The organism is Bacillus sp. AP8 (assembly GCF_000321185.1).
Lineage (GTDB): Bacteria > Bacillota > Bacilli > Bacillales > DSM-1321 > Bacillus_AD > Bacillus_AD massilioanorexius.
This window is the reverse complement of the sequence record NZ_CAPG01000008.1, coordinates 1-57,671: the sequence shown is the minus strand read 5'-3', so window position 1 is coordinate 57,671 and position 57,671 is coordinate 1. Positions and strand designations below refer to the sequence as shown.

Sequence of the window (57,671 nt, the reverse complement as noted above, 5' to 3'; positions counted from 1 at the left end):
CGTCTTTTAAATAATGACTTGGCTCAGCATAATATAATAGTCCATCGCCAACTGCTGTATAAATAGCTGGTGATACCTTTTTAAATGATATTTCTAGTGTAGAATCATCTACTTTTTTCAAACCTGAAATAGTATCTGCTTTTCCAGCGTGGTATTCTTCCATACCTACAATATTTTTGGCATCTGTATCATAGCGAACACCTGTGTAATCTTTATGTCCAATAATTTGATACGGGAACATAATATCTTCAACCTTTAAAGGTTCACCATCTGACCATTTAACTCCATCACGGATTTTAATTGTTGCTTTTTTATTATCCACATCAACATCTAAGGACGCTATTCCACCTTCTTTTACAAGATAATCCCCATCTGTGGAAAAAATGTTATTTGAAGCAAATTTCATAATCTCTAAATCATACGCATCCTCTGATAACATATCTGTAAATACCCCTTGAAACGGTGAATCTGTTACGAGAGCTACATTTAATGTGCCTCCTTTAATGGCTTCGCCATCATTTTTCATTACTAAAGGAAACGCAGTCTTTTTAACCTCTTCTTTTGTTTTTTCATTTTCTTTTTGTACTTTTTCACTTTTCTTTTCACCTACACAAGCACTTAAGACAAGTACAAGCGTGAATAGAATAGCTAGTAGTGCCCATTTCCTATTTTTCATCCCTTTTCCTCCTTTTTATCCTAATCTTTGTTTTGCATCTGCTGAACGGCGAAGCGCCTGCCCAACATAATTTATTCCTAACATCAATACCAAAATAAGTATTGATGCTGGTAACCAGATCCACAATTTAGTTGATAAAACTTCTGGATTTACCGCATAGAAGACTAGTGTCCCTAAGCTTGGTGTCGATGGAGGCAAACCAAACCCAAGGAAAGTAAGTCCAGTTTCAATTCCAATATTTCCAGCGAAGTTTAACGTAAGTTCAACAATGATAATCGAGCTAAGATTAGGCATTACTTCCTTGAAGATGATTACAAAATCATTCGTTCCCATCGTTTTAGAAGCATTAACATAATCTCGTCTACTTTCTGATAAAGCCTTACTTCGAATAAGCCTCGCTGTTCCAACCCATAAAAAAATACTCATAATCACAATAAAACTTGTGACCGTATATTTAGGAATAATCGTAACGAATACGATAATAATCATTAATGTTGGTAACGTCATAAAGAAATCTATGATTCTCATAAAGACATTATCAATAATTCCTCCAAAATAACCCGATATTAGTCCAATAGTAACTCCCAATATCGCTGTTATTACTGTAATGGCCATTGCAATCGCAATTGAATTTCTTGCTCCGATAATAAGTTGTCCCATTATCGAACGACCACCTTGGTCAGCGCCAAGTAAAAAACCTTCACCTGGTTTCGCATACTTATCTAGTAAACTAACACGCATGACCTCTTCTTGATCTATAAAATTCGCACCAATAAATATCCCTAGTATGAGAACGACTAGACCTACTAATGAAAACATCGCTAGCCTATCTTTTTTAAACTCCCTTGCAATAATTCGAAAGCCAGTTGGCGATACTTCATTTATACTTTTATCAATAATTTCCGTTGAGATTTCAGTTTGTTGATTCATGCCATCGTTCACCTCTCTTTCTACCTTTTATCAGTCTACTCGAATACGTGGATCAACAATGCTTAAGATAATATCTGACAATAAACTTCCTAATAGTGTTAAGAAGCCATATAGTAAGACTAGCGCAGTTATTACACTATAATCTCTAGCTGTAATCGCATGAATAAAAAGTTGACCCATTCCTGGATAAGCAAAAATCGTTTCAATAAAAACGGATCCTCCTAATAATCCAGTAATCGTAAAACCAAAAAAGGCAGCAATAGGTAACAATGAATTTCTAAAAATATGCTTTGAATATACTTTATTAATTGGAATCCCTTTACTTCTAGCTGTTTTTACATAATCTTGACTCTTCGCATCAATAACTTCATTTCTTAAATATTGAATGATTGCTGTCGTACCTAAAACAGCATATGTAATCGCTGGAAGCAAAATATGATAAAACTTACTCCATATATAACCAAATGTCCCCGGAATATATGCGACATCTATAGTACCGCTAGTTGGAAATAAAGGAATCTTATAACCAAATAAGAACAAAAAGATCAATGAAAGAACAAAGGTTGGTATCGCATACGTAATATAACTGTATAAAACGACCGACTTGTCTAATGATGAATTATGATAGCGACCTGATAATACACCTAGTGGAACAGCAATAAGATATACTAGAATTACGCTAACAATTGATAACCATAAGGTGTTCAATCCTCTTTCACCAATTAGTGTGGCAACATCTACTTTAAAGGTATAACTCCTTCCAAAATCTCCTTGAAATGCATTCGTAATCCAATTAAAGTATTGTACATACCATGGGTCATAAAATCCTGATTCGATTCTTAATTCTTCTATCTTTGAAGGATCTGTTTGCGGTGTTATTAAACCAGTAAAGGGATCCCCTGGCATAAATTTGGCTAGAATAAAAACTAATAAACTTAAGACAAATAACTGTGGAATCATCACTAAACAGCGTCTTACTATGACTTTCCACATTTTATATGCCCCCCTTTACAGTATCCTTCTTGGCTACATAGTGAGTTTCACTTAATGGTTTTAAATCGTAAATCTTGCCTTTGTCGTCATAATATATATGCTCGTTTTGTGCATATAATGTTTCAATCTCCCTACGATTCCGTTTTGTTTTATTACGGTGTAACGGATTGATATCTGGTATTGCCGATAATAAACGCTTTGTATAAATATGTTGCGGATTCTCAAAAATCTCCTTACGTGTACCCGTTTCAACAAAACGCCCCTTGTACATAATGGTAATATGATCACACATATGCTTCACAACACCTAAATCATGTGAGATAAATAAATAACTTAAATTAAATTCTTTCTGTATATCTTTCATAAAATTAAGAACCTGAGCTTGTACGGATAAATCTAATGCTGAAACTGGTTCATCAGCAATAATTAGCTTTGGATTGCATGCTAATGCACGGGCAATTCCTATTCGTTGCTTCTGTCCTCCTGAAAATTCATGTGGATATTTATATTGTGCGTCCTCTGTCATACCAACAATCTCTAATAACTCATTAATTCGCCTTTTTTCTTCTTGATCACTTAAATTCTGAAAATTCCGAATAGGTTCCGCAATAATATCCCTAACTCGTTTCCTTGGATTTAAGCTGGAATTAGCATCTTGAAATATCATTTGAATGTCTCTCGTATAATCAGACAGCCGATTTCTTCTCTTATTCGAAATATTTTGCCCTTCAAAAATTATGCTACCAGAAGTAACTTTTTCTAAACCGATAATGGCTTTTCCAGTAGTAGATTTTCCAGAACCAGACTCACCAACTAAACCATATGATTTCCCTTTTTCTATCTCCATGTTGACTCCATCGACTGCGTAAACATAATCAACAATGGTATTAAAAAAACCCCCTCGAATTGGGTAATGAACGCAAAGATCCTTAATTTGTAAAAAACTCATTCTAAATCCCTCCTTCTTCACCTTCAAAATAAAAGTGCTTCCAGCAGGTACATCTTACAAAATGTCCCGGAGAGATTTCATGTAACTCTGGATTATCTTCGTGGAAGTGCTTGTCAATCCAAGGAATACGTGAAGAAAAACGACAACCAGTTCTAGGGAGATTTTTCAATGAGGGCACTAAGCCTTGAATAACACGTAACTTTTCGTTCTCGCTATTCATTTGAGGAATGGAATGAAATAAAGATTTTGTATATGGATGTTTAGGACTACTAAATAATCTTTCAACAGGAGCCTCTTCAATGATTTGCCCTGCATACATAACAGCTACACGATCAGCCATTTCAGCTACTACACCTAAATCGTGAGTAATCAATATAATGCCAGCTTCTGTTTCCGTTTGTAACGCTTTTAGCAAATCTAAAATTTGAGCTTGAATGGTAACATCTAATGCTGTAGTTGGTTCATCAGCAATGATGATTGCTGGTTTACAAGATATAGCGATTGCAATGATTACACGTTGTCTCATTCCCCCGGAGAGCTGATGTGGGAACTGTCTTGCTACCCGTTCAGGATTAGGAATGCCAACTTGTTTCAATAATTCGATAACCCGCTTTGAACGTTGTTCTTTCGTTAAATTCGAATGATAGATCAGGCCTTCAGCAATCTGTTCTTCCACCCTCATCAGCGGATTTAAAGCTGAAAGAGGATCTTGAAATATCATCCCAATACTATTACCACGGATGCCATTCATCTTATTCTCATTTAGCTCTACTAGATTCATATTTTTAAAGAGAATCTTACCCTTTATTTTCGTATTATTATCATCATGAAGACCGATGATTGAGGTCGCCAATGTGCTCTTTCCACATCCAGATTCTCCAACAATGGCTAGTATCTCATTCTTTTTCAATGATATAGACACATTATCAACCGCATCATAGTAGTGATCATTAATCCTAAAACTTGTATGTAAATGATCAATTGTTAATAGAGTTTCTGTTATATTCAATGATAATGCTCCTCCCTGTGTATCTTTACATAAAATTTACATATATAACATTTTTTACATTTTACACTCTAATTTCATTTTCCGTCAATAATTTCTAAAGAAAAAATTTTCTAAAAATAATATGCTAGCTATACGTATGGCTATCGACACTCTCAAATAAGAGTTTGTTCATTTCAGCACGCTGTAGCTTTACAGTGTTACATCACCTTATTTTTCTTTTTGTTTCGACAATTTTATGTAATTTTCGATAATTTTCTCTGGAGAAATATGAAATGAAATTTTATTAGAATAATTATTTGTTTTAAAATATAAATCAACCAAATAATATCCCATGCAATATCCAATCATTGCAGGATAGGTGCCTCTCCCATAAATCAATTGATCATGCTTTTTTTCATTTCTGCTCAATGATGTATTATCTTGAAAATAGGATTTCCAACACTTATCTAAAAAACTAATCGTATATTGCTTTGTCCATGGAGCTAAGTACTTAGAGCCTAGCGCTTTTTCAACTGTATATTCTGCTAAGCCTTCTAAAATAATAGAATCAGCGATGGTATATTCATTTATACTTTTTTTCTGTGTATGTAAACGACACACATGATGATATTCATGAATAAGCAATGCCTCTCTATCCTTCTGATTTAATTTAGGAGATAAAAAGAGAAACAATTTATCAGGAAATGCTAGTCCTGATTTATTATGTCCTTTTATAAATAGTGGTTGTTTTCGATGAGGGAAAATAAAAATTGGAATATCGGGCCCTTTCCATTTTTCTTGATAAACTAAAAATAAGTCCTCCACTTTTTCCCATGTTTGATTTTGCTGTAATTTTTCTATATCTGTTTTTACTTTAGAAGAAGCATGATACATGCCGAATTGTTGAAGATAGTGATAGATTTCTTTATCTGTTAACTTTTCAAAATAGGGTTGTAGCTTGTTACATATTTTCAAAGGGTTATCTCCATATTCTACTAGCCAATCCTCCGTTTTGATCATACCCATTATTTCACCTACTTCTCTTTCATTTTCCAGAAATAAGATGCCCTCTACCATAGTATGATTTTGAAAAGTTTTTATTACACCCGCTACTTATCTATAAGGACTGTTTCTAAAATAGGGTATAAAGTAGGTGCTTAAACACGATTCTTCAATACAATTCTTTTCTTAGTTTTTTCGATTCTCACATAGTTACCTATAATACACAAGACTAAATACCCTATTCTCAAAAGATAACCACAAATCAGTTCTCTTTACCTAAGTAAACTACAAAAAAACTGACACCCAAAATGGATATCAGTTTTCGCTTTTTTGCTTAGTTTTCGAATTTTTTAAATGCAATAGTTGCGTTATGACCACCGAAACCTAGTGAGTTACTAATAGCCGCCTTGATTTCTTGTGATCGCGCTTCATTAGGAACATAATCTAAGTCACATTCTGGGTCTGGTGTGTCTAAATTAATCGTCGGAGGTAGAATACCTTCTTTTATCGCTAATACGGTAAAGATTGCTTCAATTCCACCAGCAGCACCTAGTAAATGACCTGTCATAGATTTCGTTGAACTAACTGCTAGATGATATGCATGTTCACCAAATACTTCTTTTATAGCCATTGTTTCATATTTATCATTGTATTCTGTACTTGTTCCATGAGCATTGATATATCCAACATCTTCAGGTGCTAGACCTGCATCATCAAGAGCAATCTTCATAGCACGTGCTCCCCCCTCTCCACCTGGAGCTGGAGCTGTAATATGATATGCATCTCCTGTAGAACCATATCCAACAATTTCAGCATATATATTAGCACCACGTGCTAGAGCGTGTTCTAATTCTTCAAGCACAACAATTCCAGCACCTTCACCGATAATGAAGCCATCACGATTTGCGTCAAAAGGTCTACTAGCCTTTTCTGGATCTGGATTAGTGGATAATGCTGTGTTAGCGCAGAATCCTGCAACTGACATTTTCGTAATTGGTGCTTCTGCACCACCTGTAATCATCGCATCTGCATCTCCACGTTGAATAACCTTAAATGCATCACCAATAGAATTTGTTCCTGTCGCACAAGCGGTTACTGTACATGAGTTAACACCTTTTGCACCTAAATAAATCGATACTTGGCCAGTAGCCATATCTGGAATCATCATAGGTACAAAGAACGGGCTTACTCTACGATAACCTCTGTTTAAGAAAGTTTCATATTGTGTTTCGAATGTTTCCATTCCACCAATTCCAGAACCAACCCAAACACCAATACGATTCGCATTACTGTCATTAATCTCTAGCTTCGCATCATCTACCGCCATCTTAGCAGCTGCAATTGCATAATGCGTAAAGCGATCCATTTTGCGTGCATCTTTACGATCTACAAATTCGCCAATTGAAAAATCTTTCACTTCTGCTGCTACCTTTGCAGGATACTCATCTTTATTAATTCTTGTTAACGGACCAATTCCTGATTTACCTTGTTTTATATTATTCCAAGTTGTATAAGCATCATTTCCAAGTGGTGTCACTGCACCAATGCCCGTTACTACAACGCGCCTTTTCATGCCTTGTCAGCTCCTTACCATCATTCTTAAATTATCTTCCCCATCGTAATGCAATAGCTCCCCAAGTTAATCCTCCGCCGAAGCCTACCATTACAACAAGATCATTCTCTTTAATTTTACCCGCTTCTAATTCTTCTGCCAATGCGATTGGAATAGAAGCCGCTGAATTATTTCCATATTTATGCACCGTTTTTGACATTTTTTCAGGAGGAAGCTCTAATCGTTCTCTCGCTGACTCCATAATACGTAAGTTAGCTTGGTGTGGAATTAAATAATCTACATCTTCTTTTTTCAAATTTGCTTTTTCTAAAACATTTATACAAGATTGCCCCATTTGACGAACAGCAAATTTAAATACTTCTCTACCATTCATAACAATATGATTTTCACTATCTTGATATAAATATTTTCCTCCAGTACCATCAGCACCAAGTTCAAATGCTAACAATCCTTTTCCGTCAGATACAGGTCCCATTACAACTGCACCGGCACCATCTCCAAATAAAACGGCTGTATTTCGATCATCCCAATTTGTAATCTTAGATAACTTTTCTACACCGACTATTAAAACATATTTATACGTTTTATTTTTTATGAATTGTTCAGCAGTTGCCATGCCATACATGAAACCAGCACATGCAGCACTTATATCCATTGCTGCTGCATTTTTTGCCCCTAACTGTTCTTGAATCATACAAGAAACCGTAGGAAAAGCTTGGTCTGGTGTAACAGTCGCAACTAAAATTAAATCAATTTCTTCGGCTTGAATACCAGATTTCTCTAACGCTTCTAACGCTGCTCTATAAGCCATATGTGATGTATTAACATCCTCATTAGCATGTCTTCTTTCTTGTATTCCTGTACGCGTTCTAATCCATTCATCTGATGTATCCATGATTTTTTCTAAATCAGCATTTGTTACGACTTTTTCTGGTAGGTATCGGCCAATCCCAAGGATTCCAGCATTCATCATAAGCAACCCCTTTTCATTCAAACATTTATATACATTATTAATATCAATTACTATGACTTGGTACTAATTTTACATAATCAAACCTCATCATGCAAGATACAATTTCAATTATTTTATGAAAAGTGCTAGTGTCCAGATTAGCTCTCATCCCCTTATGACAAGCTCGCTCTTCTACTTTCTAGACATAAGAACGGTGCCCACAAGGGACTCTAACTAATAATTACATTCTCATAATATCTCCATATCAAAATAAAAAGGAGCTATTCAGCTTATCAAAAAAGACTGTAGCTCCTCCTACTATAGAACCTAATTCATTGATCTATTACTTTCGACGCAGACCATCACGTTTCCCCATATCATATGCTTCATTCATTACTTTTGTAAATAAGTCCATGAATGTCGGTAGCATATCCATTGAAATCTCAATTCCAACCGATTTTAATTTCTCTTTCGCTTCTGGAAAATGTTTCATAGCAATGTTCATAAACTCCATTTGACGTTTATTCATCATAAGCTACTCCTTTTTAGGAAATGTTCCGGATATTTTATAATTCTCGATATAGCGTTTAATTTTCTCTTGATAAGCCTTTGAAACAAGAGGACTATATCTTCCCATCGTTATGACATCATCTCTAAAATCAAAATAAAACGTACCATTTTTTAATGTGCCATTATTAAATTCCTCTGCTACTATGCTATACAATGTATCGATATGCTGGACTGTACTTGTTAAAACTGTATTTTCCCCAAGGTCTCTTTGATCTGAAACATACCCAATGATAAAAAGCCCTTTTTCCTTCACTTTCTCGATAACTGGTACATTGTATCCATCGCCCGCTGGATAAAATACATCGACATTTTTTAAAATTAACTCATCTAAATACTGTAAAGCTTTTTCATCATCGTCCCAATCATCTACATATTTAACCATAACATTCGTTTCTGGATTCTGGAATTTTGCTCCATCGATAAATCCTTGAATCTCACCTTGCCATTTATATGCAGCAATAACCCCTAAATTGCCAGTCTTACTCATTTTACTAGCAACCATTCCACCAAAATACCCCATTGCATAACCATCAAAATTAACAGATGTTGTATTCCTATTTTCAGCTTTACCGTTCACACTTACAAAATGAATATCAGGATATTTATTCGAAATCTCATTAAATATCTGTACATAATGATTATCATTTCCGATGATGAAGTTTACTCCTTGTCTTTGGAATTCTTTAATTGCACTTTCTACTTGTTCCTTTGAATTAATTTTTTCTCGGTAAAACACATTAACATCAAATTGATTACCTATATCTATTAATGCTTTGTATCCTTTTGTCCCCCATCCTTGGTCATTAATCGTATCAGGAACCAGTAAACCTACAGCATTCATCTGTCCAGGTTCCTCTGTAAAAAAACGAAAAAATGTAAACATACCGACCAGTATTAATACAATAAGTGCTATAGATAATTTAATTAAAGAAGTTTTCATATGACAAAAAATCGGTTCCCTTCCTCAAATTGTAAATAAATTATGACAATTATCATTATACATAATTATTCGCAATTAAGAAGAGAATATCTCTTATAGAATACGATATATATTTCCTAAATTAAGTGAGAATATCATACTATTTATCAGAACAACTCTATATTACATCAGTTATTTGTTATTTCCATTGATCAAGAAATTTTATCTTATCATTATGTTTAGCTAGCTGCTGTAATCCTTTGATTAAGGTAGTATTTGTAGTAACAATAAATGCGTCATCATCATTTTGTTTCGAAGATTCTACTGTAGCTTCTACTTTAAAAAATTCAGCGTAATCCTTTCTCCAGCCCTCATTATATTTAGGCTCGACATTTACGATTAAGCTGCCACTCTGTTGTATCGCTTCTAAATGAGATAAAAAATCATCGATATAAATGGAATGCGACATATCTATTTCATGCTGCTCTCCAAGCATATTTTTTTGAATATTAGATGTAGTAGATATCCAAGGACCGTATAAATCTGATATATATATCCATTGATAAGAGGCATTAGGTGGAAGTGCATTTTTCCAACTTTCAATTTGATCATTGTATTCTTCCGGAAGATTTCGAGGAATAAAAATATAGACTTTACATTGGATTTGAAAAGATGATGGAGTAAATCGATTTAGTGTTTCTAAGAAAAAAAGAAAGCAACTTCTATCTTCCTCTAGTAAATAATCATATATGCTTATATAAATGTTATCATCTTCCTCAATCAAAAAAGAATGATTTTCTGTTAAGAGTGAGAAATTCGCATTACGGCCAATAAACATTTCCTTTGCTTCTTGATGTTCAACAGATTTCATATCCCATTCAATCCCTGCCACCCTTTGTCCTTTCTCAAGTAAAAAATTACAAATATGAAATCCGAAAAAGCGAAGAGCACCGACAACAATATTCCTTGACATGAATCATCCTCCTACTGCATCAACCTTTATTTAATATTATATGCAGTAGGTAAAATTAAAGGACTTTTTCATACTTTTTAAAAAATGTTATAGCTTCACTTGCTACTTTATATCTTTTTTCTGGTAATAAATATAGTATCTCCGTTTCATCTTGATTATTTTTTTGAAGTTGTTTGTATAACTTCGATTGCTCTTTATAATCATTATCTAAAACATGAATGACTTTTATCGGAACTGAAGCGCTTAGCTTTTCATCTTGAAATTCTTTATAGTTTGTTTCGATTTCATCTTCACTTGTTTCGTATGCTCTCGACATTGATTTCATAAACGGCTTATAATATATAACTCTTTCTCTTTCTTTTTTCCAACTTTGTTTAACAGATAAAACCGGATTTAAAAATACAGCTGAACGAACATTGCCTTTCAGTTCTGATATTAATTGCATTGCAACTAAGGCACCTTTTCCTTCAGCTAATATATGAATTTTATTATTCAATATTTCTTTTTTCATGCACAATTGATAGATGGTTTTAGCTAATTGGACAGCTTTATTATTCCCCCAATGCTCTCCATATAAATTTGATGAAAATCCTGTATATCCTTGCTCTAGTATTTGCTCCAAGATTTGAAAGCGCCCAGGATGTTGTAACCAATAGCTAGATAAATTATTGACATATTGATGATGGTCTCCAATAATGAAGACCGCAAATCCACTTGGTTTTGGAGGATAATATATGATATTCCATTGACCATCATATATAAAACTTCTTAGCATCATAGGCCCGTCCTTTCTATTGTTTCTCCTATTATTTGTATGTAATTTCCGAAAAATGTTAAGAAGAAAAGCCTAATAAATACGCACAATTATAAGAAAAGTTAAAAAACCCATCTTTAATATGCCACAAAATACCACCTAGCTTAATATATCTATCAAGAGTAAAGTTAAATTAGTAGCGTAATATCTGTTAATAGCGTTCGATTATTATAATCTTTCCTTTTTCTTCGAATTTCACCAAAGGATCATTCCTTAAATTTGACCTCATTTTAATTGAAACAATCGTTAGTTTCAATGATTTTCGGGTATCATATTAAATGAATTAAACGATTTTCTTCTTTGGTTAAGTGAATCCCTTTCACTAGCATTTATTCTGAAGTTCAATACAATCGCTCATCTCCAATTCACATGATTTTTGTGAAAAAACAGTGAGTTTTGTTTATATCAGAATAATGTATATATTGTGAGTTATTAACCAAATAAATCGTTAAATATTCAAAAAGTCGTTTCCTAAATAGAAGGAAATATGGTAATATGTAAAGTATTGACGAACATAAGAGGTGAAAAGTATGCGCTATATAGTTACCTTTTTCTGGGTTTTCTTATTAATGCAAATGGTTACTTACGTAGTTAGTTCTATGATTGGTGTTGATTACTCATTCCAAACAGGAGCCGTTCTATCAATACCTATTACTATAATCGTTTCGCTTTTACCGTTAGTTATTCCTAACGAGCCAGTGGATCAACATTAATGAAGAAAAAAGAGGCAAGCTATTTAGCTAGCCTCTTTTTTCTTAAAATTTCAAAAACCTGTTACTTTATTTTAATGTTACGACAAGCTGATCATTCTCTACAGTAACGAACGCCTTTTTATTCTCTGTGACACCACCAGCAATTAGCTGTCTTGCTAGTGCCGTTTCTACATGTTTTTGAATGTATCTTTTAAGTGGTCGTGCACCGTAAACTGGATCATACGCCGCATTTGCTATAAACGTTCTAGCTTCGTCACTCAACTCAATGGTAATTGATCTTTGTGATAAACGTTCTTGTAATTCCTTCATTAAGATATCGACAATTTTATTCACTTCTGTTAATGATAGTGGTTTAAACATAATAATATCGTCGACACGATTTAAGAATTCTGGTCGGAAGTGCCCTTTTAATTCTGTCATTACACGATTTCTGGCCTCTTCATTAATTTCTCCATCAACAGATCCTTCTATTAAATGTGCCGATCCAATATTAGAAGTCATAATAATAACCGTATTTTTGAAGTCTACAACTCGACCATGAGAATCTGTAATACGACCATCATCTAATATTTGTAATAATAGATTAAAAACATCTCTATGTGCTTTTTCTACCTCATCTAATAGTATTACTGAGTACGGTTGTCTTCGAACAGCTTCAGTTAATTGCCCACCTTCCTCAAAACCTACATAACCAGGAGGTGCACCAATTAAACGAGATACCGTGTGTTTTTCCATATACTCAGACATATCAATACGAATCATATGATCTTCACTATCAAATAATGCTTCTGCCAACGCCTTTACAAGCTCTGTTTTCCCTACACCCGTTGGTCCCATAAATAAGAAGGAACCAATTGGTTTGCCAGGATCCTTAATACCCGCCCGAGCACGAATAACAGCATCCGCAACTAGTTGAACTGCTTCATCTTGTCCCACTACACGTTGGTGCAGTACATCTTCTAAGCGAAGTAATTTTTCTCTTTCACCCTCCATCAGTCTAGTAACAGGGACTCCAGTCCAACGAGCAACAATAGAAGAAATTTCTTCTTCTGTTACTTCTTCTCTCAATAGTTTCGATTCATTTTTACTGTTATTTACATCTTCCTCTAGTTGATGTAGCTCTTTCTCTAATTGAGGTATTTTACCGTGTCTCAATTCAGCCGCTTTATTTAAGTCATACGCGTTTTCCGCATCTTCTAATTGACGTTTTAACTTTTCTAGTAATTCCCGTTTTTCTTGAATTTTTTGCAAACCTGACTTTTCTAGCTCCCATTGTGAACGCATGCTGTTTGCTTCTTCTTTTAAATTAGCAAGTTCTTCTTGTAAAGCTTCTAAGCGTAGCTTACTTTGCGCATCCTCTTCTTTCTTTAATGCTGCTTCTTCAATTTCCAATTGCATTACTTTACGAGTTAATTCATCCAATTCCGTAGGCATAGAATCAATTTCCGTACGAATCATCGCACAAGCTTCATCTACTAAATCAATTGCTTTATCTGGTAAAAAACGATCAGTAATATAGCGATTACTTAGTGTAGCCGCAGCAACAAGCGCACGATCATGAATCCGAACCCCATGGTGAACTTCGAATCTTTCTTTTAATCCACGTAAAATTGAAACTGTATCCTCTACATCTGGTTCCTTAACTAGTACTTGTTGAAAACGACGCTCTAATGCTGGATCTTTTTCAATGTATTGTCGATACTCATCTAAAGTAGTTGCCCCAATACAATGTAATTCTCCACGAGCCAGCATTGGTTTCAACATATTACCGGCATCTAAAGCTCCATCCGTACGACCTGCTCCAACAATCGTATGCAGTTCGTCTATGAATAATAATATTTTCCCTTCACTTTTTTTGATTTCATTTAGAACGGCTTTTAATCTTTCTTCAAACTCTCCACGGAATTTAGCACCTGCAATTAATGAACTCATATCAAGTGAAAAAACGGTTTTATCTTTTAATCCTTCCGGTACATCTTTTCGAACAATTCTTTGTGCTAATCCTTCTACAATAGCTGTTTTACCAACACCTGGTTCACCTATTAAGACTGGATTATTTTTTGTTTTTCTTGATAAAATGCGAATAACATTTCGAATTTCAGAGTCACGGCCAATAACAGGATCTAATTTTCCATTCTTCACTTCTTCAACAAGATCACGTCCATATTTTTTTAAAGCTTCATATGTGCTTTCCGGATTAGAACTAGTCACTTTTTGACTCCCCCTTATTTCTTTAATTGTCACCAAAATTGTCTTTGAATCTAAATTGAATTTTCTTTTCAAAACCTTTATTTCATCAGCTGAACTTGAAAAGAATGCAAGTAATAAATGTTCAATCGATAAATATTCATCCTCTAACTTGCTCATTTCTTTCCATGCTGCATCAATCGCATTTTGGAGATTTTGTGACATATATACTTGGCTACTTCCTGATGAAGTAGAAACTTGAGGTAATCCATCAATTATTTCATTTACCGCATTTGCAAAAGCTTGTAATTGGATGTGTTGGTTTTCCAAAACCCTTTGTAAAATGAAATCATCTTGTTGAATCATCGTTGCCAAAACATGGGCAATCTTTAATTCCTGATTTTGGTTACTCTGTGCAAATTGTTGTGCTCCAACTAACACTTGCTGCACACGTTCAGTCATTTTATTAAAATCCATATTAGCCCCTCCTCTAAACAACGGTATTAATATGCTAGCTACTAAAGCTAAAATAAATCTTTAGTTCCAAACATAAATGGTTTAAGTTTAGTCAAATAACAAGTTTGACCTTTTTTGACCTTTAATATTATTATACAACTTTTTACACATATGTAAAGACAGCTTTCTACAATAAATATTGAATTATGAATAATATGATAATAACCCCCATTTTGGCAAGAAGTGGGGGCTTATTTGTATGTTATTAAGGTTTTCTCTGGTATGTCCAAAGTCGATTATGATTAGAGTTTTCCGGAAAATCATCTCCAGCTTGCAAGTGGATTTTCTTAGGATTTTTGACCATACTACCTGTTTCACCAACTTCGACATAGTACCCGTTATTTGGTGCTTTCTGTCCTGCTCTAAATTGTCGGGATTGTCCCATACAGTCTTCCCTCCTTATAGTTGAAACCATCTATATTATTCCCACATAGCCAAACCTTATAAACATACCTATTTTTTACATTTAAGGAACTTTTCCATACCCCTAATACTCTTTACTTTCTCCATTACCTTAGTGTTAAATGAAAAGATGAGATTTATAAATTTTCGGAGGTTCAATAGTGGATTTACTTTTATTACTGAAATACTTATTTTTAGGATTAGTGCAAGGTTTTACAGAACCCATTCCTGTTTCTTCTAGTGGTCATCTTGTGTTAATGCAACACTTCTTTGGTATAGAAATTCCAGGAATGAGTTTTGAATTACTTGTAAATACAGCATCTTTAATTGCTGTTGTATTAATTTATCGAAAAGATATTTGGCGCTTAATTCAAAATGGATTACTTTATTTAACCAAAAGAGAAGAAAGTGCGAAAGCCGATTTTCGATTTATTATTTACTTAATCATTGCAACAATTCCTGCAGCCGTAGCAGCAGTTTTATTTGATGATTATATTGCTGAGCATTTTAAAGGCATAAAAATACTAGCGGTTTCCTTAATAATCACAGGGATTGCGCTATGGTCCATCCGCAAGCTTAAAGGGAGAAAAAATGATAATGATTTATCATTAAAAGATACAATTATTATTGGCTTGGCTCAAGCTGTAGCTCTTATACCGGGTATTAGCCGTTCAGGAGCTACCATTGTTGCTTCAATGCTTCTTGGTACTAAGCAAGAAACAGCTTTACGCTTTTCATTCTTGTTGTACATCCCAATTAGTGTTGGAGGAATGATATTAAGCTTCAGTGATATTATCAACGATCCACAAATTGGCACGTTGGCACTACCTTATACCATTGCATTTCTAGCATCATTAGTCGCTTCCTACTTTGCTTTAAAATGGTTCATGGGCATAATGGCAAGAGGCAATCTAATGTATTTTTCTATCTACTGCTTCATAGTTGGTGGATGCGTATTAATTTTCGCGTAACATTCATATCTAGACCAGAAATAAAACAGCTCCCAACATAATTTGTTCGGGAGCTGTTTCTATTTCTGGAGTAATCTTTGTTTTTAAGCGTTTGGCTCTTTTTTGAGCAGGTAATCCTATTTCTTCATAAAAAAGGATGTCTTCAAACATTCTTCTTTTGAGACATCCTTTTTATTCTATTATGACATTAAATCTACAAGTACTGCTTTTTGAGCATGTAATCTATTTCCTGCTTGATGAAAAATCACAGAGTGAGGTCCATCAATAATTTCAGTTGATACTTCTTCTTCTCGATGCGCTGGTAAACAGTGCATGAAAATATAATCTACTTTTGCCTTTTCCACTAGTTGGGCATTTACTTGAAAGTCAGAAAAATCGGCTAATCTTTTTTCATTTTCATCTTCTTGCCCCATACTCGTCCATACATCACAATAAATCACATCTGCATTTTGAACTGCCTCCTGAGGATCATTTGTAACCACAATAGAGCCTCCTGATTTGGCAGCGTCTAGTTGAACACCTTCAATAATTTTGCTATTTGGTTCATAGCCTTTTGGTGTTGCAATGGCTACATCCATACCTACCTTTGCACATGCTTCCATTAAAGAATGTGCCACATTATTGCCATCTCCAATGTAGGCAATTTTCAATCCTTGAAGCTTGCCTTTTACTTCTTGAATGGTTAGTAAATCAGCCATTGCTTGGCATGGGTGATGCAAATCCGTTAATCCATTGATTACAGGAATACCTCCACATTTAGCAAGCTCTTCTACTTTTTCATGTTCAAATGTTCTAATCATAATACCATTTACATATTCCGCCAACACCTGAGCAGTATCGGCAACTGTTTCTCCTCTACCAAGCTGTAAATCACGATTTGTTAAAAATAAAGCATGACCACCAAGTTGCAGCATACCAACTTCAAAAGATACACGAGTACGAGTAGATGATTTTTCGAAAATCATCGCTAATGTTTTTCCTTCTAAAGGAGAGTATTTCTCTCCATTTTTAAACTTCGTTTTAATATTTGTTGCTAACTCAAGCAACTTCAAAATTTGATCACTTGTTACATCCGTTAAAGATAAAAAATCTTTTGTAGTTAATATCTTATTTGTATTTGTTATTTGTGCTGTTGTCATTTTATCGTCACGCCTTTCTTTTGTTTTGCATGCCAATCCTCTAATGATGCCATTGAAATGTCGCTAAATGATGCACCTTCAACATATGCTTTAAACGTTTCTATACTTGTAAAAGTTAATAAACGATATTTTGCAGCTTGTATGCGTGCTGACTTTTCTTCATCAGCCAAGGTTAGTAACACTTTTCCTCTTTTTTCTTTTAACCAATTTTCCAAGGATCTATCTGTTACAGGAATTAATCCTACCTCTTCCATTTTCTCCTGTAGTTCCACTGGTAGCGAAATCGATGAAGATACGAATACTTCATTCCCATGCATTTTTATACTTTTTTCTAAAAATACAAATGCCTTCGCTAACGCTTCTGCTTTCGTATCACCGATTGCAATTCCTTCTCCAGTCGATTTCATTTCCGGTCCTAACTTACTATCAAGTCCACTCAAAGCAAAAGTTGAGAATACTGGATATTTCACAACAACATATGGCAATTCCTCTAATAAACCAAGCTTTTCAACTAAATCCGACAAAGAATATTTCCCAAGCAATATTTTTGTCGCAATTTGTACTAACTGAACATTTGCTACTTTACTTATTATAGGAATCGTTCGACTTGCTCTTGGATTTACCTCTAGCACGTATACATCTTCATCGGAAATAACATATTGTATATTCATTAAACCTTTGTATTGTAATTTTTTTACAATTTTTTCTGCATATTCTACAATTTTATTTTTCACATTCTCTGATAATGTTTGAGATGGAAGATATGCCATACTATCTCCAGAATGAATACCAGCCTTCTCAATATGTTCTGCAATAATCGGTATACAAATGTCCTTTCCATCAGCTACTAAATCGACTTCTGCCTCTTTTCCAGGTAAATAGCGATCAATTAGTATTGGATAAGTACTTGATGCAATACCTTCTTCTAATTCTTCTTTACTAGAATAAATATGCATACCACTTCCACCGATAACATATGAAGGACGAACTAGAATAGGATATCCTAACTGTTCAGCAAATTGTTTTAACTCTTCCTCACTATTAGCAATCGCTCCAGGAACATGTGGGACATTTAAAACTTCTAGTAAGTCATAAAAACGAGAACGATCTTCAAGTTGGTCAACTGTATCAAAAGAAGTTCCTAACAAATTCACTCCTGCTTGCTCTAGTTCATTAGCTAAATTAATAGCCGTTTGACCACCGAATTGAATAATAACATCTTCTATTTTTTCTGCTTCAATAACATTCAAAACGTACTCTAAAGTTAATGGTTCAAAATACAATTTATCAGCTGTTGCAAAATCAGTACTTACTGTTTCTGGATTATTGTTGATCATAATGCTCTCAATCCCTTCGCTTTGAAGAGCAAATACACTATGAACTGAACAATAATCAAACTCAATTCCTTGGCCAATTCGAATTGGTCCACTACCTACTATCAAAACCTTTTTGCGATTGGATGGTACTTGTTCATTTTCACCGTTGTAAGAGCTATAATAATAGCTTGTTTGAGATGAAAATTCAGCAGCACATGTATCAACGATTTTATAAGAAGCCTCTATTCCATAGCTTTTTCTTTTTTGTCGAACTTCCTTTTCATCTACCTTCCATTGATGTGAAAGATACGCATCAGAAAATCCATACTCTTTTAACATCGTAAATTCTTCTACAGAAATGGAATTCACATTACGTTTATCTATTAGTTTTTCAGCTGCAATTAAATGAGCAAATACAGATAAGAAGAAATAATCTATTTTCGTGTGTTTATGAATTTCTTCAATGCTTATGCCTTTACGTAATAACTCTAGAATGATAAAAAATCTTTCGTCACTATTACCATTCATTTCATGCATCAGCTGATAAACACATTCATTTTCTAATCGTGGTAGTTTTAAACCAACTAATTTCATTTCTAAAGAAGAAACAGCTTTTTGAATGGCACTTTCTAAATTGCGATCAATTGCCATTACTTCACCAGTTGCTTTCATTTGTGTACCTAGTTTACGATTTGCACCAGTAAATTTATCAAATGGCCAACGAGGAAATTTAACTACTACATAATCTAGTGCTGGCTCAAAGCTAGAATATGTGCTTTTTGTAACTGGATTGATCATTTCCGCTAACTGATAACCAACAGCTAATTTTGCAGCTATTCTCGCAATCGGATATCCCGTTGCTTTTGAAGCTAATGCTGATGATCGACTTACCCTTGGATTCACTTCAATCAAATAATATTGCTTACTTGCTGGGTCTAATGCAAACTGAATATTACATCCTCCGATAATCCCTAAAGCAGAGATAATTTTAATCGAAGCTCCTCGTAGCATTTGATACTCTTCATCCGTTAATGTTTGTGAAGGAGCCACAACGATAGAATCACCTGTATGAATACCTACCGGATCAATATTCTCCATATTACATACAGTAATACAAGTACCTGAACTATCACGCATTACTTCATATTCAATTTCTTTAAATCCAGCAATACTTCGTTCAATTAAACATTGTGTGATTGGACTTTCTTGTAGGCCACCTCTTACTAGTTCTTTGAAAGAGTCTAAATCAGCTGCGATACCGCCTCCGGTTCCACCAAGTGTATAAGCTGGACGAACTATAATAGGGAAACCAATTTTTTCTGCAAATGCTACAGCTTCATCCAATGTATGCACAATCGAACTATCTGGAACAGGTTCGTTAATTTCAAACATTAATTGTCTGAAAAGCTCACGATCCTCTCCTTTTTTTATTGATTCAATTGGTGTTCCTAGAAGCTTAACATTATACTTTTCTAATACTCCTGCTTCATCTAACTCGTAGGCTAAATTCAAACCTGTTTGCCCACCAAGTGTTGCTAGTAAACCATCAGGACGCTCTTTCTCAATAATTTGGGTAATCGATTCTTTTGTAAGAGGCTCAAAATACACAACATCCGCATTACTTTCATCCGTCATAATTGTTGCCGGATTATTGTTTATTAAAATAACCTTGTAACCTTCTTCCTTTAAGGCTATACAGGCTTGGGTACCACCGTAATCAAATTCTGCTGCCTGACCAATTACGATTGGGCCAGAGCCAATGACTAATATTGTTTGAATTGAAGGATCTTTAGGCATATACTTTTTCTCTCCCGCTTGTACTTTTCACATTTTGTAAAAACTCATCAAAAATAATAGAGCTTTCTGCTGGACCTGGATTTGCTTCTGGATGAAATTGTGTTGTAACAATCGGTAATGTATCATGTTGTAGACCTTCTACCGATTTATCATTAACTTGCACAAATCGTATTGTCAATTCTGTATCAGTAAGACTTTTTTCATCAACGACATAGCTATGATTTTGCGATGTCATAAACACTTTGTTTTGTTTAAGATCCAAAACAGGTTGATTAGCCCCTCTATGACCAAATAGTAATTTTTCGTTTTTCCACCAAAGGCTAATGCGATTAGCTGATGCCCTAAACAAATTCCCATGGTTGGATACGCTGAAGATATTGCTTTAATATTTTCCAAGTATGGTGTCATCTCGACCGGATCTCCTGGTCCATTAGATAGTAAAATACCATCTGGTTTTAATGAATTTATCTCTTCCAATGTTGTGTGATAGGGTACAACTGTAACTGTACAATCTTTTTCAACTACATATTCCAAAATGGATTTTTTATATCCAAAATCCATTAAAATAATATGCTCGCTTCCTTTGCCATGAACGCTCTTTTGTTCCTGTGAAACTAGAGGTACTGGTGATTTATACTGAAAGCTCTGCTCTTGAATTGAATAAGTTGGATCGTTATTCAAATAGACAGGCATTGATCCCATCGTACGTATACGTTTAACAATTGCTCTTGTATCTACATTTCCAAGCATCGGTATATTCCATTTATCTAAATACTCCACTAAAGACTTTTTCGCATTGTAATGTGAATATGTCATATCTCCTCTATGAACAATTACTCCAGCTACATGAGGTTTACAGCTTTCAAAATCAACATCATTAATACCGTAATTCCCTATTAACGGATATGTGAAAACAACAATTTGATTTTTATATGATGGATCTGTTAAAACCTCTTGGTATCCCGTCATTCCTGTATAAAATACGATTTCTCCAGAAATAGTATGATCTGGTTGTTTCGTAAGCCATTTTCCTGAAAAAACTTCCCCATTTTCTAAATGTATATAACTGTTCATACTTTCACCCTCTGCTGATGAATATTTATCTAACGATCAGAATAATTATTCATTTCAATTTAAAAATATTCAGCCTTACACGGCTGTTCCACTTACTTGTTTAATTGATTCTACAATTTTCTCTACTGCTATATCGATTTCAGCTTCCGATACATTTAAAGGAGGCAACAATCGGATGACATTCGGCCCAGCTGGCAATACTAGTAACTCTTGTTGCTGTAAACCAAGTATAATCTCATTCGCTTGGCTTGCTAACTCAATCCCCACCATTAATCCAAGTCCTCTTATATCTTTTACAATTGGTAGTTCATTTAATTCCCTTACAAGCTTTTGATTCAAAGCATCACTTTTATGTTCTACTGCTTGTAAAAAATCAGCTTGAAAAATTTCCTCTAAAACAGCTATAGCTGCTGAAGTACTGAGCGGATTACCACCAAATGTAGAGCCATGACTTCCTGCGCCAAAATATGGAATCAATGTCTCTTTACCAAGCATGGCACCAATTGGTAAACCATTTCCTAAACCTTTGGCTACTGTTATGATATCAGGAATAAAGTTAAAGTGTTGAAATGCAAATGCTTTACCTGTACGACCTATTCCTGTTTGCACTTCATCGATAATGATTAATGCTCCAACATTTTTCGCTACTTCTTGAACAGTTCGTAAAAACTCTTCTGTAGCGCAATAAATACCGCCTTCACCTTGAACGATTTCAAACATAATCGCTGCTGTATCTTCATCAACCACGCGTTTTACATCTTCTACATTATTAAACGTAATATATTCAAAATGATCCAGCATTGGTCCATAGCCAATTCGTACTTTTTCTTGACCAGTTGCTCCCATTGTAGCATATGTTCTACCATGAAATGACTGATTACACGTTACAATTTTCTTTCTACCTGTAGCTTTTTTAGCTAATTTAATTGCTGCTTCATTTGCTTCTGCACCACTATTACAAAAGAAGGCTGCTTCTAATCCTGATTCTGCTGTTAACTTATCAGCTAATTGTTCTTGTAGCGGCTGCTGAAATAAGTTCGAAGTATGCCAGTAATTTGCTAACTGCTTCTGAATAGCATCTTCTACATTATGAGGTCGATGTCCTAAATTCAATACGCCAATACCAGAAGTAAAATCTAAATATTTCACATCATTCGTAGCAATTAAATAGCTTCCTTCTCCATGTTCAGGAGTAATATCCCATCTTGCATACGTTGGAAAAACATGACTCATCATTATACCCTCACTTTCTCTAAAAAAGATGTTCCTATCCATTTACTATTTTTGAAGAAAGAATCTTTTCCGCTTACGATTCTTACTTGATCAATTCCAGTTTGAAGAACTTGTAATGCCGTCCTTACCTTTGGAATCATCCCTCCGTAAATCACTTGTTTATGAATTAATTGTTCCGCTTCCTCAGAAGTCATCTTTTCAATTAATTGATTATTATCTAAAACCCCTTTAACATCCGTAACAAACACACAGCTTTCAGCATTTAGTGCTTTAGCTACTGCTCCAGCTGCCATATCAGCATTCACGTTTAATGTATGGCCTTCCTCTGAAAGTGCCAGCGGAGTAAGCACAGGTATTAAGCCTAGGCTAAGAACCTGTTTAATAAGCTGGCTATTTACTGCTGTTATTTCTCCCACTTCTCCTAAGTCGACTGAATCAATATACTTTCCTTCTAAAAGCTTAGCATCATTTCCATGCAGTCCAATTGCTGAAAAACCATTCTTTCTTAGTAATTCTACAAGTGAACGGTTTGTTTTCCCAGATAAAACTAGCTCCACAACGTTTAATACTTCTTTCGTTGTCTTTCTTAGACCATTATTAAATTCTGGCTTTATTTTCATCATTTCAAGCATTTCATTAATATCTGGTCCGCCACCATGTACAAATACAAAGTGATACCCTTCTGTCTGTAAATCTTTTAAACTAGCGAAAAAGGACTCTTGTAGTTCATGAAGGATACTACCGCCTAACTTTACTAGTAAGATTTTCATTTCATATCCCCCTTACGTTCGGTAACTTGCGTTAATCTTGACGTAATCATACGTTAAGTCACAACCCCAAGCTAATCCCTTTTCTTCTCCCTCTCGTAAAACTGCCTTAATAGAAATCGTGTCATTTTCTAGGTAAATCTTCGCCTCTTCTTCAGAAAAAGATACTGGTGTTCCAGCATTCAGCATCAATATATCTCCCAAATAAATGTCCACATCTTCTGGATTAAACACTACACCACTTCGACCCATAGCTGCAATTACACGTCCCCAGTTAGCATCAGCGCCAAAAATGGCTGTTTTGACCAAACTTGAACCAACGACTGTTTTAGCTAATGCTTGTGCAGCTTGTTTGGATTGTACTCCTTCAACAACTACTTCAATTAATTTTGTAGCGCCTTCTCCATCTCTTGCTATCTTTTTTGCTAAGTCTTCACTAACTGCTTGAACAAGACCAACAAATATCTCCCAATCATCATGATCTGGTGTTAATTCATTTCCACCATTCATCCCATTAGCTGTAATTAGTACCATATCATTTGTAGAAGTATCTCCATCAACTGTAATTTGATTAAATGTTACATCTGTGGTTTGAGCTAATGCTTTGTATAAATGTTCAGATGAAACATTTGCATCAGTCGTTAAGAATGCTAACATAGTCGCCATATTGGGATGAATCATACCAGAACCCTTTGCTGCTCCTCCAACCGTTACCTTCTTCCCATCAATAATGGCTTCATAAGCACATTTTTTCGCAATTGTATCAGTTGTTAAAATCGCTGTTTCAAAATCAGCTGCATTTTCAAGTTGATCAGAATACGTGAGCTTACTAATTCCAGCTTTAATCTTATCCATATTTAAATACTCACCAATTGTTCCTGTTGATGCGACAGCAACTAAATAATCCGCAATTCCTAATTTTTTAGCTGTCTCACTTCTCATTTCGTATGCATCTTTTAAACCTTGTTCTCCTGTACAAGCATTGGCACAGGCACTATTCACAATTACAGCTTGAATTTTGCCAGCATACGCAATACTATCCTTTGTCACTGCTATTGGTGCAGCTTGAACGACACTTTGTGTATAAACAGCTGCAGCATTTGCAGGAACTTCTGATACAATCATTCCTAAATCCTTTTTAGAATAACGGAGTCCTGCATGAAATCCACCAGCTTTATATCCCTTAGCACTCAATATATTTCCGTATGCAACTTCTTTAATGTTCTCATCAATAGTCAAAGTTTTCATCTAGTTCACAAACAGGCTATGGAAATTGCGGCACAAACATTAATCCTGTTGTTTCTGCAAATCCACACATTAGATTTGCATTTTGTACCGCCTGACCTGCTGCTCCTTTCATTAAATTATCGATTACCGAAACGATAGTCACTCTACTTGATCGTTCGTTAACACTAACTGCTATATCGCAGAAATTCGATCCTGACACCTGCTTCGTACTTGGAAAAAAACCTTCCTCTTGAATTCTTACAAAAGGGTGACGCTCATAAGCTTGTTTATATAAATCTATTAATTGTTTAGTATTATGGTTCTCCATTAATTCCACATACATCGTTGCCATAATGCCACGTGTCATTGGTGTTAAATGAGTACTAAATTCAATAATAGAATCATCATTCCACCATTTGAGCTGTTGTTCAATTTCTGGTATATGCTGATGCTCATGTACTTTGTAAATTTTTAAATTTTCATTTACCTCTGTATACATGGATCCTAAACTAGCTGTCCTTCCTGCTCCCGAAACACCTGATTTAGCATCAATGATAATGCTGTTCTTCTTTATTAATTGTTGTTGACTTAATGGAGCTAACCCCAAAAGTACAGCAGTCGCATAGCAGCCTGGATTAGCTATCACTTGGGCTTTTTGAATATTTTCTGTATTCCATTCACTTAGACCGTAAACAGCTTTTTCAATGGTTTCACTAGGAGCAGCTTCTTTTTTATACCACTCTTTGTATAATCCATCCTTTTTCAACCTTAAATCTCCAGAAAGATCAATTACTTTAATGCCTGTGTCAACAAGACTTTGAGCTAGTTTGGCTGACACTCCAGATGGTGTAGCAAGGAATACAAGATCACTATTTTTCGCTATTTCATTTGGATCGATCTCTTGAAATTTCTGTGTAATATGCATAAGGTGTGGATTTTCTCCATGTATAAATTGACCAGCCTTTGATGAAGAATGTAGTGATACTATATTAAACTTAGGATGGTTATTTAAAAGCCTTATTAGCTCTAATCCACTATAACCAGAGGCTCCTATAATCGAAACATTCATTTAATATTACACTTCCTTGAAGATGAATAATTTTGATATTCTTTATATTTACATTATTATAAGCATGAATAAAAATAAATGCAATTGAATTTTTATAAATTATTGATTTTTCTAAAATGTATAACAAAAATTATGCACTTGCCTAGAAACGGGCCTAAATTTCTATTTGAATAGCTATTAATTTCTGATGAATCAGCAAAAATATCGATATAAAACGTAAGAGAGCCACTCAAACAGAATTAATCCAAGTCGCTCTCTTTTATTTTCAGCTTATAAGCACTTTCTTTTAATATATATAAATGAAGTCATTTTTAGAAATGATAAAACCATCCATCACATTGTATAAAAAATATCTCACCCTTAACGATTTTTCTTTTTAATGTAACTACACAAACGTTTTCCACTAAACAAGCTCCTTATAAAACGTAAGGGCCTCCAAACAGTGAATACAAATCACTATTTGGAGGCCCTTTGCTATTTAAGAAATACCTAATGCAATTTTAGCATAGCGTGATAAACGATCTTTTGACCACGGTGGATTCCATACGATATCCACTTCCGTTTCTTTTACTTCTGGAATATCTGAAAGAGCAATTTTCACTTGATCAACAATAGTTCCAGCAAGAGGACATCCCATTGATGTAAGTGTCATTGTTACCTTAGTGTTTCCTTCTTCATCCATATCTATATCGTAAACAAGTCCAAGATTGACTATATCAATTCCAAGCTCTGGATCAATAACTTGTTCTAGTGCACCCATAATATTATCCTTTAAATCTTTATCCAAACTAATCACTCCTTTTCATCACTTACAGTTTAACTAACTTTAAGACACGTTTACTTTATCTTAAAGAAACAATGTGTAAACGTCTTATTGTCCAGTGAAAAATCATATTTCATCACTCACTAAAGCTACCCTTTATTTTAGCAAATGTTAGTGCTAAATGAAAAGTATTCGAATTTATGTATATATGATTTTTAATTAGTAGATTTTTCGCAAACTTTGTTGTCTAATTACAAATAATGAGCAAAAGTTTTACTCACCGCATTTATTACTAAACAGCGTTAATATTAATATATTACTCATGATTGTTTGCCTTTTCACTTTGAAACGATTATCCACCACGATCGTGAACAAAACTGAAAAATATTATAAATGAGTTGTAAACCAATTAACGGTTTCGATTACTCCCTTATTAGGTACAGCATGCCCTCCATGCTCATCTAATATAAATGACAATGGTACATTCTTCTCCATATATGCTTTCTGTAGATTTTTATAAAATGTAAATGCCGGCAAATATGGAACGACTTCATCTTGTTTTCCATGCCAAAATAATAGCGGACGTTCCTTCCATTGTTCGATTTGTAACGTAGCGTCATATTCCTCTAAAACCTTAAGCTGTTGATTAATTTCTTCGTTTGAAAGAGGAATAAGTGTGCCATTATTACTCATAAAATCCACTTGCCATTTTGCAAAATCAACATAAGCCGGATTTCCCATCAATGAAACACCTACTTTAATCCAATCATACTTTGCCATAGCTCCTAAAGTAATAATTCCACCCATTGAAGTACCTGCTAGTCCAATACGGTCCCCGTCGATTAAATGAAGATTTTCAAAATGAGACTTTAACATCTCTATTTCGTGAATAGTTGTAATAACAACTTTCCAAAAACTCGAATAAATATTCTTTCCTTCTTCTCTCTCACCATGATATAACGTATCGGGTAATATCACTCTATAACCCTTTTCAGCGAGCATATAAGCATATTGTAAATTTCTTTCTTTTATGCTTGTTACACCATGAATAAAGAATATTAGTGGTAATTTGTTGGCAGAATCCTCATTTTTTACTACATGTAGTAATGGGACATTATGTATCTTCTCTTTCTTAATGACAATCAACAGATTCTCCTCCCAAATGCAATATTGTCTTTTACACTTTAACTATACCTTAATATAAGATAGATAGAAAAATTAATTAAATTCTACTACAATTGAAGATAAGAATGTTTATATGTACAATAGGGAAGCACCCCTATTTTGAAACTGTTAAGACAAAGATACTTTACTTCAACAGTTTTCACGTAATAAATAGCATTCAGATAGCATTCATTCTTTCATATATTGAAATAACGATACAAAATATACCTTAACCAAGGAGGACATATGAGCGAAAAACATTTAATTGCCTTAGATTTAGACGGAACATTATTACAAAATGATAAAACCATTTCAAATAGAACAAAGTCTGTGTTAGCAACTCTTAAAGAACAAGGTCATCATGTCATGATTGCTACAGGTAGACCCTTCCGATCTAGTTTACCTTATTACAAAGAGCTTTCCTTAGATACACCTATAGTGAATTTTAATGGAGCTTTTGTGCATCACCCTCTTTCAGCAAGCTGGGGAACTTATCATTCACCTTTAGATATTAAAGTAGCAATGGATATTATCGAGGCTTGTCAAAGTTTCCAATATCATAATATTATCGCTGAAGTACGTGATGATATTTATTTTCACCAGCATGATGAAATTTTTATTGATGCAATGAAAATGGGTGATCCTAAAATTACAATTGGGGATTTACGAAATTACTTAGAGCTATCTCCAACGAGTATGTTAATACACGCAGATCCAGAAAGTGTCACATCAATAAGAGATCATTTATCAGCTGTACATGCTGAGGTTATCGATCATCGCCGTTGGGCTGATCCATATCATGTTGTTGAAATTATTAAAGCTGGACTAAACAAAGCCGTTGGTATTAAACGAGTTGCAGAATATTTAAATGTTCCTCAAAACCAAATTATTGCTTTTGGTGATGAAGATAATGATTTAGAAATGCTCGAATATGCTGGAACGGGTGTAGCAATGGGTAATGGTATTTCTGCTGTAAAAAATATAGCAAACGAAACAACCTTATCAAATGAAGAAGATGGTATTGCTCTCTTCCTAGAAGACAAATTCAATCTTAAAGGAAAAAAAATAGCTTTGTAAAAGAGGAAATAACTCTTTTTCCTTCTTTTACCTATAATTTTTTTTTACAATTTGTTAAAAATAATAGAGACACCGAGATTGTGTCAATTGCTTAGATTGCGAGGGGTTTACGAATGGGCAAACGTAACAAATCCAAACGTTTTTTCCAGCAAAGTAAAGATTCTGTTTCAAAGCATGATGAAAAATTCACGTATCGCATGACCATGGCTGAAGCTGAGTCACAAAAATCATGCTGCTGCAGTAGCAAATTAGGGTGTTACTAAATGGCAAATCAGCTATTTCAAGAAGCCCGTAGATTTGTTAATGAAGCTATTAAAGCTGATTCTACTCATAAAGCAGAAGCAATTGCCAAAGCGCAAAATGCTTTATCCTCTGCATATGCGAATACTACAGTTGCAGAGCAGCATCAGCTCCATCACATGCAAGCAGAATTGGATTCTTTAACTTAGAAATAGAATCAAAAGCAATCAAGACTTTAGCTTTAATATCCCCTAAAAAACGAAAAATCCCTCTATTCATTTGGAGGGATTTTTCGTCTTCCTATATACACAATAAAGTGAATTTTTTAGTACAGCATAAAATGTATTATAAGTCAATTATATAAGTTACTCTCTTATTATTTTTACATTCTTGATTTTTGATAAATCTTCAATTCCAGATAATGCGAGAGAAATTTCTGTTTCTTGTATTAAACGTTCCATTACTTTTTCCACACCAATTTGCCCATGTACAGCTAATCCCCAAATATATGGTCTCCCAACTAAGATTGCATTTGCTCCTAATGCTAAAGCTTTGACAACATCAATTCCTCGACGAATTCCACTGTCAAATAGGATTGGAATCTTACCTTGAACAACTTCAACAATTTCAGGTAAAGCATCAATTGAAGCAATAACACCATCTAATTGACGTCCACCATGATTAGAAACAATGATTCCATCAATATCATATTCTAGAGCTAACTTTGCATCTTCAGTATGTAAAATCCCTTTTAACAAAATAGGAAGTTTTGTACGCTTTTTAATTTTTTTTATGTCTTTCCAGGAGAATGTAGGATGTTGAATACTTTCTAAAATTCCATTTATAATAGATTCTTCATCATGGTTTATTAATGAATTCATAAAAACAGGATCGTTAATAAAATTAGCTTTCCCTAAGCCTAGTGATAAAGGGGAATATTGATTCTTAATATCTATCTCCCTCCAACCATGCATTACTGTATCTACAGTGATTACTAATGCTTCATAACCATTTTTTTCTGCTCGTTCAATCATACTAAATGCGATATCTGGATTACTAGACCAATAGAGTTGAAACCATTTTGAACTAGTAGGAGAGGATTTAGCGATATCTTCCAAAGAATAGCTAGATACTGTACTAACAATCATTGGTATACCCATAGAAGAAACAGCTTTTGCTGTAGCAATCTCACCTTCATTATGTGCAAGAATATGCATTCCTATTGGTGCTAGAAAAAAGGGAGTAGGATAATCTTTTCCGAAAATACTTATGTTCAAATTTACTTTTGATACATCATTAAGTATTCTAGGCGTGATTGCCCACTTTGAAAATGCTTTTTGATTTCGATCAGCTGTTTCACCTCTTCCAGCATTTGGAAAAATGTAATCAAACCTTTCAATTAATATTGCTTTTGCAGCTTCTGCTTCCCATTCTTCGTATGATAATGGATAATGGTTTTCTTTACTAATTTGTTTAATTAGTTTATTCCTGTTTTGAATGAACATTATTAAATCTCCCTTTTATAAGAATACACAAAAGATCTATATCACTGACTAATATGTTTGTATAATAAATGTTCAAGTATTCTTGGTAGCTTTTCAAAAGCAAATGGTATATGAAGACGTTCTGTTTTTTTGTGCGCATCCTTTCCATATGGACCAACATTAAGAACTGGTGCATCGAATTCTGACATTTCTTCGAAAGGTATAGTATATAAACTAGGACCACCAGGTAAATTTGTATTGTATTTATGCATTTCTGATATTTCAGCTTGCAAACTAGCATAACTCAAGTCTGAAATACCATTAAAATACTCAACTGGTTGAAGATCATAAGAAAATTGATCTTTTGTGTATTCAATAATAGTCTTCGATAATTCTTGAATAATAGAATGATTGTTAGAACTAATTGCCGGATAATATGGTGGAGAGTAAAATAACACAATCATTGGTCCCAACTCACTACAAATCATCGAAATTTGATCTACTATTTCAATTGTTTGCTCTCTATTATCATTTATTGTTGAGTCATAAATAATAGATTTTTCAAGATTAGAAATATGTTCCTCGCTAGTTTTCCTACATGCATAATGTCTTAATTCCTCATATAAAAGGACACGAACTTTTGTAGACTCACTAGACGTTACATGAAAAGATTGATATCTCTCTTTAATGAACTTTTCTATCTTTAACGCTGCTAATTCAGCAATTTCTTTCATCTGATTCATTACATCTGATGCATTTCTTTGCATCAAAAGTACATTATACAAACTTACTGATCTATGAGGTATTTTTGTAGAGTAATCTTTTTTTAAGTCACGCTGTAATAATAATGTTGGAGGTGGACTCATTACTCCATTAACAGATTCACATAGATTCATATTCCATTCAATTTCTTGAGAAAGAACAGAGGACATCCATCCTGCATTTATACCTGATAATGGTTCGCCTACATGAGTTTCTTTTCCAAAACAAAGGGCAGCTGGCATTATTTTTCCTATTGAACCAGTATAAAAGTAAAAATTTTCGTCTTGAGGTACTTGAGAAAACATAGGCTCTGAATTTAAAAATAATGTATAGGTCAGCTGATGTTCTTTAGAAATGTCTAAAAGCTTAGGAATCACTTCGCGCATACCTGCAGAATTTACTTCCTCATCCGGAACAGTTACTAATAGTAAATTAATTTTCCATTCTTCACTCGCTGCTTTTTCAAGAAGAGACATATGCTGTACAAGCCCACATTTCATATCCATTGTGCCACGCCCAAAAAGCCATTCATTACTTTTTAAGTCTTCTCTAGCTTCAAGAGAAAGTTCATCGATTCTTTCATGAAGTGCTTTCGTTAATTCAATGGGCTGAAAGGCAAGATGATTTAAATCACCATAATCGTCTACATCCACAACATCGAAATGGCTAATCATAATTACTGTTTTAACAGCCTCTACATGTTTATAGAGGGCTGTTAATACAAATCTTTCATCTGTTGTTGGATGATTTTTAAGATGAGATGTATTTTCCTTAAAATATGGAATCTCTTTTAGTATTTGTTCAACTTTGAATGGAAATTGTTTTTCTGCATCCGATAAAGTGACACTTGGAATAGATACAAGTTTATTCAAAGTGGACAACAATTGCTCTGGTGATTGCATAAATAATGTATTTTTCATACATGAGACTCCCTTCCGTTATGACTTAATAGGAACTTTTCTATCCGATTAAGACCTTCTTCTAATAGTTCTATAGAATAAGCATAAGAAATTCTGATATAGCCTTCTCCATAACTTGTAAAAGAACTACCTGGGACAACGGCAACACCACCATTAAGAAGTAACTGGGTTGCAAAGGTGTGTGAATCCCGATAAAAAGATGGAATCTTCGGAAAAATATAAAAGCTACCACTAGGTTTTTCAGTATCCAAGCCTATTTGATTTAATCGTTGATACACATAATCTCGTCTTTTTACGTATTCTTCATTCATTATGAATGGATCATTACGTCCATACTTTAAAGCTTGTATGGCTGCATATTGACTTGTAATAGGAGCACAAACAACATTATATAAATGAACTTTTAACATTTGTGTAATGAGGAACGCAGGAGCGAGTATATAACCAATTCTCCAACCTGTCATAGAGTGAGATTTAGCTAAACCGTTTATTATAATTGTACGATCTCGTATCTCATCCATTGATGCAAAGGAAATATGTTTCTCTTCGTAAATTATTTCACTATATATTTCATCGGAGATAATGTATAAATCTTGATTTTCAAGCCAAACTGTCAAAGATTGCATATCTTCTCTACTTAGAGTAACTCCTGTAGGATTAGAGGGATAGTTAAATAGTATTGCTTTTGTTTTAGGTGAAACTACTTTTTGTAAATGAGCTATTGTTGGTTTAAAAGCACTTAATGAAGTATCTACTATAATAGGTTTGGCTCCACATAATTCAATGAGTGGAATATAACCTGGATATGCTGGGGCAAATACGACTACTTCATCACCTTCTTCAAGGATTGTACGAAATACTGTGTCAAGTGCTTCACTTGCACCAACTGTAATAAGAATTTCATCTTCTGCTCGATAGGAGAAGTTATATTGGTCCTCATAAAAAGATTGTACTTCCCGACGAAGAGAAAAAAGGCCAGCATTATGTGAATAGCTTGTCTGATCGGCATGAAGTGAAGAAATAGCGGCTTCTTTAATATGATTTGGTGTCGGAAAATCTGGCTGTCCGATTGTTAGATTGATAGCATCAGGAAAGTTCACGAGTTGATTAGAAAATTCTCTAATTCCTGGGATTTTTATTTTCATTACACGTGAGTTTAATGTTCTTGTCATATGTACGTACTCCTTTCATCGAAAATATGACGTTATTGTAAGAAGTTTGGTAACCATGTAGATAGTGCTGGAATAAATGTGATAATCAATAATGTAATAAGCATAGATAGTAAGAATGGTAATATACCAACTACAATTCTTTCTATACGAACACCACTAACACTAGAAGCAACAAATAAATTTACACCAAGTGGTGGAGTAATAAAACCTATTGCCAAATTCGCAACTAAAATAACACCGAAATGAATTGGATCTACCCCAACAGCAGTTACAATAGGTAGAAGAATAGGTGTTAATACAACTAAAGCAGATATTGTATCTATAAACATTCCAACAACTAATAAAAAAATGTTAATGACAATCAAAATCACAATCGGATTACTTGATAAATCCGTTATGAAACTAGCAATACTGTTAGGAATTTGTTCAAGTGTCATAATATAAGCAAAAGAGATAGACAATCCGACGATTATCATTGTTGTTGCATTAATGACAGTAGCTTCTCGAATACATTCATAAATATCTTTTATCGTCATTTCTTTATGTACAAATATTCCGATAATTGTTCCGTAAACGACAGCAACAACAGCTGCTTCTGTTGGTGAAAAAATGCCACCATAAATCCCTCCTAAAATGATGACTGGGATCATTAAAGCCCATTTTGCATCCCATAATGCCTTTAATACTTCTTTGAAGGAATAATTAACAGTTGTCTCAGGTTTGTAATTTTTTTTCTTAGAAATGATAAAAGAAACAGCCATTAGCCCAATTCCGATAAGTATTCCTGGAAGTATTCCTGCTAAGAACATGCCGCCAACAGAGACACCACCGATAACGCCATACATAACAAACGGAATACTCGGTGGAATAATTACACCAATCGAACCAGCGGCGGCAGTAATTGCAGCTGCAAATCCTTCATCATATTTCTTTTCTTTCATAGAAGGAATCATAAACGATCCAATAGCTGCAACGGTTGCTGGTCCTGAACCTGAAATAGCTGCGAAGAACATACAAGTTACTACAGTTACCATGGCAAGTCCCCCAACCATCCATCCAACAAGCATAGTTGCTAAGGTTAAGAGGCGTTTTGAAACTCCTCCTTTTCCCATTAAGATACCAGCTAGCATAAAAAATGGAATAGCTAATAAAGGGAAGGAATCAAGTGCTGTAAATGCTTTTTGTGTCATTATTGTTAATGGTAATGTCGTAGTAAAATAAATAGTTAATAGTGCAGAAGCACCTAAGGCAATTGCAATTGGCACACCAATTAATAGAAAAACAAAAAGTGATATAAAAAGTACGGCAACTGTCAAATCAAGTTCCCTCCTTCTTTTGAATTAGACGGTAACTTTCTCCAAATTATCCATAACTGTTGAATTAATCGAAGCGCCATTCCTAGACCACCCAAAGGAATTGCTAAAAATGGAATCCACATAGGAAGCTGCATAGCAGGAGTGAGTTGTCCATTTTTCAAACTGCTAAGAACTAGCTGCGTTCCAATCACAGCCAAGAATAATGCTAATAAAAACCAAACAATAATCGATAATGTTTCAAAAATTTTTCTACCTAACAATGAAAACAAGTTTACAAATGCTTCTATACGAATATGCTCTCTGAGTCGAACTGCATAACTAGCTCCGATCCAAACTTGCCAAATATGAATATAACGTGATAATTCTTCTGTCCAGCTAGGTGCTTCATTGAAAATATACCGACCTACAACTTGGATAAATATTAAAATAACCATCATTATCATTGTGAATACTAAGAAGATTTCTTCAATATACTTATCTTTCATTTTCATAGAATGTTCCTTTCTGAATTTTAATTGGTAGAGCAACTGAAGAGGTAATATTTTGTAGAAGAAAGCCTATTAACTAATATAGGCTTTCTTAAATTAATTATTTGTTCGCTTCAAGAGCTTTTGTTACAATGTCTTTTCCAATTTCTGAAGTATATTTATCATAGATAGCTTTTGAAGCTTCTCTGAAAGCATCTTTTTGATTATCTGTTAATTCATTAACTTTCATACCGTTTTCCTTTAGTTTATCTAGAAATTCAACATCTTGTTTTTGAGCAATTTCACGTTGTTCAGTTTGATAATCTTTTGATGCATCCATAACAATTTTTTGTAAATCTTCAGGTAACTTATTGTAAAAGTCATTATTCATTAATAGAATGGTAGCAGCGTACACATGTCCACTTAGAGTCAGATAATCTTGAACTTCATAGAATTTGTTTAAATAATATAATGAGATAGGACACTCCATTGCGTCATATGTTTTTTGTTGTAATGCTGTATATAATTCACCAAATGAGAATGGTGAGGCATTCGCCCCAAAAGATTTAAAAGTATCCGTATGTACAGGGTTTTCAAGTGTACGGAACTTCGATCCAGCTAGATCTGAAGGACTTTCAATCGGCCCTTTATTATTCGACATATGACGAAATCCATTTTCTGCGAACGCAAGTCCTTTTAAGTCGTTATTTTCAAGATCTTTTAATAAAAGCTGTCCTACTTCTCCATCTAGAGTTTTGTATGCTGCTTCATTTGAGTTAAATAGAAACGGAAGGTCAAAAACCATAAATTTTTTGTTGAAGGATGCGAGTGGAGCAACTGCTGGAATAGTCATTTCGATATTACCAAGCTGAACAGCTTCAATAGCTTCACGGTCAGAAGGATATAGAGAACCGTTTGCATAGATTTGGACTTCAATACGTCCATTAGAGCGCTCTTCCACATTTTTCTTAAATGATAGTGCAGCAACATGAGTCGATTGTTCTTCAGGAACTAGATGAGCTATGCGAATGACATACTTTTCGTTGCCTTTATTTTCTCCATTTTTCGTTTCTCCACTCGAATTTGTACTAGAAGGTCTTCCACATGCACTTACAAGTAATACAACAATTAACACTAGTAAACCTAAAAGCTTTTTCATAAATAATCCTCCTATTTTAAGTATGTTTGAATACGCTTGCCAATTTCATGAATGTGATATTCCATATTTTGTTTAGCACATGAAATATTTATATTTTTTAAAGCATTGACAATTAATTTATGTTCTTCTACAGCATCATAAGCGCTAATTGGGAGTGTATGAGATAACAAAAGGAACGCTCTATTTACGCCATTATTTAAATCTTTAATTAATTCAACAAATTTTTTATTTTTATTTTTGCTAGCAAGAAGTAAATGAAATTTAAGATCTAAATCAATAAATGTTTGATAGTTTATGTCTTTAATAGTTTGTTCTTGCTGTTCAATACACTCTTCTAATTCGAGAATAAATGGCTCATCGATATATGGTTCGATCATTTCAAGATTATGAATCTCCATTATTCTCCTTACTTCTAACAATTCCAATGCTTCTTCTAAAGTGAAAGAGGCAACAATTGCTGGTCTTCCTTTTTTCATATAAATTAATCCTTCGTTTGCTAGTCGCTGAAACGCTTCTCGTAAAGGTGTTCGACTTATACCCAAATGTTTAGCAATCTTTTCTTCTGGTAAAGCGTCACCAGGATGTAAGTCGCCAGATATTATAGACAGTTTAATAATGCTATATGCTTGTTCTCCTAGCGATTTTTCTTTTTCAATCTTTTTCATTATATTCCTCCGATATACAAAATTGTATACTGTATACAGAAATGATAATATTTGGTATATTAAAAGTAAATAGTTTTTTGAAAAATAAAATAATTATAAGATAGAGGTGTTTAACTTGTATCAAAGACTTGTTGAAATCCTTGGTCATGAAAAAGTGAGTAAGAATGAAACACAACTATATCAACATAGTAAGGATGAATCCTATCATCCAGCAGTGGAACCAGATTTAGTAGTTTTTCCTTCTAGTAGAGATGAAATTATAAAGATCGTTTGTTTGGCAAACGAGAAAGGAATACCAATAGTTCCATATGGAGCGGGTTCAGGACTTGAAGGACAAGCTATCCCAATAAAAAAAGGTATTAGCATTAATTTTCAAAATATGGATCAAATCATTTCTTTTCAGCCTGATGACTTATTAGTTACAGTACAGCCTGGAATTACTAGATTACAACTGAACCACATGTTGAATAGACATGGACTCTTTTTTCCAATCGATCCAGGTGCAGATGCTACAATTGGAGGAATGGTAGCTACAAATGCAAGTGGAACTGCTGCAGTAAGGTATGGAACAATGAGAGATCAAGTCTTAAATTTAGAGATTGTTTTACCAAATGGAAAAGTTATAAAAACGGGTTCCAAGGCGAAGAAATCATCCTCTGGATATCACCTAAATGGTTTATTTGTTGGTTCAGAAGGAACTTTGGGTATTTTTACAGAAATCACTTTGAAACTGCATGGAATTCCAGAAGCTATTTTAGCTGCTCGATGTTCTTTTCCGAATATTTCCTCGTGCATTCAAGCTGCTCAGTCGATATTAAAAGCAGGAATTCCTATTGCTCGTATGGAACTGGTTGATCATATCAGTATGAAAAAAGTTAACGAGTACAGTGGAACGGATTATCCTATTTCGTCTTCCTTGTTTTTTGAATTTCACGGAAATGAAAGTGGAATTGTAGAGGATTCTGCTTTAGTCAAAATGATTACTGAAGAATTTGGTAGTAAAGACTGGATTTGCGAGACTGATTCTAAGGAAAGAACTCTTCTATGGAAAGCACGTCATGATTTAGCGTATGCTTTTAGACATCAAAATGCTCAATTTAAGGTAGGAGGCACCGATGTTTGTGTTCCAATTTCGAAATTAGCTGAAATTGTCGTTTTTGCAAGGACAATCATTGATGAAGCTGGATTAGAGGGAGGAGTACTTGGACATATAGGTGATGGAAATTTTCATACGATAATAGTGTACGATCCAAATGATTTAGCACAAATTAAAAAGATGGAAGAGATTGATGAAATGATTGTCAATTTGGCCCTTTCATACGGAGGTACATGTACAGGTGAGCACGGGGTAGGTTTGGGTAAAAAGAAGTTTCAAAAACAAGAACACGGTAATGCACTTGAACTTATGATTGACATAAAGCAATTAATTGATTCTAATAATATCATGAATCCGGGGAAAATCTTACCTACATAAAGCTATTAATAAATTACAAAATGAGAATAAGCTTAGAAGTAAAATTTCCCCTTAAAATAGAAAGTGTAAAAAGATAAACCTAGATAAAACTTTATATTTAGAAAAGTGGTTGCCTTACAATTGCAATACTAAAAATAACTTCTTACAAGTGCTTCTCATAGCTCCACTTTTCTTTTTTTTTGATAGAGTTAGCACAATGTTCTAATCCTTTCGGAAAAACCCGAAAACATTAGTTGTTTCAACTATATTAGTGAAAGCTTTTGGATCGACTTCTTTAATTACTCTCTCTAAATCATATAATTCATAACGAGTGATAACCATCATAAGCATATCCTTCTCTTCGTTCGTAAAGGCTCCTTTTGCGGGAATCATTGTAATTCCTCGAACCATTTTTGAATGAATAGCTACTTTCATTTCTTCTGCTTTTTTCGTCACAATGAACACAGTTAATTTTTCATGACGTGTATGAATAGCATCGATTACTCGCGTTGTTACGTATAACGCTACAAGAGTGTATAATGCCTTCTCGGCTCCATATAAAACACCAGCCGTTACAATGATCATTCCGTTAATGAGAAATAAGTAAGAACCTATTGGCTTATCCTTCATTCTAGAAAGCACCATCGCAATAATGTCCATTCCACCTGTTGATGCACCATACTTCAATGTAATTCCTACTCCTGCAGCACCAATAACCCCACCAAAAACAGCATTCAAAATAATATCTTCTGAATATTGATGAATTGGGATAAGTTCAAGAAATAATGACATTAGCAAAACGCTTAAAAAGCTGTAAAAAGTAAAGGATTTCCCTACCTTTTTCCAAGCTAAAATCGTTACTGGTACATTTAATGCAAAAAGCAATATCCCTGTAGAAAGCGTAAACGGTGTAAAGCTTTCCACAATCTTTGAAACTAATTGAGCGACTCCAGCAAAGCCACTCGCATAAACATTAGCCGGTATTAAAAACCAATTTAGAGCAATGGCATTTAACAGTGCCCCAATAGCGACTATAATTAATTTTTTTGCCTCTCTTTGATACAAAACAGTTCCTCCATTTTAATATGTATTAATAAGTAAAACATACGCACCTTCTTATGTAATAAGTTGAAGTACTAACAATTTTCAAGATGTTTTTGCTTTCTTATCTGTTTTAAATAAATACATTCATTTTCTTCTTATTATTTTTCATGTTACAGCATTAAATGTAAACAACATTCTTTCATAATATTTTTACCAATGATAAACTAAATACAGAACTTATTTATAATATTACATGATATAAGTACATTTCAAAAAAAACTATTTTTAAGAAGGTGAAATTGTGAAAATACATATTTTAGCTGATAGTGCTAGTGATTTACCTTTATCTTTTATAACAGAAAATCACGCAACATTCATTCCATTAAATGTACATCTTGAAGGTAAAGATTATGAAGATGGAATAACAATACAAAGTAAACGTGTTTACGATGCAATGAAAAATGGAGCTGCTCCAAAAACTTCGCAAGCATCCCCTGAATTTTTCCAAAAAACGTTCATTGAACTAGCTAAAACTAAACAACCTGCTGTTTATATCGCCTTTTCCTCTGAACTCTCAGGAACCTATCAAACCGCTGTTATGATTAAAGAACAAGTCCAAGAGGAATATCCAGATCTTGATTTAGAAATTATCGATACGAAATGTGCTTCGTTAGGCTGTGGCTTAGTTGTAAAAAGAGCCATTGAATTAGCAAACTCAGGTGCTTCTAAAGAAACAATTGTTGAACAAGCAAAATTCTATTCACAACATATGGAGCATCTATTTACAGTAGATAATCTAGAATATCTAGCAAGAGGTGGACGTATTTCAAAGACTTCAGCATTTGTGGGTGGACTTTTAAATATAAGACCACTTCTTCATGTAGACGATGGCAAATTGATACCTTTAGAAAAAATCCGTGGTAAAAAGAAATTGATTAAGCGCACATTAGAAATCATGAAAGAACGTGGTGTACAGCTAGATAAACAAACCATTGGAATTAGTCACGGTGACGATTTACAATCAGCTATGGAATGGAAAAGTGAAATAGAAAAAGCATTTGGCACAACTTCTTTTGATATTGAATTAATTGGCTCTACGGTAGGATCTCATGCAGGACCAGGAACAATCGCCATTTTCTTCTTAAATCGTTTGCCAGAACAAGCTTAATATACATACTTCCTTTCAAAATGATAAACACTATGAAGGATAATCATTTGAAAGGAGTAAATATATTGGCTAATACGAAAGATAATAACAAAAAAGCAAAAGACCATAATGCTCGAAATGCAGCTAGAAATGAACAAGTAGATCAAAATTTCAAAGCAGGTAAACATCAATATTCTAAATCAACAGATCATTTATAAAATAACATAATGTAGAGGCTATCTGAAAAATGATTTATTATCACTTTTCAGTGGCCCCTACGTTTTTTGAATCCGTTTATTCTTATTCCACATAAAATATAAAAGTCATTACTTAATCTACAACCATATATTGATTGACAGGTCGACCTATACCACCATATTCCATGACGATTTTTACTTTATGTTGCTTTTCTAAGTAGTCCAAATATCTTCTTGCTGTAACACGTGCTAAACCAACACCTTTAGAAACTTCTTCAGCTGATACTGGCTCGGTTTGTAAGCTAATAAAAGTAACCACTTTTTCAAGTGTTGTAGGATTCAACCCTTTCGGTAATTCTAAAGCTACTTGATTATCCTGATTTACACGTGGATGATGTAAAATATGATCTAACTCTTCTTGTGTCAGTTCATCCTTATTCAGCAATTGTTGTTTATACGTATAAAAGCTATTAAGTGCTTGTTTCACTCTTTCTAATGTAAATGGCTTCATAATATAATCAAATACACCAAAATGGAGAACTCGCTGAACGGTTTTCATATCATTTGCCGCTGTAACGGCAATGATGTCTACTTTGTTTTGATCTTGTCTAATCTTTTCTATTGTTAGCAAACCGTCCTGTTCAGGCATAAAAATATCCATGAAAACCAGATCCGGTTTTAGTTCCCCAATTTGTTTTATTCCTTCTACGCCATTACTAGCAAATCCAATTACTTCAAAGCCCTTTACTTGATTTATAAATTGACGGTTTACCTCTCTAACCATCGGATCATCATCTACTAGTAGCACTGAAATCATTTCCACATTCATCACCCCTACATGTCAAAAGTAATGAGAAAGCTCGTTCCTTCATTTGGAATGCTGTCTACCTCGATTGTTCCCTTGCCTTTTTTTACAATCTCGTTGATTAAATATAGTCCTATTCCTCTTTCGATTCCTCCTTTAGTTGAAAAACCTTGCTTAAATATTTGTTGAACTGTTTGTTCATCCATTCCGATTCCATTATCCTCTACTAACAAAGAAAGTAATGCTTCATCCTGATCAATGCTAATAAATACTTTTTTATCTTCAATTGTAGTTGTTTGAAAAGCATCAAATGCATTGTTTATTAGATTTCCAATGATAATAACAAAATCATGCTGATCTAGATTCTTTGGAAAACTTGTTAATTGACTATGCCTATCTATTTCGACCTTAATGCCTAATTCTTTTCCGTGTCCGATTTTACTTAAAAGCAATCCCGACAGATTATCATCTTTTATTTTTTCGTTTAAAAATTTCGTTAATTCCTCTTGTTCTTCTTTAACCTGAAAAATATATTCCAAGGCATGATCATAATTTCCTAATTGTAAAAGTCCAGCAATTGTATGTAGCTTATTTTTATGCTCATGATTTTGTATTCGTAACGCTTGTACAAAAGCCTTAACTCCCGTTAATTCCTCAGCAAGCTTTTTCACTTCTGTTCGATCTTGGAATACTGCAACTGCCCCAACCGTTCTATTATTGACTTCGATAGGGATACGGTTACTAAGAATATTATGATTATTAATTTGAAGTTCTTTATTATAAATAGGATAATTATAATCTAGTATTTCTGGTAAACGTGAATCAGGTAGAATCTCGTAAATAGACATACCAATTAAATCTCCCTTTTGATTTACACCTAGTATTTTTTTTGCTTTATTATTAAAGATTGTTACTTTTAAATGATTGTCAATTGCAATAATCCCTTCATGCATTGCGTTAAATGTTTCGTTTCTTTCAACATATATTTTGGCAATTTCATGAGGCTCAAGTCCAAACATTTGCCTTTTCATATGTCGAGCTAGACTCCAGGCTCCCCAACCACCAAAAATTAAAGAAAACATAGTAGTAATCAGAATTTCTTTTTTGATACTCATGATTATCTCCCATATCGTTGGTAATAAATACCCGCAAACAACAACACCAATCTGTTTATGTTGTTCATCAATTATTGGAACGAAAGCTCGCACTACCGTACCAACTTCCCCTTTTGCTTTTGATGTATAAGTATGCTCAACAAAAGCAGCACTTTCATCCGCTGTTTTTGATTTTGTTCCGATCATTTTTTTCACTGGATGTGAGAGACGGATTCGATCCATATTTAAGACTACAATGTAATCTGCTTTGTTAATGACTCGAATTTTTTCAACTATTGGATTAATGTTATTTTCGCCAACTGAGCCTTCTTTCAAATACTTCTGTACTTCAGGTAATTCAGAAACAGTTCGAGCCATCAACATGGCTTGAGTACTCAGCTCTTTTTCCTTTATATCAAGTACATTTCCTAAAACAAATATACCTGCAACTAAAAATGAAAAAGCAATGACGAAGAAAGTAAGGGCCATTATCTTCCAGTTAATCGAAATTCTTCTCATGCTCATTAATCCTCTCTTATCATGAAGTAGACGTTTTCATTCATTGTAACACTTAAAAACATGATAGAATATTAAGAAGATTAACATTATACGGAGTGAATGAATATTGAAATACTTTATGGCAACATCCTTCTTCGTCATACTCATACTTCTTGTATATATTGGTTATAAACAAGACATCGTAAAAAAGACAGACATTCCTGTTGATTATGAACAGGCAGGATTACATGAACAAATTGTCATCCGTTTCAGCCATGTAGTCGCTGAGAATACACCAAAAGGTTTAGCCGTAAGTAAATTTGCTGAACTAGTTGAGAAAAAAACGAATGGCAAAATAAAGGTCGAAATTTATCCAAATAGTATGCTTTATTCTGATAGCGAAGAAATGAATGCACTGCAACATGGAGACATTCAAATGATTGCCCCTTCTATCTCTAACGTAACAGAAATGATTCCTGAATGGCAGGTACTTGACCTTCCTTACCTCTTTAATAGCTATGACGACATTCATAAATTTTTCACTGGAGATGTCAGCAAGAAACTATTAGATATGTTGGAAAATGAGAATATAAAGGGTTTAGCACTCTGGAGTAACGGGTTTAAGCATATGACATCTAACAATAGACCGCTTATTAAACCAGAAGACTTTAAAAATGTACATATAAGAACAATGTCTAGCCAAATGCTTCAAGAACAATATCAATTATTACAGGCGAAACCTGTTGATGTTTCTTTTGACCAAGTATATTCATCCTTAGAAAAGCATCAAATCGAAGCAGGAGAAAATACGAGTTCAAATATATATTCAAAAGGCTTCTATAAAGTACAACAATATATGACCTTAAGCTATCATGGATTTTTAGGATATGCCGTCATGATGAATGAAGACTTTTGGAACAGTCTTTCAAAAGAGCTTCAAAATCAACTAATAGAGACACTCAATGAAACAACTTTATGGAATTTAAAAGTATCTGAACAAATGAATAAAGATAGTTTAGAAAAAATTCTACAAAATTCCGATATCAATATAATTACACTAACCGACAAGCAAAAAGAAGCTTGGACCAAAAAATGGTCTCCGTTGTATAGTCATTATCAAACTGAGATCAACTCACACTTAATTAAAGATATCCAAAAAGAATTGAAATAGGAGATACATCATGGAGAGCCACTTCGTATGGCAATGCCGTTATGACCTATACCATGTAAAATCCCCATTCAGTATACACAAGCTTATTAGAAGGTTGCGTTTTGACATTCTAATAGGCTTGTCTTATGTCCTCAAAGACGTTTGGCGCTTAAAATAGACAACAAAACATTCTTCAAAACTATATCGTTTCTAACCAGTACTTTTTTCCATCAAAAAGGCTGCTCTGATAACTATAATCAAAGCAGCTTTATACTATTTCTCTTTCATATTATTGACGAACAACAATTACGTCACAATTAGCGTGACGAACAATGTATTCAGAAACACTTCCTAATACAAAACGTTCTGCTGCATTCAATCCTTGTGCTCCACAAACAATCAAATCGATTTCATGTTTTTTAGCAATTGTTTTTACTAGTTTCACTTTAGGAGAGCCAAATTCTATTTCTGTTATAACTTGATCTAAGCCTGCATCAATGGCTTCTTGTTTATGTACATCTAAAAGTTTTTCTCCGTATTTCCTACAAGATTCCAATATTGATTTATGATATCCTTCCATTCCAGGAGATGTAACAGGGTCTACCACATTTGCAATAATCAATTTCGCATGATTTCTCAATGCAATATGAATCGCTTTTTGAAAAGCTTTATTAGATACATCTGAACCATCCACTGCAACAAGTATGTTCTTATACTGTTCACTCATAAACTTATCCTCCCATTCTATTAACTATCTAAATTTCCACTTTTTTAAATATTCATCTCTATTATACGATACTGTTGATTTTTTAATAGACAAAATAGACAGAAATCCGTGAGACTCCTATGGGAGAAGCAATAAAGACAATGCCCACAGTGTAAATGAGCAAGGATGCTAACAAACGCCCATGAAAAGCGAACGGATTGGAGTCAAATCAACAACGAACTATAACAAAACCAAATATTTAAAAATGTACTTACCTACTCTTAGATTATGAAACTTTCTATTCATGACCAAAAAGACCAAAAAGACCTTTATAACCATAATAACACAGAACTATTTTTTTCAGCTATTATATAACAATAATATGAAAGCGGTAACAGTCATAACGAAAAGAGGGGTTAACTTTGAAGATAAACTTCAAAAATCTTACAGTACAAGTTATTACAGGTATTCTTGTTGGTATTTTAGTAGGTGCTATCTTCCCAGAATTCGGTGCACAACTGAAAGTATTAGCCGATATCTTCATTAAGTTAATAAAAATGCTGATTGCTCCAATTATCTTCTTAACTGTAGTAATCGGAATTGGCAGTATGGGAAATCTAAAAAAGGTTGGAACTATCGGGGGAAAAGCATTAATATATTTTGAAATTATTTCTACTATTGCATTAGCAATTGGTATTATCGTAGTTAATATTATTCAACCAGGTAAAGGGTTAAACACAGACAATATTAGTGGAGGAGACATTTCTCAATATACTCAACAAGCTGCTGAAAGTGAGCATGGATTTGTAAACTTTATTATGAGCATTATTCCAGAGAATGTAATTGGTGCTCTTGCTAGCGGACAATTACTCCCAGTTCTCTTCTCTGCTGTTTTATTCGGTCTTGCAGCTGCTTCTATTGGTGAAAAAGCAAAACCGGTTATTACATTCTTTGAAAATGTATCAGAAATATTCTTTAAAATAGTCAATATGGTTATGAAGCTGTCACCACTTGCTGCTTTTGGCGCAATGGCATATACAATTGGAAACTTCGGAATTGAATCTCTTATTAACCTTGGTAAGCTTATGGGATCCGTCTATTTAACAATGTTCCTATTCATTTTTATCGTTTTAGGTAGTATTGCAAAATTCTTCGGTTTTAACATTTTTAAATTCATTGCTTATATTAAAGAAGAAATCCTATTAGTTCTTGGAACATCTTCTTCTGAATCTGCTTTACCAGGTATTATGAAACGTTTAGAAAACTTTGGATGCTCAAAGCAAGTTGTTGGATTAGTTGTCCCAACTGGCTACTCATTTAATCTTGATGGCACCTCCATTTACTTATCTATGGCTGCTATATTTATTGCACAAGCATATGGTGTTGACCTAACTATTTGGCAAGAAATCTATTTATTAGGGGTTTTAATGCTAACATCTAAAGGGGCCGCAGGTGTTACTGGATCTGGGTTTATTACATTAGCTGCTACGTTAGCAGCCTTCCCTATGATTCCTGTAGAAGGTATTGCTCTTTTATTAGGTGTTGACCGATTCATGTCAGAAGCTCGCGCAATTACTAATTTAATTGGTAACAGTGTAGCAACAGTAGTTGTATCAAAAATGGAAAACGAATTTAATCCAAATCCACAACCTACTGTTGATCAACCAAAGAATGAAACGGAAATAATAAATACACCTTCAACTGAAGCCAGATCTTCTTAATATATAAAAAGGAGCTGTCTGAAAAGTAATTTCTGATCACTTTTCAGACAGCCCCTACGCTTTATATGGCGTTTTTTTAAAAATTGTTAGTGTATTTTATATTTCTTTAACAAAGCTGATGTTATACGTTTTACATAGCGACCGACATCATTTTAAATTTTTTACAAACAATAGAAAGATCGTTCTAATCATAAAAGATCTCTTAAATTATTTTAAGTCTTTGTTGTACTATAACTTATGAATTTCTATTAGAACGTTTCATTACGAGAAAGATGAACAATGCAAATACAACCCATACAGCAATAATGGCAGAAATATATCCAATTTTAATACCTGTTTTGTCTGCGAGAGCATAAATCTCTGCTTTTTCTCGATCGATTACGATTTCATATTTTCTATCATCCTCACGTACTAAATCTCCTGCTAATAAACCTCGTAATTCTTTATTGTTCTCTATTAGCTCGCTACTTAAAGTAACGTTTTGAGTTTTTGATGTATTATTTATTACAACTACTATCACTTCATTTTTGTACATTCTTTTATAAACAGCTAAACCATCTTCTTGAAATAGAAGTTCGAAAGTGCCTCTAGTTAAAGCAGGTAATTGTTGTCTGAGCTCACCTAATTTAGTCATATAATCTATTAATTCTTTATCTGCCTTAAATCCCATTAATCTATTATTATCAGGAACGTCACCACCATCAAGTGCAATTTCTGAACCATAAAATATAAAGGGAATTCCCGGTGTGGTATATGAATAAGTAAGAGCTAATTTCCATCTTGTACCTGGATTTTGTTTATGATCAACTATATCTCTTGTAAATCTAGGTAACAATTGGTCATCTAGTACAGTTGCATTTTGATTTGAATCTTCATAGATTTCTATACTTTCTTCAGTAGTTTTTAAAGCTGCATTCATATTCACATCTACCTTGCTAAATGCATCTCGTTGAAAAGAAATTAATGGTGAATTCACCATGCCATCAAATCCAAACTTCTGATAAGTAGCAGTTTGATTTAATTGCTTAGAAGATGTATTTCCCACGATAAAGAAATCAGTCTTCACAGCCTTAATTTCTTTTGAAAATTCCATCCAAAATTCTTGTGGAACATCCATAACATTGTTTATATAATATCCATCGATGTTGGTTTCGTTAATCCACCATTTAGCAACATCCACTACATACTTTTGTACTTCAGGATTAGAATAATTTAGCTTTGTATTTTCCATTAGCCAATTCTTCTTCGTAGCATCTTTTGTCCAAGCATGCTTTGCGCTAACTGAATCAGCCACAAACTCTATCATTATCTTTAAATCACGTTTATGTGCTTCCTTCACAAGCTTTTTAAATGTATTTAAACTGCCAAAATGCTCTTCCGTTTTATAATAATCTATTACTTTTTGACCTTGATAGCTATTTTCTTCATTATCAAAAATAGATGACAAAGAAATCGTCGTAAAACCTAATTCCTTTAAATAATCAAGTTTATCAATAATACCTTGGAAGTCGCCACCGTTATATGCATATAAATCTTGAGTATTTACTTTATTGTCATTTTTAGAATCACCATTAAAAAAACGATCCACTAATATGGAATAAACTGTTTCATCCTGCCATAATCTTTCTTCTTTTTCCAGTGCTTGAACTGGTAAGCAATAGAAAAGAAGAAATGGAACAAGTAACACATATAACACCTTTTTGTTCAACTTCCGCTCCCCCTGTTCATTATCTACTACGCTTTTAAGATTATCTCTTTAAAGTGGGTATCGTCAAACAATAAAATAGTTAAATATGGGTTTTTATAATAATTTTGTCATTATTTCATTAAATTGACTCTTTTATATATTAAATCGTAATTGATCGGAAGGTGCAGAACTACTGACCGTTCCACGTAAAGCAAGCATCCTGTAGCGGGGAAAACTTACGAAATAAAAAAATCTTGTTGTAAAATGATTCGTTGAATAAAAACTAGAGTCGAAATGAAATAACTCTATACCCAAAAGAAAAACTACTTCTTTTGTTTTACGTCTAGACATATCCCAAATCATTTTGATTGCATATTATTACTAATTTTTTTATTAAAAAACTCATTGCATCTCTTCCTTAATCATAATAATATGAGTAAATGTGGATTCATCCACACACTAATAAAACATACATTTTCAACCTATCCAATAACCATATTCATCAAATTTATTCTTTCCTATTCATCAAGACAGTACATTTTCAAGGAGAAATATATGACCATTAATAATCATAAAAACTTATCTTTATTCTCATTGACTTGGCCATTATTTATCGAATTCTTCCTTTATATGCTTATGGGGAATGCCGACACGTTAATGCTTAGTTTATACTCTGATAACTCAGTTGCTGCTGTTGGAGTATCAAACCAAATTTTATCACTCGTTATAGTCATGTTTGGTTTTATTGCAGCTGGTACAGCAATCCTAGTCGCTCAAAATTTAGGAGCAAAAAATCCATTGGCTGCTGCACAAATATCTGTTATTTCCTTAGTAACCAATTTATTATTTGGATTAGTATTGAGTATCTCTGTCTTCTTAGCTAGCCGTAATCTCTTGCAACTAATGGATTTACCTCCGGAATTAATGGGCGAGGCCGACTCTTACTTAAGTATTGTTGGTGGATTTTCTTTCATGCAGGCAATCATTATGACTGCTGGGGCTATTATTCGAAGCTACGGCTTTACTCGTGATTCTATGTTTGTCACAATTGGAATGAATATATTAAATATTATAGGAAACTATTTATTTATTTTTGGACCATTTGGATTCCCTGTTCTAGGAGTAGAAGGTGTTGCCATTTCAACTAGCTTCAGTAGATTCATAGGTTTTGTCGTTATTATGATTCTATTAGTAAAACGCATCCCTCAAAAACTAGAATTTTTCAAAGTGTTTAAAATGCCATTTGTTCATTTAAAAAACCTATTAGAAATCGGTATACCAGCAGCTGGTGAACAGCTTTCTTATAATGGTTCTCAAATGGTTATTACATTTTTCATTACATCACTTGGTACAGAAGCTTTAACTACAAGAGTATATACGACAAATTTAATGATGTTTATCTACCTATTTGCTATAGCACTAGCTCAGGGAACCCAAATCTTAATTGGCCATCAAATAGGAGCAAGACAGTATAACGAAGCCTATAGTCGTTGTTTAAAAAGTCTACGACTGTCTATTCTAATATCCTTTCTTTGTGCGCTCGTCTTTGCCATCTTCTCAAAGCCTTTGCTTTCAATCTTTACAGACAATCCAAGCATCTTGCTTATCGGAAGCCTCTTAATGTGGATGACGATTATATTAGAGCCTGGCAGAGCCTTTAATATTGTTATCATTAATTCATTACGTGCTACTGGCGATGTACGATTCCCGGTAATCGTTGGCATTCTATCGATGTGGGGTGTTTCTGTAACGCTGTCATACTTCCTTGGTATTTATCTTGGTTGGGGATTATTCGGAATATGGATAGCCTTCATAGCCGATGAATGGCTACGTGGAATTCTGATGCTTCATAGATGGAAATCTAAAAAATGGATGAAAAAGAGCTTTATTCATCCGAAGCAAGAACCATTGTCAGAACAAAATATTGAACAGGTGAGTTAATATGAAAGGAGCCTCGCAAAAATGATTAAAATCACTTTTGCGAGGCTCCTAAGCTTTATATGGCGTACTTTTTTGAAAGGCTTTGTTCTAAAAGATTGTTGCTCTAATACATTTTGTTCTTATTAAACTAGGCAGGTTAGCGGAAGAAAGCTTACTTTTTGATTTACAAAATGTTACAATTAAATTAATTCTAATAGCTTGTTTATCAGGTAATGAAGACGATAAGGAGTGATTCATATATTAAAGTTTATTGACGATTTAGCAGGAGGATTTTATGACTTTCTGAAATTTATTATTACAAGTCTTTGTTACTTTTTTATAGGAATGTTAATTGTTGGTCTTCCACTTTATCTCATCGTCTTAGCATTTGAATACTTTGGATAGCCTAATTAATATTTTTCCTATACGCCCTCTTTAAGAAGCTATAACTATGCTTCTTTTTCTTTATTCAACAAAAGGGGCAGCATTCCTGTAATGAATAATGAACTGATTATTATGCTGATATCAAGGTCTGGAACAGCTCTTTTTTGTTATGCAACTATCGGTGCAGGTTAATTGAAGAAGGAGTTTTAAAGAATTAATGCTCCAACCAGCATCAATCATGTTTCTATAAGTAGAGGGAGAACAGTTTAGTTTACGGGCTTTAAATCTCACAGATGCTTTCGTTCTACCTCGGCTACCTCTAGTATTCTAGAGTCAAAAGAAAAAGGTCAATCAATATTTCTTCATGACTAATGTGTACTGTCCTTGTTCGTTCTTTAGCTATTGATAATGGACAAATTTTTTTATTGTAATTTGATTATACCTTCTAGAATCACTATACAATTTTATGGACTTAAGTTTTTAAAGGTACCTCTTCTTTTAATTTTTTTATTGAATGTGCTGCAGTAAAAGATTTAAAGATAAAAATCGCCATTACTGGAATTGGTATAACAACAACTAAAAATAGAAATTTAAGCGGTATTAATTTAGCTAATATTCCCGCAAGCGCATATCCAAATGGCATTAAGACATTATTTATAGCAAAGAAAGCACTAATTTCTCTACCTCTATGTTCTGGAGTTGTTTGTTGTTGCAGATGTGTTTCTAAATATACATTAAGAATGCCACTTGCTAATCCAGCTAAACCTAATAAGGTAATAGCTATATAAATATTTTCAGTAAAACCAAGAGGTCCTACAAGTAAGGCTAATGATAAAGTTAAACAAACGCTTAAAGGTTTGATATTCTGAACTTTCAATATAAATACAACCAGAATAGCGCCTAAGAAAGATCCAACGGCCCAAAATGTTTGTAACATTCCACTTACCCATTCGTTATTTTTCAATAAAAATGTACTCCAAATAGCTAAATAAATTGAGAACCCACTAAATAATAATTGTTGAATAGATGTGCCATATAATAATGTGCGTAGCGGTTTATTATTTTTAATTCTACTAAAACCAGAAAATAAGTTAGTTGCACTAAAATTAATATTTTTATCTTTATTTTCATAATCATTTAAGAAAAACTTTAAAAATGCTGAGATTGCAAATAAAATTCCACAAGTTATCCATACACCACTAATTTCTATAGAATATACTAGAAATCCAGCGATAGCTGGGGATATTAAGTGAGAAATTTGACTTAGTGATTCTTGAAATCCTAGTGCTCGGTTTAATTGTTCTTCTTTTATTGTTTGTTGTATAAGTGATCTTGCGGCAGCATCAGTTGAACCTAATCCAGCAGAAATAATTATACGACTTAATAAAACAATTAATCCTGATTGAAAATTTGCAAATTCTGAAAAAAACACTAAAACAATGAACATAAAACATAATGAGCTATCTACAATAGCTAATAATCTCCCCCTATGAAAACGATCTGATAACCATCCAGATATAGGCGAGAGAAATAAAGTAATGGCTGCCCCAATAGCAATTATAGTACTTCCAGTTAATAAATTTTCTCCCTCACTTAATGTCCACCAAATAAGAGAATAGAAAAATAGATTAGAACTAAATTGAGATAATAAAGTGCTAGACCACAATTTGAAAAAATCACCTTTTACTAACCAACTATATTTCAATGATTTCTCCTTTCTAATACATCAAAGCCGGGATATCCCCGGCTTTGATGTATTATTTAGTCTTCAAATTAAAGGCCGTTACTAACTGGTGTTAGACCATAAATAGTTTTTAATAGATCTGATGTTTCGTGAGTTGTTTTTGAATGATTTAGAGTCTCTTTATGTAGATGAAGTGCTGCCTCTACTAACTCTCTGGCAGGATTAGATACAGCTTTATATATACCACGTATATCATTATTATTTAAGCTTTCAAGACAATGTTTCTCAGCTTGAACAAATTGAAGGTGATCAATTACTTGAATACAATGCTCTATTCCTCTAACACGTGTTCTGAACATATCATCAAGGTGTTGATAATTATAGAATAGTTCTTCGTCAACTTCTTCAATTTTGGATGCTGCATTATACATTTCAAACTCTACTTTCAACATTTCTTCCAAGTCTTCTTTAGCATCGAATAAATATTGAAATGCTTTATTGATGGCTTTCTTTCCTTCAGAAATTTCAGCAAGCCAATAGTGTTGCCCTGCCTTATCAAATTGTGCGGTTCCTAGTAGATTTTTGCTAATGTTTCTTGAGTTAGTACTGCTAGCTCCTCTGCTCTAGCTTTTTGTATAGGTCCTGGAGGCCATTTACAAATATTGAATGCAATACCCATTATTGAATCAGCTCCTAATCTAATTAATAACTAACACAATAATAAAATACCATTTTTTAACAAATGTTATCAATAGGTTTTTAAATTTCAGTAAAATAGATACTGTTTTTAAGAATTTAATACCGAATATTTAGGTAGAAAGTATTAATTATCATAATAAAGTCTTTACATTAACAAATTTAATAAGTAGGTATTTAAATAGGATTCCCTTTTGTAGTATACATATGTATGGTCGTTTCCGTGACCTTATTTCCGTTCCCGATAGGTTTTAAGGCTAATATTGAAAATGTTATTCTTTCAATAAATATTATACCTCTTAAATCATTTATTTATAATATTAGTCAAATAGGTATCGCTTATGATGGCGATGTTCCATTTATGATTGGACAAATTGTGAGAAATGTAGGCAGCAATATTTTATTATTAATGCCATTAGGTTTTTTAGCACCAATATTATGGAAACAAATAAGGATTTTAAAAGTATTAACAAACTAAGTTTGTGAAAATATGTACTTAAACTATCTGGGGCGTTGATCCAATAAGGATTGACGCTTTTTTTATAAAGTGCTTATTGGACTATCGGGTCAGGTTAGTTTCATTAGAAATATAAACATTGGTACTAAAACAATTATTAAATCTGGCACTATTAAATTGTTTAAATTATCTATAAAATGTAAATATATTTAAATTAAATTAATACGAGGTAGGATGACTATGTATATACCTAAACATTTTGAAATCAACGATAGCAATATTATTTATGACTTTATTGAAAGGTATGGCTTCGCAACTTTGTTCTCTCAGCATAATGGAGAACCGTACGCTACGCACCTTCCATTATTATTAAGTAAAGATAAAAGCACTTTATATGGACATTTCGCACGTCCGAACAAACAGTGGGAAGATGCAGAAAACCAACAGGTTCTGGTAGTTTTCCAAGGTCCGCATTGCTATATTTCACCTTCTTGGTACGAAACAACTAAAGCAGTACCTACTTGGAATTATGTAGCCATACATTTATATGGAAAGATGGAGATTCTTGAAGATGACAAAGTGATATTCGATTCTTTAAATGAATCAGTTAACAAATATGAAAGTCCTGAAAGTCCATACAGTTTGAATGAAGTAGAACCCCGTTTTATTGAGGGAATGAGTAAAGGTATTGTAGCGTTCAAAATCAAAATCACAAAAGTTGAAGCGAAAGCTAAATTAAGTCAAAACCACCCTATGGAACGACAAAAGTTAATTATCGAGCAGTTAGAAAGAACTTCTAATCAAGATAATATCGAGATAGCATCTCTTATGAGAAAAAATCTTCAAAAATAATAGTCTACAACACTGTCTTATTGAGCTAATGGGTGCTAGAGCTGAAGATCAAGGCTACTAATAGACAGTCTTATTTTTGTTATCGCGCTAACGGGGCAGAATAGTTGAATAAGAAAAATGGTAAAAAATGTAATTTAGGGGTGGGAGAAACTCAACTTCTCTAGTATCTTAGAAGCTAAATGTATGTACCCGAATTTGAACTACAAAAGAACAAGTACATAAGCTAGTGTTGTTACACATAAAAAGGAGCTGTCATAGTTACAGCTCCTACGTAAAACATTATGGTAAAGTCACTTTAAAACCTTCATACATAATCGGCATCGGGAATTCTACTGTAGCAATCTTCAACTCTTCTTTCTTATCTACTTTAAATTCTTGCATATACAAATTGCCTTTAATACGTGTTGCATAAGGTTTTGTATCGATAGTTAAGTCGTTACCTTTCTTATCTTCTAACCAAATTCGATTCCCATTAAAGTTCCTATCAAATACAAACGCGCTTTTTACTTCAAAATACATAATTACTTTATCTTGTTCTCGCTCTATATCCGTAACTATAATTTTACCAATATCACCTTGATCTAATGTAATCGGCAGCTTTTCTTCATCTAAAGATGCGGTCACTTTTTGGTTTATCGTTTCAGATTCTAAAGGTATCATATAAGGAATAACGGTCACTTCTTTTATTCCTTTTTGTAATGGTGAATACGTGAATTGATAATTCATATGCTGTGTTCCGTCAATTTCTTCTCCAGAGCCACTACCAGATTGAATTGTTAAAGCCTCCCCATTTTCATCAATAATATTAAAATGTAACTCATCTCTGTCGGAAGATTCAATTATATCAACTGATAGATCTGTCCCCAAAGATCCAAATTTTAAAGAATTTATCGTTACTTTTTTCCCGTTTATAATTTTTGTTTCATCAGGTTTAACAACCTTTAAACCATTTACCTGACTGACTGGAAATTCAAACTCCCATTTTCCAGATATTAAACCGACGCTATCAAAAGAAACACTCATTGTGAAATTCTTTGGTAACTCCTCAACTGGATTTATATCCATAACACCAGCATAATGTTGAGGGTTGATGAAATTACCTGAATATCCAGCACTAAAGTTAATTTCTTTGCCATTAATACGAATTGTAGGCTTTTCTAATTCACCTAGAGCTAATAAAGATTTATGTGAATAACTTAAGCTCAATCGAGTTCCATCATAAAAAACTTCATTAATTGTTAAGGTAATACCATTATCTTTTTGAGTTTGATTAACCGTTTCAAACAAACCGGTTTTTCCTGCAATTTCTAAACCTTCATCACCTACATCTCCGAACAGAAAACCAATAACAGGTATTTGAGATACGACATTAGCCATAACTGGAGACACATAAGCCGAACCTATCAATACGCCAAACCCTATCGTAGCAGCCATAGCAACATATCTTACAATTTTTCTTTTTGACTTTTTAGGTGTGATGTTATTCTCATTAATCGTATTTTTAATAATATCATCTAGCTTATGTACAGGGACATTTATTGAATCAATTTCTGTTTTGATGTTATTATAACCTTCTTTCATTTGCATAATCCTCCTTCATTTTATCACGTAAGATTGAAATGGCTCGGTGAATATTTGTTTTAACAGCACCTTCGGGACATTCAAGAATGGAGGATATTTGTTTGATTGTATAATCTTTATAAAAGCGTAATATAATTACGGTTTTATATTTAACGTCCAATTCTTTTATATACCTCAATAGCTCTGATTCTTCCACTAATTGTGAAACAAAGCTATCAACAGTACCATTATTAGTTAATTTTCTTTCCAGTGCATTATTTTCAAAAGGAATCACTCGTTTGTTCTTATTTAAATGTTCATATGCCGTATTAATTAGAATTCGAGTAATCCACGTAGAAAAATATTTTTCTTCTTTTAAATCTTTAATCGAGACATATGCTTTATAAACAGTTTCCTGAAAGATTTCTAAAGCATTTTCTTCGTTCTTAACATATACATAAGCAATTTTATAAAGACGTACTTTTTCTTTATCCATCAATTCTTGAAAAGCTTCGTTAGAACCAGTTTTAGCACTTCGAACTAGTTTTTTTGTATTCAGCTCGAATCCCTCCTTTCATATAAACGTTAGATGAACAACCTATGTAAAACGTTTCAATTTTTTATATTTATTTTCAAATAATAATATCTTATATCTAAATAGAAAGGGATTTAAAGAGACAATTCTTAATAATAAGTAGTAGTAAATAGTTAAAGGGTATCATTCCTATATCGAATAAAACTACTTTGTTTATAAACAGTTTTTATTTGTGAATAAATGTACTTAAACAAACTGGGGCATTACTTCAATAAAAGGAGCTGTGATCAGCTTCTTTTTGTTATGCGACTAACGGGGCAGGTTAGTTAAATAACTTTATTTGATAATTGTGTTAAAATTAGGAAAAGAGAGTTAGGGTGGAATAAATGGGGGTTAAAAAAATATTTTTGATTTTTTGTTTGGTATTGATAGTGATGATACCATTATTTTCTGTGTTTTTTAGGGACGGTCTGATTTTGGATATGGTAGGTATTCATCTTGATCATTTTTTAACTAAAGAAATAATAGTAGAAGAAAAATATAGCCAAGTTGATACTAATCAGAATGGTGTGGCTGATCCATTAGATATAGTAGAAGCTGCAAGGAAAGAAGTAGAAAATCGAACACAATACAAGAGTGCTTATTATGAAGGTGGCTATCCACCGGCTAGTGAGGGTGTTTGTACAGATGTTATTTGGCGAGGACTAGCTGGAGCTGGTATTGATTTAAAAGATTTAATGGATAAAGATATTGATGAACATACATCATTATATCCAAGGGTAGAGGGAAATCCTGATTCTCATATTGATTTTAGACGGGTTCCAAATCAGTATGTCTTTTTTCAACGTTTCACTGAATCTCTGACGACTGAATTAATTCCAAATGATCCAGAGAATTTAGCGGAGTGGCAACCGGGTGATATTGTTGTCTTTTTGGAGGGCACAGACCACGTAGGTATCATTTCTGATAAACGCACAAAAGATGGAATACCGTATTTAATTCATAACACTCCTCCCTTTGCATCGGAGATTAAATTAACTTCTTATAAACAACCTATTGCGGGTCATTATAGATGGAAATACTGATTTTTAAAAAAATATTAATTTTATATAAACTATCTTATTCCGTTAACAGGGCTTTAC

General features: G+C 33.6%; 51 protein-coding genes and 2 pseudogenes (1 of these 53 running past the window's edge). 13 read left to right on the top strand and 40 right to left on the bottom strand.

Features of this window, described 5'->3' with window-relative positions; all coding sequences use genetic code 11:
- The 12 genes from opp4A to BN349_RS01400 all read right to left on the bottom strand — a co-directional run.
- Positions 1-676: the 5' end (the start) of an oligopeptide ABC transporter substrate-binding protein gene (opp4A, locus tag BN349_RS01455; RefSeq protein ID WP_019240491.1), read on the bottom strand. 1,121 nt of this gene lie to the left of the window's left edge; the window shows 676 of its 1,797 coding nt (coding positions 1-676); the start codon lies at positions 674-676; its stop codon lies beyond the left edge, outside the window.
- A 15-nt stretch (positions 677-691) separates the two neighbouring features.
- Entirely contained in the window at positions 692-1,606 is a 915-nt protein-coding gene (locus tag BN349_RS01450) for an ABC transporter permease (protein ID WP_019240490.1), read from the bottom strand.
- Positions 1,607-1,636: 30 nt separating this feature from the next.
- Entirely contained in the window at positions 1,637-2,599 is a 963-nt protein-coding gene (gene opp4B, locus BN349_RS01445; RefSeq protein ID WP_019240489.1) for an oligopeptide ABC transporter permease, read from the bottom strand.
- 1 nt (position 2,600) lies between these two features.
- Complete coding sequence (locus BN349_RS01440) at positions 2,601-3,548, bottom strand: ABC transporter ATP-binding protein (protein ID WP_019240488.1); 948 nt, start codon at positions 3,546-3,548, stop codon at positions 2,601-2,603.
- Between the two features lies 1 nt (position 3,549).
- Positions 3,550-4,557: an ABC transporter ATP-binding protein gene (locus BN349_RS01435; protein ID WP_019240487.1), complete on the bottom strand. Its 1,008-nt coding sequence runs from the start codon at positions 4,555-4,557 to the stop codon at positions 3,550-3,552.
- 207 nt (positions 4,558-4,764) lie between these two features.
- Positions 4,765-5,562: a DUF2268 domain-containing protein gene (locus BN349_RS01430; RefSeq protein ID WP_026089113.1), complete on the bottom strand. Its 798-nt coding sequence runs from the start codon at positions 5,560-5,562 to the stop codon at positions 4,765-4,767.
- Between the two features lie 310 nt (positions 5,563-5,872).
- Positions 5,873-7,111 (bottom strand): beta-ketoacyl-ACP synthase II, encoded by a 1,239-nt coding sequence (gene fabF, locus BN349_RS01425; RefSeq protein ID WP_019240485.1) that lies wholly within the window; start codon positions 7,109-7,111, stop codon positions 5,873-5,875.
- Between the two features lie 31 nt (positions 7,112-7,142).
- A complete protein-coding gene (locus BN349_RS01420; RefSeq protein ID WP_019240484.1) occupies positions 7,143-8,081 on the bottom strand; it encodes a beta-ketoacyl-ACP synthase III in 939 nt (312 codons plus the stop codon).
- Between the two features lie 325 nt (positions 8,082-8,406).
- Complete coding sequence (locus BN349_RS01415) at positions 8,407-8,592, bottom strand: ComZ family protein (RefSeq protein WP_019240483.1); 186 nt, start codon at positions 8,590-8,592, stop codon at positions 8,407-8,409.
- A 6-nt stretch (positions 8,593-8,598) separates the two neighbouring features.
- Entirely contained in the window at positions 8,599-9,573 is a 975-nt protein-coding gene (locus tag BN349_RS01410) for a BMP family ABC transporter substrate-binding protein (RefSeq protein WP_019240482.1), read from the bottom strand.
- A 178-nt stretch (positions 9,574-9,751) separates the two neighbouring features.
- On the bottom strand, positions 9,752-10,525 hold the full coding sequence (locus BN349_RS01405; RefSeq protein WP_019240481.1) for a hypothetical protein: 774 nt from the start codon (positions 10,523-10,525) through the stop codon (positions 9,752-9,754).
- Between the two features lie 55 nt (positions 10,526-10,580).
- A complete protein-coding gene (locus BN349_RS01400) occupies positions 10,581-11,303 on the bottom strand; it encodes a hypothetical protein (protein ID WP_026089112.1) in 723 nt (240 codons plus the stop codon).
- Between the two features lie 566 nt (positions 11,304-11,869).
- On the opposite strand from BN349_RS01400, the gene BN349_RS01395 reads away from it, so the two are divergent.
- Complete coding sequence (locus tag BN349_RS01395; protein WP_019240479.1) at positions 11,870-12,052, top strand: YjzD family protein; 183 nt, start codon at positions 11,870-11,872, stop codon at positions 12,050-12,052.
- Positions 12,053-12,118: 66 nt separating this feature from the next.
- Here BN349_RS01395 and clpB read toward each other — a convergent pair whose 3' ends face one another.
- Positions 12,119-14,716 (bottom strand): ATP-dependent chaperone ClpB, encoded by a 2,598-nt coding sequence (clpB, locus tag BN349_RS01390; RefSeq protein ID WP_019240478.1) that lies wholly within the window; start codon positions 14,714-14,716, stop codon positions 12,119-12,121.
- A 244-nt stretch (positions 14,717-14,960) separates the two neighbouring features.
- On the bottom strand, positions 14,961-15,140 hold the full coding sequence (locus tag BN349_RS01385; RefSeq protein WP_019240477.1) for a YjzC family protein: 180 nt from the start codon (positions 15,138-15,140) through the stop codon (positions 14,961-14,963).
- A gap of 178 nt (positions 15,141-15,318) precedes the next feature.
- Between BN349_RS01385 and BN349_RS01380 the strand changes: the two genes are divergently transcribed.
- Entirely contained in the window at positions 15,319-16,128 is an 810-nt protein-coding gene (locus tag BN349_RS01380; RefSeq protein ID WP_019240476.1) for an undecaprenyl-diphosphate phosphatase, read from the top strand.
- 9 nt (positions 16,129-16,137) lie between these two features.
- Here the strand turns inward: BN349_RS01380 and BN349_RS25695 are convergent, their stop codons facing one another.
- The 10 genes and pseudogenes from BN349_RS25695 to BN349_RS01330 form a co-directional block, all read right to left on the bottom strand.
- Positions 16,138-16,278 (bottom strand): hypothetical protein, encoded by a 141-nt coding sequence (locus tag BN349_RS25695; RefSeq protein WP_019240475.1) that lies wholly within the window; start codon positions 16,276-16,278, stop codon positions 16,138-16,140.
- A 29-nt stretch (positions 16,279-16,307) separates the two neighbouring features.
- Positions 16,308-17,267, bottom strand: a complete 960-nt coding sequence (gene argF / locus BN349_RS01370; protein WP_019240474.1) for an ornithine carbamoyltransferase — start codon at positions 17,265-17,267, stop codon at positions 16,308-16,310.
- Positions 17,264-20,380: a carbamoyl phosphate synthase large subunit gene (locus tag BN349_RS01365; RefSeq protein WP_019240473.1), complete on the bottom strand. Its 3,117-nt coding sequence runs from the start codon at positions 20,378-20,380 to the stop codon at positions 17,264-17,266. Before BN349_RS01365 ends, argF begins: the two co-directional genes overlap by 4 nt.
- Positions 20,373-21,454, bottom strand: a pseudogene (locus BN349_RS23030) (carbamoyl phosphate synthase small subunit). Before BN349_RS23030 ends, BN349_RS01365 begins: the two are co-directional and overlap by 8 nt.
- A 75-nt stretch (positions 21,455-21,529) precedes the next feature.
- Positions 21,530-22,687 carry an acetylornithine transaminase gene (locus BN349_RS01355; protein WP_026089111.1) on the bottom strand — a complete coding sequence of 386 codons (1,158 nt, stop codon included), beginning with the start codon at positions 22,685-22,687 and terminating at the stop codon, positions 21,530-21,532.
- Positions 22,688-22,689: 2 nt separating this feature from the next.
- Positions 22,690-23,457 carry an acetylglutamate kinase gene (gene argB / locus BN349_RS01350; RefSeq protein WP_019240471.1) on the bottom strand — a complete coding sequence of 256 codons (768 nt, stop codon included), beginning with the start codon at positions 23,455-23,457 and terminating at the stop codon, positions 22,690-22,692.
- Positions 23,458-23,469: 12 nt separating this feature from the next.
- Entirely contained in the window at positions 23,470-24,702 is a 1,233-nt protein-coding gene (gene argJ, locus BN349_RS01345; RefSeq protein ID WP_034293270.1) for a bifunctional ornithine acetyltransferase/N-acetylglutamate synthase, read from the bottom strand.
- A 16-nt stretch (positions 24,703-24,718) separates the two neighbouring features.
- Positions 24,719-25,750, bottom strand: coding sequence for an N-acetyl-gamma-glutamyl-phosphate reductase (gene argC / locus BN349_RS01340; RefSeq protein ID WP_019240469.1), 1,032 nt, complete (start codon positions 25,748-25,750; stop codon positions 24,719-24,721).
- 478 nt (positions 25,751-26,228) lie between these two features.
- Positions 26,229-26,510, bottom strand: coding sequence for a metal-sulfur cluster assembly factor (locus tag BN349_RS01335; protein WP_425457758.1), 282 nt, complete (start codon positions 26,508-26,510; stop codon positions 26,229-26,231).
- A 390-nt stretch (positions 26,511-26,900) separates the two neighbouring features.
- Positions 26,901-27,659 (bottom strand): prolyl oligopeptidase family serine peptidase, encoded by a 759-nt coding sequence (locus BN349_RS01330; protein WP_019240467.1) that lies wholly within the window; start codon positions 27,657-27,659, stop codon positions 26,901-26,903.
- Positions 27,660-27,923: 264 nt separating this feature from the next.
- On the opposite strand from BN349_RS01330, the gene BN349_RS01325 reads away from it, so the two are divergent.
- On the top strand, positions 27,924-28,754 hold the full coding sequence (locus tag BN349_RS01325; protein ID WP_019240466.1) for a Cof-type HAD-IIB family hydrolase: 831 nt from the start codon (positions 27,924-27,926) through the stop codon (positions 28,752-28,754).
- Positions 28,755-29,017: 263 nt separating this feature from the next.
- On the top strand, positions 29,018-29,203 hold the full coding sequence (locus tag BN349_RS01320) for a DUF3813 domain-containing protein (protein ID WP_019240465.1): 186 nt from the start codon (positions 29,018-29,020) through the stop codon (positions 29,201-29,203).
- Positions 29,204-29,359: 156 nt separating this feature from the next.
- Here the strand turns inward: BN349_RS01320 and BN349_RS01315 are convergent, their stop codons facing one another.
- The 7 genes from BN349_RS01315 to BN349_RS01285 form a co-directional block, all read right to left on the bottom strand.
- On the bottom strand, positions 29,360-30,499 hold the full coding sequence (locus BN349_RS01315; RefSeq protein WP_019240464.1) for an alpha-hydroxy acid oxidase: 1,140 nt from the start codon (positions 30,497-30,499) through the stop codon (positions 29,360-29,362).
- A 41-nt stretch (positions 30,500-30,540) separates the two neighbouring features.
- On the bottom strand, positions 30,541-32,160 hold the full coding sequence (locus tag BN349_RS01310; RefSeq protein ID WP_019240463.1) for a M20/M25/M40 family metallo-hydrolase: 1,620 nt from the start codon (positions 32,158-32,160) through the stop codon (positions 30,541-30,543).
- Positions 32,157-33,332 carry an aminotransferase class I/II-fold pyridoxal phosphate-dependent enzyme gene (locus BN349_RS01305; RefSeq protein WP_019240462.1) on the bottom strand — a complete coding sequence of 392 codons (1,176 nt, stop codon included), beginning with the start codon at positions 33,330-33,332 and terminating at the stop codon, positions 32,157-32,159. Before BN349_RS01305 ends, BN349_RS01310 begins: the two co-directional genes overlap by 4 nt.
- Positions 33,333-33,364: 32 nt before the next feature.
- A complete protein-coding gene (locus tag BN349_RS01300; protein ID WP_019240461.1) occupies positions 33,365-34,648 on the bottom strand; it encodes a TRAP transporter large permease in 1,284 nt (427 codons plus the stop codon).
- Positions 34,645-35,139, bottom strand: coding sequence for a TRAP transporter small permease (locus BN349_RS01295; RefSeq protein ID WP_019240460.1), 495 nt, complete (start codon positions 35,137-35,139; stop codon positions 34,645-34,647). The genes BN349_RS01300 and BN349_RS01295 overlap by 4 nt, the downstream gene beginning before the upstream one ends.
- A 97-nt stretch (positions 35,140-35,236) precedes the next feature.
- Positions 35,237-36,274, bottom strand: coding sequence for a TRAP transporter substrate-binding protein (locus BN349_RS01290; protein WP_019240459.1), 1,038 nt, complete (start codon positions 36,272-36,274; stop codon positions 35,237-35,239).
- An 11-nt stretch (positions 36,275-36,285) separates the two neighbouring features.
- Entirely contained in the window at positions 36,286-36,939 is a 654-nt protein-coding gene (locus BN349_RS01285) for a GntR family transcriptional regulator (RefSeq protein WP_019240458.1), read from the bottom strand.
- Positions 36,940-37,054: 115 nt separating this feature from the next.
- Here BN349_RS01285 and BN349_RS01280 point away from each other — a divergent pair, with 115 nt between their 5' ends.
- Positions 37,055-38,413: an FAD-binding oxidoreductase gene (locus BN349_RS01280; RefSeq protein WP_019240457.1), complete on the top strand. Its 1,359-nt coding sequence runs from the start codon at positions 37,055-37,057 to the stop codon at positions 38,411-38,413.
- A gap of 201 nt (positions 38,414-38,614) precedes the next feature.
- Here BN349_RS01280 and BN349_RS01275 read toward each other — a convergent pair whose 3' ends face one another.
- Entirely contained in the window at positions 38,615-39,457 is an 843-nt protein-coding gene (locus BN349_RS01275; RefSeq protein ID WP_019240456.1) for a YitT family protein, read from the bottom strand.
- A 280-nt stretch (positions 39,458-39,737) separates the two neighbouring features.
- Between BN349_RS01275 and BN349_RS01270 the strand changes: the two genes are divergently transcribed.
- Positions 39,738-40,604: a DegV family protein gene (locus tag BN349_RS01270; RefSeq protein WP_019240455.1), complete on the top strand. Its 867-nt coding sequence runs from the start codon at positions 39,738-39,740 to the stop codon at positions 40,602-40,604.
- Positions 40,605-40,669: 65 nt separating this feature from the next.
- Positions 40,670-40,801, top strand: a complete 132-nt coding sequence (locus BN349_RS25690; RefSeq protein WP_019240454.1) for a DUF3941 domain-containing protein — start codon at positions 40,670-40,672, stop codon at positions 40,799-40,801.
- A gap of 112 nt (positions 40,802-40,913) precedes the next feature.
- On the opposite strand, the gene BN349_RS01260 is transcribed toward BN349_RS25690, so the two are convergent.
- The gene (locus tag BN349_RS01260) at positions 40,914-41,597 is read right to left on the bottom strand and encodes a response regulator (protein WP_026089110.1); all 684 of its coding nucleotides are present in this window, start codon (positions 41,595-41,597) and stop codon (positions 40,914-40,916) included.
- 17 nt (positions 41,598-41,614) lie between these two features.
- Entirely contained in the window at positions 41,615-43,198 is a 1,584-nt protein-coding gene (locus BN349_RS01255; RefSeq protein WP_019240452.1) for an ATP-binding protein, read from the bottom strand.
- Positions 43,199-43,304: 106 nt separating this feature from the next.
- Here BN349_RS01255 and BN349_RS01250 point away from each other — a divergent pair, with 106 nt between their 5' ends.
- Entirely contained in the window at positions 43,305-44,348 is a 1,044-nt protein-coding gene (locus tag BN349_RS01250; RefSeq protein ID WP_019240451.1) for a DctP family TRAP transporter solute-binding subunit, read from the top strand.
- 268 nt (positions 44,349-44,616) lie between these two features.
- Here BN349_RS01250 and BN349_RS01245 read toward each other — a convergent pair whose 3' ends face one another.
- Positions 44,617-45,054 (bottom strand): universal stress protein, encoded by a 438-nt coding sequence (locus BN349_RS01245; RefSeq protein WP_019240450.1) that lies wholly within the window; start codon positions 45,052-45,054, stop codon positions 44,617-44,619.
- Positions 45,055-45,455: 401 nt separating this feature from the next.
- Between BN349_RS01245 and BN349_RS01240 the strand changes: the two genes are divergently transcribed.
- The gene (locus BN349_RS01240; protein ID WP_019240449.1) at positions 45,456-46,754 is read left to right on the top strand and encodes a dicarboxylate/amino acid:cation symporter; all 1,299 of its coding nucleotides are present in this window, start codon (positions 45,456-45,458) and stop codon (positions 46,752-46,754) included.
- A 235-nt stretch (positions 46,755-46,989) separates the two neighbouring features.
- Here BN349_RS01240 and BN349_RS01235 read toward each other — a convergent pair whose 3' ends face one another.
- Positions 46,990-48,462: an alpha-amylase family glycosyl hydrolase gene (locus BN349_RS01235; protein WP_019240448.1), complete on the bottom strand. Its 1,473-nt coding sequence runs from the start codon at positions 48,460-48,462 to the stop codon at positions 46,990-46,992.
- 534 nt (positions 48,463-48,996) lie between these two features.
- On the opposite strand from BN349_RS01235, the gene BN349_RS01230 reads away from it, so the two are divergent.
- Positions 48,997-50,382 carry an MATE family efflux transporter gene (locus tag BN349_RS01230; RefSeq protein WP_019240447.1) on the top strand — a complete coding sequence of 462 codons (1,386 nt, stop codon included), beginning with the start codon at positions 48,997-48,999 and terminating at the stop codon, positions 50,380-50,382.
- 835 nt (positions 50,383-51,217) lie between these two features.
- Here the strand turns inward: BN349_RS01230 and BN349_RS01225 are convergent.
- On the bottom strand, positions 51,218-52,450 hold the full coding sequence (locus BN349_RS01225; RefSeq protein WP_019240446.1) for an MFS transporter: 1,233 nt from the start codon (positions 52,448-52,450) through the stop codon (positions 51,218-51,220).
- Positions 52,451-52,518: 68 nt separating this feature from the next.
- Positions 52,519-52,881, bottom strand: a complete 363-nt coding sequence (locus tag BN349_RS01220; protein ID WP_019240445.1) for a hypothetical protein — start codon at positions 52,879-52,881, stop codon at positions 52,519-52,521.
- Between the two features lie 425 nt (positions 52,882-53,306).
- Between BN349_RS01220 and BN349_RS23025 the strand changes: the two are divergent.
- Positions 53,307-53,588, top strand: a pseudogene (locus BN349_RS23025) (VanZ family protein); the annotation flags it as partial.
- 234 nt (positions 53,589-53,822) lie between these two features.
- Entirely contained in the window at positions 53,823-54,434 is a 612-nt protein-coding gene (locus BN349_RS01205; protein WP_019240442.1) for an FMN-binding negative transcriptional regulator, read from the top strand.
- Positions 54,435-54,713: 279 nt separating this feature from the next.
- Here the strand turns inward: BN349_RS01205 and BN349_RS01200 are convergent, their stop codons facing one another.
- Both BN349_RS01200 and BN349_RS01195 read right to left on the bottom strand, forming a co-directional pair.
- Positions 54,714-56,015, bottom strand: coding sequence for a DUF4179 domain-containing protein (locus tag BN349_RS01200; RefSeq protein ID WP_019240441.1), 1,302 nt, complete (start codon positions 56,013-56,015; stop codon positions 54,714-54,716).
- On the bottom strand, positions 55,999-56,490 hold the full coding sequence (locus BN349_RS01195) for a sigma-70 family RNA polymerase sigma factor (protein WP_019240440.1): 492 nt from the start codon (positions 56,488-56,490) through the stop codon (positions 55,999-56,001). The genes BN349_RS01200 and BN349_RS01195 overlap by 17 nt, the downstream gene beginning before the upstream one ends.
- 521 nt (positions 56,491-57,011) lie before the next feature.
- Here BN349_RS01195 and BN349_RS01190 point away from each other — a divergent pair.
- Positions 57,012-57,614: a DUF1287 domain-containing protein gene (locus tag BN349_RS01190; protein ID WP_232423498.1), complete on the top strand. Its 603-nt coding sequence runs from the start codon at positions 57,012-57,014 to the stop codon at positions 57,612-57,614.
- Positions 57,615-57,671: the final 57 nt, after the last annotated feature.

Bases quoted from the DNA above. Each gene is read 5' to 3' on its own strand.
- BN349_RS01450 (WP_019240490.1), bottom strand. From the start codon at position 1,606: ATGAATCAACAAACTGAAATCTCAACGGAAATTATTGATAAAAGTATA.
- opp4B (WP_019240489.1), bottom strand. From the start codon at position 2,599: ATGTGGAAAGTCATAGTAAGACGCTGTTTAGTGATGATTCCACAGTTA.
- BN349_RS01440 (WP_019240488.1), bottom strand. From the start codon at position 3,548: ATGAGTTTTTTACAAATTAAGGATCTTTGCGTTCATTACCCAATTCGA.
- BN349_RS01430 (WP_026089113.1), bottom strand. From the start codon at position 5,562: ATGGGTATGATCAAAACGGAGGATTGGCTAGTAGAATATGGAGATAAC.
- fabF (WP_019240485.1), bottom strand. From the start codon at position 7,111: ATGAAAAGGCGCGTTGTAGTAACGGGCATTGGTGCAGTGACACCACTT.
- BN349_RS01420 (WP_019240484.1), bottom strand. From the start codon at position 8,081: ATGAATGCTGGAATCCTTGGGATTGGCCGATACCTACCAGAAAAAGTC.
- BN349_RS01415 (WP_019240483.1), bottom strand. From the start codon at position 8,592: ATGAATAAACGTCAAATGGAGTTTATGAACATTGCTATGAAACATTTT.
- BN349_RS01410 (WP_019240482.1), bottom strand. From the start codon at position 9,573: ATGAAAACTTCTTTAATTAAATTATCTATAGCACTTATTGTATTAATA.
- BN349_RS01405 (WP_019240481.1), bottom strand. From the start codon at position 10,525: ATGTCAAGGAATATTGTTGTCGGTGCTCTTCGCTTTTTCGGATTTCAT.
- BN349_RS01400 (WP_026089112.1), bottom strand. From the start codon at position 11,303: ATGATGCTAAGAAGTTTTATATATGATGGTCAATGGAATATCATATAT.
- BN349_RS01395 (WP_019240479.1), top strand. From the start codon at position 11,870: ATGCGCTATATAGTTACCTTTTTCTGGGTTTTCTTATTAATGCAAATG.
- clpB (WP_019240478.1), bottom strand. From the start codon at position 14,716: ATGGATTTTAATAAAATGACTGAACGTGTGCAGCAAGTGTTAGTTGGA.
- BN349_RS01385 (WP_019240477.1), bottom strand. From the start codon at position 15,140: ATGGGACAATCCCGACAATTTAGAGCAGGACAGAAAGCACCAAATAAC.
- BN349_RS25695 (WP_019240475.1), bottom strand. From the start codon at position 16,278: ATGTTTGAAGACATCCTTTTTTATGAAGAAATAGGATTACCTGCTCAA.
- argF (WP_019240474.1), bottom strand. From the start codon at position 17,267: ATGACAACAGCACAAATAACAAATACAAATAAGATATTAACTACAAAA.
- BN349_RS01365 (WP_019240473.1), bottom strand. From the start codon at position 20,380: ATGCCTAAAGATCCTTCAATTCAAACAATATTAGTCATTGGCTCTGGC.
- BN349_RS01355 (WP_026089111.1), bottom strand. From the start codon at position 22,687: ATGAGTCATGTTTTTCCAACGTATGCAAGATGGGATATTACTCCTGAA.
- argB (WP_019240471.1), bottom strand. From the start codon at position 23,457: ATGAAAATCTTACTAGTAAAGTTAGGCGGTAGTATCCTTCATGAACTA.
- argJ (WP_034293270.1), bottom strand. From the start codon at position 24,702: ATGAAAACTTTGACTATTGATGAGAACATTAAAGAAGTTGCATACGGA.
- argC (WP_019240469.1), bottom strand. From the start codon at position 25,750: ATGAATGTTTCGATTATAGGAGCCTCTGGTTATAGTGGATTAGAGCTA.
- BN349_RS01335 (WP_425457758.1), bottom strand. From the start codon at position 26,510: ATGGGTGCACTAGAACAAGTTATTGATCCAGAGCTTGGAATTGATATA.
- BN349_RS01325 (WP_019240466.1), top strand. From the start codon at position 27,924: ATGAGCGAAAAACATTTAATTGCCTTAGATTTAGACGGAACATTATTA.
- BN349_RS01320 (WP_019240465.1), top strand. From the start codon at position 29,018: ATGGCAAATCAGCTATTTCAAGAAGCCCGTAGATTTGTTAATGAAGCT.
- BN349_RS01315 (WP_019240464.1), bottom strand. From the start codon at position 30,499: ATGTTCATTCAAAACAGGAATAAACTAATTAAACAAATTAGTAAAGAA.
- BN349_RS01310 (WP_019240463.1), bottom strand. From the start codon at position 32,160: ATGAAAAATACATTATTTATGCAATCACCAGAGCAATTGTTGTCCACT.
- BN349_RS01305 (WP_019240462.1), bottom strand. From the start codon at position 33,332: ATGACAAGAACATTAAACTCACGTGTAATGAAAATAAAAATCCCAGGA.
- BN349_RS01295 (WP_019240460.1), bottom strand. From the start codon at position 35,139: ATGAAAATGAAAGATAAGTATATTGAAGAAATCTTCTTAGTATTCACA.
- BN349_RS01290 (WP_019240459.1), bottom strand. From the start codon at position 36,274: ATGAAAAAGCTTTTAGGTTTACTAGTGTTAATTGTTGTATTACTTGTA.
- BN349_RS01285 (WP_019240458.1), bottom strand. From the start codon at position 36,939: ATGAAAAAGATTGAAAAAGAAAAATCGCTAGGAGAACAAGCATATAGC.
- BN349_RS01260 (WP_026089110.1), bottom strand. From the start codon at position 41,597: ATGATTTCAGTGCTACTAGTAGATGATGATCCGATGGTTAGAGAGGTA.
- BN349_RS01255 (WP_019240452.1), bottom strand. From the start codon at position 43,198: ATGAGAAGAATTTCGATTAACTGGAAGATAATGGCCCTTACTTTCTTC.
- BN349_RS01245 (WP_019240450.1), bottom strand. From the start codon at position 45,054: ATGAGTGAACAGTATAAGAACATACTTGTTGCAGTGGATGGTTCAGAT.
- BN349_RS01230 (WP_019240447.1), top strand. From the start codon at position 48,997: ATGACCATTAATAATCATAAAAACTTATCTTTATTCTCATTGACTTGG.
- BN349_RS01220 (WP_019240445.1), bottom strand. From the start codon at position 52,881: ATGTTGAAAGTAGAGTTTGAAATGTATAATGCAGCATCCAAAATTGAA.
- BN349_RS01205 (WP_019240442.1), top strand. From the start codon at position 53,823: ATGTATATACCTAAACATTTTGAAATCAACGATAGCAATATTATTTAT.
- BN349_RS01200 (WP_019240441.1), bottom strand. From the start codon at position 56,015: ATGAAAGAAGGTTATAATAACATCAAAACAGAAATTGATTCAATAAAT.
- BN349_RS01195 (WP_019240440.1), bottom strand. From the start codon at position 56,490: ATGGATAAAGAAAAAGTACGTCTTTATAAAATTGCTTATGTATATGTT.
- BN349_RS01190 (WP_232423498.1), top strand. From the start codon at position 57,012: ATGGTAGGTATTCATCTTGATCATTTTTTAACTAAAGAAATAATAGTA.